The sequence below is a fragment of the Vibrio sp. 10N.261.51.F11 genome, from assembly GCF_041471665.1.
Lineage (GTDB): Bacteria > Pseudomonadota > Gammaproteobacteria > Enterobacterales > Vibrionaceae > Vibrio > Vibrio crassostreae_C.
In genome coordinates this window covers 1-57,671 of record NZ_JBFROW010000068.1, presented here as the reverse complement: position 1 = coordinate 57,671, position 57,671 = coordinate 1, and the positions used below count along the sequence as shown (strand labels likewise).

Genomic DNA, 57,671 nt, shown 5'->3' with positions numbered 1-57,671 from the left:
GGTGCTAAAGCCGTTCTGCTAAAAGGTGGTCATCTAGAGAAAGATGAAAACAGCAATGACTTACTGATTCTACCAACTGTATCTGCTGTGATTAGCGCGAAGCGTTTTCCTACCAAAAACACTCATGGCACGGGCTGCACGCTCTCTTCTGCTATTGCTTCTTTCTTGGCTCAAGGCAACACGCTCCCAGAGGCTGTAGACCTGGGTAAACAATACATTTCACGCGCGATTGCCCATGCTGACGAGTTGAAAGTCGGTCAAGGTCATGGCCCAGTAAATCACTTTTTCGCTGGGCACGGTAATGTCCGTTAATACGATTGGCGTTCAACTCAGTAATGCGACTCTGCGTTACCGAGATAGCGAGCACGCGACCTTATCTGGACTGTCATTGAGCTTAAAAGCAGGCAAGTGGACAGTGTTACTTGGTCGCAGTGGTTGTGGGAAAACGACGGTATTGTGTTATTTGGCAGGTTTGTTGGAAGACAAGGTGGAGTGGCAGGGTACATTGGCAACGTCTGATGAACTGCCTCTAACTGATCGTATCGCATACATGGCACAGCAAGATTTGTTACTGCCATGGCTATCGGTTATCGACAATGTATGCCTGAGCCATCGCTTCCAGAACACCACGAACAAGCATCAAAACGCAGAGCAAAGGAACCGAGCGTTCGAGTTACTCGCTTCAGTTGGTTTGGCCGATTACGCGGATACTACGCCGGATCAGTTGTCTGGTGGTATGCGCCAGCGTGTTGCTCTGGCTCGCACCTTAATGCAAGACAAACCTGTCGTGTTGATGGATGAGCCTTTCTCAGCACTGGATGCAGTAACAAGACACAAATTACAGACCTTAGCGTGTGAACTGTTGAGAGATAAAACCGTTGTGTTGATCACCCATGATCCGCAAGAAGCGGTGCGTCTGGCGGATAACTTGTATGTGTTGCAAGGCATGCCTGCGAGTGCTCACTCTTTACCTGTGCCTCACACCTCAACGCCACGAGTGCTCGATGGTGAGTGTGCCGAGTTGCAACAGGCGATCTTAGATCAGTTGGAGCGTGATTATGAATGATCTAATGCGAAGTGAAGCTGTGACTCAGTCAACGAACGTGCAGTCTAGCACTGAACGTTCAAGTCAGATGAATCCCGTTATGCGTTTGCTTATCAGCAGTGTTGTGATTCTTGGCTTATGGCAACTTGTGGTCGTTGTTTTCGAAATGCCGAGCTTCATTCTTCCGGCCCCCGCAGAAGTCTTTCTCAAGCTTATTGAACGCTACGATGTGTTACTCAAACACACTTGGGTGACCGCACAAGAGATCTTACTTGGGCTATTACTAGGTTTGTCTATGGGGCTGTTTTTCGCTCTGCAGATGTTGATGTTTGATCCGTTAAAACGTTGGTTATTGCCTATCTTAATTGCCAGCCAAGCTATCCCTGTATTTGCGATCGCGCCAGTATTGATGCTGTGGCTTGGTTATGGCATCGCCTCAAAAGTTGTGATGGCGGCGATCATTATCTTCTTCCCTGTGACGACTTGTTGTTATGACGGCTTACGTAATACACCGACAGGCTATCTCGATCTTGCCAAAACGATGGGCGCATCGAAATGGCAATTGCTGCGTTATATCCAACTGCCTGCTGCGCTGCCAACACTGGCGTCTGGCATTCGTGTGGCGGTGGTTATTGCCCCAATTGGCGCGGTCGTCGGGGAGTGGGTTGGTTCGAGTGAGGGGCTGGGTTACCTAATGCTACAGGCCAACGCGCGAATGATCATAGATGAGATGTTTGCTGCCTTGTTCATCTTGGCGGTGCTGTCTATCTCGCTCTACTTCGTTACAGATAAATTACTCAAAAAAGCTATCCCTTGGGAGAACCAGTAATGGCTTGCTCAATAACACTTTGTTTAATAAGGCTTCGCTCAACGCTATTTATCTAAACAAAACTTCGTTAAAAATTAGCTCTATAAACACAATAATAATATTCAAAAGGAAAGGTTAACCGTGAAAAATACCAAATTGATAGGTGCAGTGGCACTGCTTGCTTCATTGGTTTCAGGTCATGCTCTAGCGGACTCTGAACAAAAGAAACTGACATTGATGTTGGATTGGTTTGTGAACCCGAACCACGGCCCGATTGTGATTGCTCAAGAGCGTGGCTACTTCGCTGACCAAGGCTTAGAGGTTGAAATCCAAGAACCAGCAGACCCAAACACGCCAGCGAAACTTGTCGCAGCAGGTAAGGTCGATTTAGCGGTAACTTACCAACCAAGTTTAACCATGGATGTGGCAGCGGGTCTTCCTTTAGTTCGTGCATCAACCCTTATCGCGACGCCACTAAACACACTAATGGTACTGGATAACGGCAAGAACGATTCATTAGCGGATCTGAAAGGCAAAAAGATCGGTATTGCGATCGCAGGAAACGAAGAAGCGACTATTGGCACTATGTTAGCGCAAGAAAATGTTGCGTTTACCGATGTGCAAACCATCAATGTCGGTTGGGCACTTTCATCTTCATTGGCATCTGGCAAGGTAGATGCAATCTGGGGTGGCTTACGTAATTTCGAAACCAACCAATTAGCCCTTGAAGGCTTTAAAGCTAAAGCATTCTTCCCAGAAGAGCACGGTGTGCCAGCTTACGATGAGCTTATTTTTGTTGCGAACGCAAAGCAGCACGATGATGAAGCGATCAAAGCGTTCAACAAAGCATTGGAGCAAGCAACAACTTACATCGTGAACCACCCACAAGAGTCATGGAGCGAGTTTGTTGCGTATTCACCAGATACGTTGAACAACGAGCTTAATCAACGCGCATGGAACGACACACTGACTCGTTTTGCACTTCGCCCTTCAGCGGTTGATCTAAAACGTTACGACGATTACGCACAGTTCATGTTCGACAAAGGCATTATCAAATCACTACCAAAAGCGGCTGACTACGTACCGACTTTTGACTAAGGAATCTCATGAAATACCAAGACTTAATCCAAGCCTGTCAACAAGATTGGCAAGACTACACCGAGCACGCTTTTGTTAAAACGCTGGCAAACGGCACTCTTGCTCAGCCGTGTTTTCTGCATTATTTGAAACAAGATTTTCTGTTCTTGAAGCAATATGCTCGCGCTTATGCGTTGGCGATTTACAAGGCGAAAACCTTGGCTGATATGCGTCGTGCACTGCCAAGTGTTCATGCTCTGCTAGATTCTGAAATCTCTCACCACGTGACTTACTGTGGTCAGTGGGGTTTAACCGAATCTGACCTAGAAAACGAACCGGAAGATTTCGGTACAGTTGCTTACACGCGCTACGTTCTGGATGCAGGCATGACGGGTGATCTTGTCGATCTTTATGCGGCACTGGCTCCGTGTTCCATTGGTTACGCTGTGATCGGTAAAGCGTTGTTAGAAAGCAGCGATACTGTATTAGAAGGCAACTCGTACGCAAGCTGGCTGCAACTATACGGCGGAGAAGAGTTCCAATCTGGCGTGGCAACGGGCGCGGAATACTTCAACCAGCTGCTTGCTGAAATTGATATCAACAGCGAGCGCGGTCAGAACATCGTTCATATCTTCAAAACGGCAACGCGTATGGAAGTGGCTTTTTGGCAGCAAGGTCTGAATGCACTTAATGACTCAACCGCGGCTTAAAGCGACTTTCACGAATAAGGATTTATCCATGCTAACTGAACAAATCATCCAATCGCTGCGCGCAGTACGAGAGCAAAAACCACTGGTTGTGAACATCACTAACTATGTAGTGATGAACAACACGGCCAACGCGTTATTGGCGATTGGCGCTTCGCCTATCATGGCGCACTCACAACAAGAACTGGCTGAGATGATGTCATTCTCTGGCGCGCTTGTGATTAACATTGGCACATTAGACAGTGTTTGGACGCCAAGAATGTGTTTTGCTGTTGAGCAAGCGAACGCGAACAACAAGGTTGTGGTTCTTGACCCTGTGGGTTGTGGGGCAAGTACGTTGCGTACCGAGACTTCTCGTGAAATCGCACGTTTAGCGGATAAGTTGATCATTCGTGGTAACGCGTCTGAGATTATCGCGTTAGCGGGTGAGCAAGCACAGAGCAAAGGCGTTGATGCACTAGATAGCAGTGATGCTGCATTAGGCGCAGCGCAATGCTTAGTGGCTGAATATGGCGCAAATGTGGTGATTTCTGGTGAGACGGATTACGTTGTCACGAAAGACAGCGTGGTGACGTTAAACAATGGTCATCCAATGATGCCGTATGTGACGGGTATGGGGTGTACTTTAACTGCATTGACGGGTGCTTTCGCGGCTGTTGGTGATGACAGTGGTTTGGCGGCAGCAGCGGTATTAGGTGTGGTTGGTGAAATCGCAGCTGAAAACTCACGCGGCCCGGGTAGCCTGCAAATGAACTTGCTTGATGAGTTGTACCAGTTAGATGAAGAGACTCTGATTCAACGATTGAAGATTCAGTAGGGTTAACCGAACTCTAAACCACAAGCCTAACTTAAATCTCTTTAGATAAAGAAAAGCCCCCGACACTTATGTGCTGGGGGCTTTTTATTATTGCTTTGGAACTGTGCCAGCTGTGTATAGACTGGCTGGCTAGGTTCTAAATCGATTCACTTGGCTCTCTAGGTGGTGAGCAACCTCAGTTAAGTCGCTCGCTGCACCTGAAATGCTGCTGACTGATTCTTGGTTACTTTGCGCGATGGTGTTTGCACCTTGCGCGTTCTCACCGAGTGATTTAGTGAGACGATCCTGCTCATCAACTGACACTGCGATTTGGCTGTTGGCTTGGTTCAGGTCTTGGATGTGTTGATTAATCACATGTAAATTCTGAGAAGCTTGCTGCGCCTGCGTTGAAGCGTCTGAAACCGTGCTGTGGCTCTCTTTGATAGACTCTAACGCATCTTTAGCGCCACGTTGTAGTGAGGTGATGAGCTCATCAATCTGGCTAGCAGAGTCTTGGGTACGTTTAGCGAGCGTTCTTACTTCATCGGCTACTACTGCAAATCCGCGACCTTGTTCACCTGCGCGCGCAGCTTCAATAGCCGCATTCAATGCCAACAGGTTGGTCTGCTCAGAAACGCCTTTGATTACTTCAAGAATGGCACCAATGTTCATCGACTCTTTGTGTAGGTCAGTCACTTTCTGGCTGCTGACCTGCATGCTTTCATCGGCGCTGCCAATTTCATGCAGTGTTTTGTCTACTTCTTTGAGTCCCATCGCCACATTCTCGGTTGCTTGGTTAGCAACTTGAGACGCGTGGTTAGCACTTGCAGCAATTTCTGATGTGCTGGAAGCCAATTGATCAACGGCAGAAGAGATATTTATCATCTCGCTATTCAATTGTGTTGCGTTGGTCGAGCTGTTATTGGTCACTTGATTGAGTGACTCCGACATCTCACCAATACGCACGCTAGAACGGTTCACTTGGCCAACAATATCGCGCAGAGATTCAATGGTGATCTCCATATTAGTCAGCAGTTCGCCAATCTCATTTTTGCTCTCAATGTTCACTTCCACATTCAGGTTGCCCTGAGAAAGCTCGTTGGTGATCTGTTTAACTTGTGCGATGCCTTTAGTAATAGAGCGAGTCACCAACACGGCGCTCGTCATGCCAATAACTAAAGCCACACCCGTCAGCAATATGATGATTTGAATCGAGCGCTTTTCGCTGGCTTGCAGTTCTGGTGTTAAGGCTTGTTTCTGTTGTTCTAGAATGCTCTGAGCATCAGCTACCGAAATCGCTAAGCTGTCACCAATAGAGGCGAGGGTAGCGGTTCTTTGAGTGTTCTCCAGCATCTGTTGGTGAACTTGTTCAAAGCCTTTCGCGTACGCTTCACGTTGGTTAGAGAAATCTTCAATCAGTTCACTTTGATAAGGAGATGATTTAAGAGACTCAATATCGCCCTCGATACCTGGCAGAGCATATTCAAAGATGTCTTTACCGGCTTCGTAGGTTTTGAGGTCGTTGTTGTTTGAGTAACTGAGTACGGTGATCTTGGCTGCGAGGAAGTTCTCCATCAACATGCCCGCGTATAAGCTCGCGTTTGGATCATTGTTATTGTATGACTCATACAACAAGCTCTGAGCCGCTTTCAGTGCGTTGGTTTCTCGTTTGACCATCTCAACGTTGACCAGTTGGTCAATGAGCAGTTGGCTCTGTTTCATTGACCCATAAGCCACATCAAAGGCCGCCACGCTGTCTTGCACTAATTGCAGGCTAGCTAGGCTATCGGTTTTGGTGGTGGATTGGATTAAGTTGTTGAGCAGATCATCAATCGCAAGTTTGCTTGATTGATAATTCGTTTCGTACTGTTCATCCAATGACTCTAAGTAACGTTCAGAAGCTAAACGCATCTGAAGAAAGTGCACTTGAATGTTGCTTGATAATGTCGCTTTTTGGCTGAGCTCACTGTATTGGCTAAAGCCGTTCGACAAGGTTTGGATACCTTTGTAACTCACAAAGCCTGAAATGACGAAAAAGAGCAAGCAGATGGCATAACCCAGCTTGATCTTGAGCGCTATAGAAAGGTGGCGCATAACTATCCCTATATTTACCTGATTCCTTCACGGTGGAGTATTTCATAAAACAGCGTTCTGGGCATGCTTGAAGTGAATTCTTTGTGTAATAAGTAACGCTTTAGTTAAAAAATTCAGATTTTTCGGCACACTTTCAACGAGTTGCGTATCTGATGGTGCGTGTGTCATTGAGCTAATTTAGTATTAACTTCCATGCACATGATGTGATTTGTCGGTAAAATGGTGCAACGCCAATTTTAGACATCGACTCCAAAGGTACGAAATGAACCCTTATAAGCTCTACTTAGTAACGGATGACCAACAAGATTTAGAAACGCTTAAGTTCGTGGTTGAACAAGCGGTCGCGGGTGGCGTTACTATGGTTCAAGTAAGAGAAAAACATGGGGACGTAAGAGCCTTCATTGAACGAGCACAAGCGGTTAAGTCGATTCTGGCTGGCTCCGGTGTTCCGCTGATCATCAATGACCGAGTGGACGTTGCATTGGCTGTCGACGCCGATGGTTTGCATCTGGGTCAATCGGATATGCCTGCAGAGTTAGCACGTCAGTTGATTGGTCCGGATAAGATTCTCGGGTTATCGATTGAAACTGAACAACAGCTACAACAAGCCGATAGTTTACCGATTGATTACATTGGGCTCAGTGCGCTTTTTGACACACCGACCAAGACGAATCTAAAGAAACACTGGGGTTATGAAGGCATTCAAATGGCTTTGGAAACAACGAAGTTGCCAATTGTGGGTATCGGTGGAATCAACGAGTCGAACATTCCGCAGTTGGTTCAGACAGGTATTCATGGATTGGCCTTGGTGTCAGCGATATGTCACGCTGAAAGCCCAAAACAAGCGACGCGGGATCTGTTGTCTCTGATGGGAGAGTGAAGGGGTTATAGACTAGAAAACAAATGAGGTTAACCATTTGTTTTCTAGTTAAAGAACAGGCTAATAGAAAGGCTAAATTGGCCTATCGCTTGAGCTTTTAAGACAATTTATTTAATACACAGTTTGGTTTACTGAGCGCATAAAGCAACAGTACCGATGATCATAATAACGATCGCGGCATACCAGCCGTATTGTGCGGTCTTATCAGCAACAAACACCTTAATATAGTTGAGCTCTTCATGCGCCATTGCGATGAAGTCTGTGTAGTTAATCGATAACTCACGGCTGGCTTCTTTCAAGTCTTGCTGAAGTTTGTTGAAAGCCTCATCGATGAAGCCTTTTGTTTCTGAAACAGACGGAGTCGCAGCCAAAGTTAGGCTATTCCAAACCGCCATACGCGATTCATATTCGCTTTCACTGACACAATTAAGTACGCGTAAATCATACTCTCGTTTGTTACGCTCTTTACCCATTTTCTCAGGGCAAATATTTCTTAAAACGTTCACGACAAATTTTCCAAAAGGTTCATTTAGATATAAAAAAGCACTCAAAGAGCGCTCATAAACTGGGTGCGAATTAATATTCAAAAAGTGATCTATTTGAAACCGATATAAGCAACGGCAAGGCTGAGCGCTTATCTGGGAGATTTGAAGTTGGGTCAGTGGTGTTAAAGAGCGATTTGGGTCTGTCTACATTCGTTTGAAAAGACACACCCGGTTGGGATCGCAGTGTAGTTAGGTCACTTTTGGACATCAACTAGGGTGTTTTATCCACACGACAAAGATATTTATCGGCAAGATAAGCAGAAATGAGGTAGCGGTGGAGAAAGCACCACCGTCATTGACTTAGGATTCCGTTGCTGAAATAGGCTGAACTCAAGAATTGGGGGAGTTTAGTTGGCTTGCCATTGATTGTATTGCAGTGAGTGCCCCTTAAGCTTTTCAATAAGGCTAGTGAGCACTGGGCCATTGATGTGGCTGCGAGACACCAAACAACCCACTGGAGTAATCCAACCACCATGCTCGTGCGAGACAGGTAACGCCACAATATCACCTTTTTGAATGCCTTCCATCACCATCATTTCGGGCACATTTGCCCAACCTACGTTCTGTTCAACGAGATCAACAATGGTCTTGTGGTTGTTGGCATACCAAAGCATCGAGCTAATACCGTAGGTGAACCACAATTCGCGCTGCTTTGAGCTGCGATGCACACATTGGCGATAACGCTTGATGTCCGAGTCTTGTACTACGGACATGCGACTCAGTTCGTGAGTGGCAGAGCTAACAGTTAGGAAACGCGCTTGGCCCAGTAAGAAGAAGTCCATATCCACTTTAAGTTCACCATCCGCATAGATGATGCCAATCTGCGCTTTGCCACGTCTCACTAGATCTTCAACATCGAAGGTAGAAGTGGTGATGATATCGAAGTGCGTGATTGGGAACTGATCGGCCAGTGAGCTGATTATCTTAATGAAATTCTTATCTATGATGCTTTCATCAACCGCAATGATCAGTTCGTGCTCATCTTCTTGTGTGAGCGATTCTACTTTTTGGTCGAAGTACTTTTGCTGGTCAAGAATGGACTTAGCCACAGGCAATAACGCTTTACCTTTGCTGGTTAAAACGGGGATGTTTTTCTCTCGGTTAAACAGCTCTTGGTCAATGGCAATTTCGAGGTTGGCTATCGATTGGCTTACCCCAGACTGAGCTCGTTTCAGTTTGCGAGCGGCGGCAGAGAAAGAGCCACTTTCACACACCGTGACGAAGACTTTTAGTTGCTCAAAACTGTACATGTTATCTCTCGCTCAATACAAAATGGGGTACTTATACTTAAGCTATCACTAAACGTGATGGCTGTTAACTTTCTCTTATTGTTTTCGGTGACATAATTTCGGTAAGTCCACCATGTTATAAATTGCTATAGGAATGTATGAGTACGTTAGAGAGAGTTTTCCACTCGGTGTTGTTTGAAGTATTGGCCGTCACACTGTCAATTATAGGTTTAGCGATATTTACTGATCACGATGTGAATGCCTTATCAGGAACCATGATAGTTGTTGCGACTATCGCGATGATTTGGAACTACTGTTTTAACCGTATTTTTGATCGTTATTTCACGGGTGAAAAATCAAAGCGTTCGCTCAAATTACGTGTTTTTCATGTCGTGCTATTTGAGGCTGGCTTGTTGATCGCGACAATCCCTGTGATGGCATACTTACTTAACGTGGGGTTATGGCAAGCATTTTTGATGGATATCGGCGTTACGATTTTTATTACCATCTATGCGTTTGTGTTTAATCTGATTTACGATCATGTGCGAGCATTCTGGGTACGAAGAGCGAATTTAGCCGTTCAGTAATCTACCAAGTCAGTAAACACGAGCTTGGCCACTAACCGTTTGTTTATTCGTTATTTTGACGGAGATATTCGGTTAGTAGGCCTAGGTAACCCATCGTTTGTTCTGCTATCTTAAATAAGGTGATAATTTGAGTGCTTGAAAGAACAGATTAAGAGGAAAGGATGCCAGATACCTCTCAGATAATGACAGTGGTAGATAAGAAGGAAGTCGAGCTGTTCGCGGAACTGTTCAAACATATTGATGGTGAAATCTACACCTTACTACGCAGTGCCCAAATCCCTAATGATATTCTCACCAGTAATGACCATTACGATTATCTCCCTGAGACAACGGTTAAGAACGTGGTCAAGATTATGGGGGAATCTGCGTCGAGAGAAGAGTTTTCGCTGTTTATGTGGAGTTTTTGCAAGCAAACCTATGTACCAAGGTTTGTGGCTAAGCTAAGTCAGCAGGATTCATTGAAAAGCGCGCTAGACCAATTTGGTGAGCAGCTGAAGCTCGTATCCAATGGTGCGAATGTCTATACCAAGCAATCCGGAGGCAAGTGGTGGTTGGTTCGCGAGAAGCCATTTACTAACGCGCCTTGGTTTAAGTTCGCTGAATTGTTCTCTGTCATTTTCATCAACGAGCTACTTTCAGTATTAACGCAAGGGCGTTGGAAGGCGTCAGAGGTTGGCATTCAAAGTGGCGATCTCGAATGTTTTCAATCTCTACCACAAATGGGCAGTGCTCAGTTTTATACGCATAGGCCGGTCACTGCCTTTGAGATCCCTGAAGACATCATGCTTGCACCGATTGTTTTACCCAAAATTGCTCAAGTATCAGAACTCACTAAGCCTTTACCTAGCTCATTTTTGAGCGCTTTTAAGCTTGTTATTAAACCTTATCTCACGATGGGGAAACTCCCAATTAGCTTAGCTTCTGAGATTCTGAATATTCATGTCAGAACAATCCAGCGTCGGTTGGAAAGTGAAGGGGTGGTCTACAAAACCTTGATTGAAGAGATGGTTCTTGAGCAGGTCTTGGAGTTGCTAGAGCAGTCCGATCTATCGATCACGCAAGTGGGCGCGAAGATGGGGTATTCCGATTCTTCCCACTTTACCCGTGCCTTCAAACGACAGATGAACATGACGCCAAGACAGTACCGAAAAGAGCACAGCTAAAACCAGTAAGTAAAAACAGGAGCCTGCACGCAGAATTATTTATTGTCACCAAATGGCCATTTATCAACCTTGAATACTGGCAATATCACTACTAAGTTATTGAATGTGGATGAGTTGTTTTTTTTAGCGAGTTTCGCGACCAATAAAAACATCTTTGAAACCTCATGACACTCATTAGTAGTTACGGAATCGTTATGGGAAGTGGACGCCACTAACAAACGGAATCAAGGTGTAAAAATGAAAAATGCAGGCTTAAAGCTCTCTGTTGTTGCTCTTTCGTGTTCATTTGCTCTTTCTGCAAATGCAGCATCAACGCTATTTACTAACGTCGATGTGTTCAATGGTACTGAAAACAAATTGTACGAAGACCATCATGTATTAGTCGAAGACAATCTTATCAAACAAATCTCTGCGAGCCCGATAGAGGCTGGTGACGCTGTAGTGATTGACGGCGAAGGCAAAACGTTAATGCCAGGTTTAATCGAAGGCCACGGACACTTATTGCTTAACGGCGGTAACCTAAGCGACCACGAAAACAACCGAACGATCGAAGAGTTAGCCGCGCGAGCGACAGTCAACGCGAACGCCGCGTTTCAATCGGGTTTCACCACGTGGCGTGATGCTGGTGGCTTGAATACTGGCTTACGTAAGACTATCGATTCAGGCATGTTGCCGGGCCCACGACTTTACACATCAGGCGCATTTATTGGCCCGACGGGTTCGCATGCCGATTTCAGTAACCTAACCACGGCTAACCAACACTTCTTTGGTTCATCGACCAGTATGGCGCGAAATAGCGTCAGCTTTAATGCCGACGGTATTACCGAAATCAAAGCGGCTGCTCGCCAAAACTTCAAGCAAGGCAATACGCAAATTAAGATCATGTCATCAGGTGGTGTGGCATCATCATTTGACCCTTGGCAGCTGAATGCGATGTCTGCGGAAGAAATTGAAGCCGCCGTTGAAATTGCTGATGCGTATGGCTCTTACGTGATGTCTCACGCTTACAGCAAAAAAGCGATCATGCGTAACTTGGATGCGGGTGTTAAAACGATCGAGCACGGTTTCATGTTCGATGGCGATATCGCCGACAAGATGGAAGATAAAGACGCCTACATCACAACTAACATGACCGCGTTTTCACCTTACCTGACACAGATCGAAGCGATTAACTCGAACCCAGCCTCTAAGCGTAAAGCGGAGTCGGCAACCAAAGCATTCAAAGACTACATCTCGAATGTAAACAAGTACCAACCGAAATGGGGTTTCCACACAGACTGTGTCGGTGACGTGGTTTCTTGTATCAAACAAACCGACCACACGATCTTCCTTGCAGGTAAAGAGTTAGGCAACTTCTTCACTTTGAAAGGGATGACATCGGTAAACGGTGAGATCGTTAAGTTATCTGGCGTGATGGACCCATACCCAGAGGGTAAGTTAGGCGTGATTGAAGCGGGCGCATACGCCGATATCATTATTGTTGAAGGCAACCCACTTGAAGACTTGTCAGTGATTGGGGCAAACGAAAAATGGTTTGATGCAGAGCCGCGCAGCCCTGAAATCGATACCATCAAAGTCATCATGAAAGACGGCAAAGTCTACAAAAACACGCTGTAACTCAGTTCGACAACTCAGTTAAAATTAAGCTTTAATGGGTGACCTATTTGGGTAGGTCACCCCTCTTCAAGGTGTTCTATATGCAAAAAATGCTTTCTCTTATCCTGTCGGTGGCATCACTTACGGCCGTTGCTTTACCTACTTTTGCTGAAACAGCGATGAATCTTGAGTGGCAAGATCTGAACTCAGAGTCTCACGAAATGAAAGTAGAAATGCCGGATCTAACCGATCAACAAATGCGTCTATTACAAGGTGTGATAGCAATGAGTGCATCAGAGGAAGAGCAAGCTCAACAACAGGCTTTATTATTTAAACAAACGCTAAAAGAGCAAGGCGTGGACGCAGACGAAATGATCGCACTGCGTGATGAATACATGCAAACCATGAAAGCAAACGCCGAAGCTATTACGACAGAGTTTGATGGCAAGAAAGTACGAGTTCCCGGTTTCATCGTTCCACTGGAATTCTCAGAGGGAATGACAGCAACAGAGTTTCTGTTAGTGCCTGTGGCGGGTGCGTGCATCCACATGCCACCGCCTCCTGCAAACCAGATTGTGCGCGTGTCTTTTCCTGAAGGCTTTCAGGTACAGAACGTTCAGTATCCAGTGTGGGTAGAAGGTGACTTTAGCTCCAACAAAGTGACTGAAGAGGTCTTCCTAGTCGATGGTAAAAGTAACCTCACCATGGGTTATGAAATGAAAGCTTCGATGATCGAAGACTATTATGAAAAAGAAAATTAATGGTTGTCATCAAATGACAATTTTCAATGTGAGTAATAACTAAAATAAAACTAACTTAAAAAGCACTGGTGACATGATGAACTCAAGATTTTCTAAAGTAAGTATCGCAATTGTGATGGCGGCTAGCCCAATGAGCGGCGTTGTTTACGGCGCTAACTTTGAAGGCCCAGATTCTGTTGAAAATACAATTGCAGAGCAGAAAGCACAAAAGAAATCTTGGAGGGAGTCATTAGCTGAGGATGGTTTTACATTTGGTGCAGATTACTTTGCTTTGGGGCTGACCTCAGGAGATGGGGTTGGCGGCGATAGCGTTGATGCATCGTCGGGTGTGGCTCGATTATACGGTTCATGGCATCTATACGGAAAGGACACACAGAACTCAGGTAGCTTAGTTTGGAAGGTGGAACATAGACATGCCTATGGTGATACTGCGCCAAAAGACTATTCATTCGGCCCACTTGGCTATGTCGGTTCAATTGGCCCTGCATACAGTGACCAAGGGTTTCGTGTTACGGACTTAAATTGGAAGCAAAAAATTAACGATGGCAAAGGCACTATTGTTGTCGGTTGGCAGGATGTAACTAACTATGCGGATGTTTACGCTCTAGCAAGCCCATGGTCTGGCTTTACTAATTTGGCATTCTCGACAGGCTCTGGTGCGATGGGCTTACCTGATGATGGTGTACTTGCGCTTTCTGCTGGTCATATGTTGGGTGAGAATTTTTATGTGGTCGGTGGTATCGCGGACGCAAAGGGTAAATCAGATGACATTTTTGATGGCTTTGATACCGCTTTTGGCAGCGATGCCTCTTACTTCACCACACTGGAGTTAGGCTGGACGGCTTCGCAAGAGCAGATCTACACCGATAACTTCCATGTGACTTTCTGGGACTTTGGTGACGATACTCGTCATAGTAATAGCCTTGCTGCGGAAGGTGGCTCGGGCGTTAACTTCTCATGGAGCCAGTTCATGACTGATCAAGTGATGCCGTTTGTGCGAGGTGGTTTCTCTGAAGGGGATGTTGCCCTTTACGATAAGTCGATTTCTGTTGGTATGGGATATTTCGGGTTAGGAAAACCGACGAATAACCTAGGTGTAGCGCTAAACTGGGCGGAAGTGAATGGTGATTCTTTTGCAGCTGATGCGAAGGCAATAAGCGGTAGCACAGAGCAATGGACAGCGGAGATCTACTACAACATGCAGTTTGGTGATCATTTCCAAGTCACGCCTGACATCCAGTATATAAAAGATCCTGCGTTTTCAAATGAAAGTAGCGCTTGGGTGTTTAGTATTAGAGCGAGAGTCTTTATCTAATTCCGCTACTTATTATCTTGTTTAGACCTAAAAAGTGAGCCCATGGTGGCTCACTTTTTGCTTTCCTGCGTGTCATCCAGCGTTAATTAGTTCTTATGAACAATCACTTCGCCTATCAGAGTTGTAAACAGTCATTCACTGGATATGGCGTATTATGGTAAGTTCCCGGTTTCAGAATGATCCAAGATAAGACTCCAATTTAGACAGAGGCGCATATGATTATTCATTTTAGAATCCAAGACGTAGAAGAACTTTGGGGGGCCATCGATTTAGCAACGCTCTTGCAGTTGGAACTGAGAGCAGTATCAACCACGCTATTAACTCTCTGATTGAATTAGTTAAGTTACCAATTACACTTGAAGCATAAGTTTGAATGGAGTCAACTTAATGCTTTCACCCCTATCGCACTATCCCCGTTCTATTATTCTGCTCTTAATGGGCCTCAGTTCTTCCTCGGCCTATGCATCCAATGAATTGATTCAGAACCGGTTAGAGAAGATATTTTCTGTGTCAATTGCGCTGACTGACAGCGATGCCATTTCAATTGGCTTTGTGGATTTTGATCCTAATTCGTTTATCAACTTAAACGACAGTGGTTTTGGATCCGATAAAACCATCGATACTCGAAGCCAAGTGAGTGTGGGCTCCATCCCTTACTCTTCCGTGATTAAAACCGATGACCCTGACTTTGACCTTATTTGGTCTGTGCGAGGGTCTTATGCGCTTTCTGAACAGGATATTGAGATTTCATCAGATGTGACTCCTGACCGTCGTGTTAACCCAAATGAAGACTCGGTATTGGGCCTGTATGGCTTTTTCGGCGCTCAAAGCCATTTAAATCAACATTGGTCTATCGCCTATGGCTTAGGCACTCACTTGCTCTATTACCGCAATAAATACGAATACAACAACAGCTACTCTCAAGCATTTCAATCTCAGCTAGACGGCTACGCGTTGAATACATCAGCATGGGCGCTTGTTGCAGAACCTTCAGTCAAACTTCAATACTTGCAACCAAAGGAGTGGGGCAGTTGGAATGTGTCTTCCAGAGTTCGTTACTTTTATGGAACAGGCTGGGGCGAAGCGAACGATGGCGATATCGGTAACCCAGAAGGGATGCGATTCATTAATGAACTAGAGTTTAGGCAAAATGTAGCGCTCGATGCTTGGTCGCTTAATAACCCTCAAATCCACTATAACTTAACAAGAATCGATGTTGCGGGTGATTTGACGGCTCCTTTAGATACGCACTATTACTATGAATTCGGGGCCGGATTAGTATTTGATGTGCCTTACGATTCTTACTTTTTTGACAACTTCGGGATTGGAATTAACTTCAATTATGGCAGCTCACTCAGTGGCGGTAGCTTGCTATTCTTACTCAATAATTAGCATAAGTTGTTGATCTTAATGGTACTCATATAATTTGAATTTGTATGTGTCGTAAAATGGTAAATATCTTAGTGGAAACTTAGCCATCATAGTCATTCGCCCATCACTAGAGCAGACTATGAATAAGTTAAGTTTTGACCGAAAAATGCCGTTATACGTGGTGTCTACACTTGCCCTTAATATGGCAGTTAGCTTGTGGTTATTGAGTATGGCTTCTTCGGCGGTCATGGCTTTTTCTGTGTGCGCGTTGTTTTTGCTCAGCACCCTCATTGCTGCACGCCTATATCGACATGAAATGGCTCAAAGCAAGAATAGCTTGTCTGAAGCGATCATTGATGGCGTCGCTGGTTTTATCATCCTCGATAGTCAATTGAGGGTCATACAAGTCAATCAACAGTTCTCTAGAGTTTCAGGTTATGCCTTTAATCAAGTCGAGTCTCGCCCGATTTCTGATCTCTGTTTTATGAATAACAGCAGCCTAATCGCGACCATTACTCGCTCACTGAAGGAAAACCAGAGATGGAAAGGTGAGTTGAGTGGAGTCAGTCGACTTGGTGAACATTTTACTGTGAATGTGGTTGTCGAAAAGTTAGTTGAAATACTGTCGCACAATAATAAATATGTGGTGACCTTTACGGATATTAGTCGACGCAAAGTATTAGAACGTCGATTAAGAATGTTGGTGGACACAGATTCTCTCACAGGGTGCTGGAACCGCCGCCGTTTTGATAAAGATCTTAACCATTATTCAAACTTAGCGGAGCGTTATGGTTACACGCATTCCTGTTTGGCGTTGATCGATTTAGATCATTTCAAGGCTATCAATGATAATCATGGTCATGACCAAGGTGATTCAGCGTTGAAAGAGGTCGCAGAACTGTTGAGAAATAACAGTCGAGACACTGACATCGTCGCGCGAGTCGGCGGAGAAGAGTTCGCGATCTTGATGCCTGAAACCAATTTGGCAGAAGCGTTTGAGGCGATGTATCGATTGAAAGAAGTGATTGCCAAAGGAACAACATTGAACCTGACCGTGAGCAGTGGTGTGTCTGAAATACAGGCGCAAGCCGAAGCGACCTATCGCAGTGCAGATAAGGCACTTTACCGCGCTAAAGGTAACGGGCGAAATAGAGTGTGTAGCTCTAGCCCAGGCTGTGCTACTCCAATTGCCCTTGGTTAGATGTAGGCCGTGCTTGGTTAATCAATCGAGCGAAGCCTAAGCCGAGATTGAGCGTTGGTAAATCTTCGGAGTAAGACCAGACACACGCTTAAACGCACGAGAAAAATGAGAGATGTTGGTGTAACCGAGCTGGCTAGAGATGTAGGTCAGCGTGTGACCCTCTTCCATCAGTTCGCAAGCTACTGAAAACATCAGGTTCTCTTTGATTTTTCGATAAGTGGTGTTTTCGTTCTTGAGTTTGCGTTGGAACGTTCGCACTGAAAAGTTGAGCAGCTCTGCCGCCTCTTCAAGAGAGAGGTCTTGTTCTTTCATGTACGGTTTTAGAAGCTCATAAATACTATCGGTAAAGCTGGTATGCCACTCAATAAGTGTCGGTTTTGTACTGAGGTCTTTAGACGTAAGACGGATTGGGAGTTGTAAGATCTCATCAGGAATCTGCACAGCAGTCGACGAATGATCAACAAACAGTTGGCAGTTACTTGATACCAGTGTTTTGACGACATCGATGTCATGCCCTTGTAAGCGAACTTTAGTCGGTAACCATGGTGATTGCGATAAAATGGTTATTAACTCGATGATATAAATAACAGCGAAAGCTTCGCCCCATTGAAACATAGGGGAGTTGTCTTCCGGGGCTGTCCGGCAAAACCAGTTCTGACCGTGTTCTTGGATAAACTCGACTTTGCTGCCTGGTGAATCATAGGCAAAGATTGAATTGATCTGTTTTAGTGCATCGCCAATGGTTTCGAATTCGGTAAATTGATGCAAGACATTTGGGATGATTCGACGTCGAAATGCGAGTCCAAGAATATCGGTGAACCGAGATACGCCAAGTTGGGCGGATGTCAGATAAATCAAACGTTTAATCGATTCTGATGGCACAAAGTCGCTTTCTGATTCAATGAGATCGGGCGGTAAACCAGAATCTTTGAGCAAAAGGTGGAGGTCGAGACCATAGTCAGAAAAAACCTGAACCAGAATTTTGGCGTAGTTCGTTTGAATTACCGGGACTTGGTAGTGACTAGAGCTCATTGGAATACAATCCTGTATATATTGTCGCACTATTAGACGTGCATATCATTTGCAACGTTTTGTTTACTAAATCTAACCCTATTTACTTGAGTTTTCCATCACCGGGCTTATTTTTAAAGTATTAATTTTGTTGATGTTAGTTATCTAGAAGGGAGTCCCATGTCAGAAGTCAACGGGAATGCGCAAGAAGCCAAGGAAGAAGTTGGCCAGCAAGAAAATGGAAAAGACAAAGTAAGAAAGGTCACCAACTACTTATTGTTGTTCGTAGCGTTCATGTTGATCTTCAGTATCATTTCAGACCGCATCATCCCTATTACTGATAATGCTCGTGTCAAAGGTTATATCGTTCCAATCAAACCTGAGGTGTCGGGTAAAGTGCTCGATATTCTTGTTCAACCTAACCAACTGGTTAATCAAGGCGATAAGCTAGCCATTTTAGATGAGTCTGATTACCAAATAGCCGTACAACAAGCCGAGCAAAATTTAGAGATTGCAGGCCAAAATGTCGGTGCTCAAACCGCGAGCATTGCTTCAGCACAAGCGAAACTCACCTCAGCCATTGTTGAAAGACAAAATACCAAACTGCAAGCTAAGCGTGTTTTAGAGATGGCCGATAAAGGTGTCGTTTCTAAATCAGATGCAGATAAAGCGCGAGCAGCATTAGCGACCTCTAGTGCGGCGGTTGTGAATGCAGAAGCTGACCTTGACCGTGCTAAGAAACAAATGGGTAAAGAAGGCGAAGAAAATAGCCAAGTGAAAGCGGCGTTGCTGGTACTTGAACAAGCTCAATTGAATCTAGAACGCACCGTGATTACTGCACCGACACAAGGTGGTGTCTCTAACTTTAGCCTGTCTGAAGGTTTCTATGCATCAGCAGGGCAAGCAATCATGACCTTTGTTTCAACCGAAGATATTTGGATTGAAGCTTATTATCGAGAGAACAGCCTAGGTAATGTAACGGTCGGTGATGAAGTTGAAGTGGCGTTAGATTTCGCACCGGGCAAAGTGGTAAAAGGGCGCGTAAGTAGTATCGATTGGGGTGTTGATTGGGGGCAAAATGACCAAGCAGGTAAGCTTGCTCAAGCTAGCCAACAAACGGGTTGGTTGCGCCAAACACAGATGCTTCCCATAACCATTGAATTTGATAATGAAGAAGTGACAGGCATGCTCCGAGTGGGTGGCCAAGCGGATGTGATTGTTTATAGCGGCGATAACTTTGTATTCAACGCGATAGGCAAAGTATGGATTCGTTTGATTAGCGTATTGTCTTATGTCCGATAAGCCGATTCCTGACCAGCAAACACAGCAACGGATCCTGCGATTTACGGTCGGGGTCACGTTGGCTGTTTTCTTGGCGGCGTGGATAAACTGGCCGCTTGCGTTTGTGGCGCCAGTGTTCACAGCTAAGTTCTTAATTGATAAACCAAATCTCCATAAAGAAACGGTCTACGAATTGCTCTTGGCCGTTGTGGTGACAATGGGGTTAGGTTTATTACTGTCGCGAGGAATTACCCATTATCCAATCCCATTGCTGATTTTAGTGGGGTTAATGATGCTGTGGGGTTACTACTTGTTTGTCGACCCAAAATGGAACCTGTTTGCCACCATACTGTTGATTGCGGTTTTGATGTTGCCATTCATGGCGATTGATAACCCCGGCGTGTCAGTAATGCTGGCCTCTGGCTTAGCGACCTCTGGTGTGGTTTCAGTCATGCTTTTTGCGTTAGTGCATGTATTTTTCCCTGAGCCAAAATCGGCGTTCTCAGGCTTCGCTGCTGCGCCACTCGAAAAGAAACAGCGTTGGTATGCGGCCTTTAGGGCGATGATTATCTCCTATCCAGTGGTGTGCTTTTTCTTTATTTTTCAAATATCTGAAGCTTTACTGACAATGATGTTCATTGCGTTGTTATCGTTGATGATTACGTCAGAGAAGTCGATAAAGTTGAGCGCTTTTTTGGTGATAAGTAACGGTATCGGGGGATTGCTGGCGATTGCTGCTTTTTCAATTCTTTCTATAGTACCCAACATTGTCTTCTATTCTTTGTTTATAGGACTTATTGCCATTCTTATGGCTACCAAGATCTACACGGTTCCCGAAAAAGCACCTATTTTCGCCACTGCATTTAGTACGTTGCTCGTACTGGTTGGTAGCACGTTGATGAGCTCCGGTGACATCGATAGCAACACTCTTATACGCATATTCCAATTAGTGTTAATTGGCATATATATGATTTTGGCTTCTCTATTCCTAGAAACACGGAATTGGAAGTTTCTACAAAATCAGCCTTAATTTTGTCTAACAAGGACGTCTCATGAAGTTAACCGATGATTTTTCAAAACAGGCGATAGACGCTGCCATCAAGATCGCAGCGATTGCCATGCTCGTGTATTGGTGTTTTTCGATTTTGCGCCCATTCATTCTTTTGGTGATATGGGGTGCGATCATTGCGACTGCGTTGTATCCAGTGGCGGTCGCAATTTCAAATAAAACCGGGATGTCGAAAGGTAAAGCCAGTGCATTGCTGAGCTTTATTGGTGTGATTCTTCTATTTATTCCTTTGGCGGCGCTTTCTTCTGGTATCTACACCAGCGCGACTGACCTGATGACAGGGCTTCAAGATGGCACATTGTCATTGCCTAAACCGAAAGAGTCCTTACAAGATATTCCATTAATAGGGGAAAAGGTTTATTCAACCTTGGTTGCCGCCTCCAACAATATTGAAGGCACTTTCATAAAGTATGCGGATGAACTTAAACAGTTTGCGACGAAAGCGGCTTCTGTTCTTGGCTCGTTAGGTGGCGGCTTTATTCAGTTCATCATCTCTACCATCATTGCGGGTGCATTCATGAGTAATGCCGATAAATGCAAAACCGGCGTGACTCACTTAGTGGCGCGTTTAACGGGCGGTAAAGGTGAAGAGTTGGTAGAGCTCTCTAAATCGACCGTGCGAAGCGTTGTGCAAGGTGTGATTGGTGTGGCTGTGATTCAATCCATGATGTCGGCAATCGGTTTGGTGATTGCAGGCGTTCCAGCAGCTGCGTTTTGGGCGCTAGCTGTGCTGCTCATTGCGATAATCCAACTTCCACCGATTCTCGCTCTATTGCCGGCGATCATCTACATGTTCAGCGTTGAATCGACACTGGCGGCGAGCTTGTTCTTAGTGTGGTGTATTTTGGTGAGCGGCAGTGACGCTATCTTAAAGCCAGTATTGCTGAGCCGTGGCTCTCACATTCCAATGTTGGTAATTCTATTGGGTGCACTGGGCGGAATGGCGATGTCAGGCATCGTCGGTCTGTTTGTCGGTGCTGTGATACTGAGTTTAAGCTATGAGCTGATGATGGCGTGGCTTGGACTTGAAGAGAAAAACCAACAAGAAACTGAGAAAAAACCTGCAGAGGTCGAGGGAAAATAGATGAAGCCAGTCTCTAAAGACGACAACTTCTACTTCTTATTCTATGCACTGTTGGTGTTGTTTCTTGGTTGCGCGGTGATGCAGCAGTTTTATCCGCAAGGCCAGAAAACAATCCTATTTCTTATCATTATTACGTTGGCGAGTTCAATTGCCGGTATTCATAAAGAGCGAGCCTTGTATCGCTCTTGGTATGGGCTGTTATTGATTACGGCGCTCGTGTCTGGCGTGTTTTCATTTTTGGAAGGCTATAACCTGTCGATAGTGACGCTATCGGCGTTGGCTGTGTTCTTGTTTTCACACATTTACTCGGCGTTGAAGCAGGTGATGAAAGCCAAAACGGTGACACCCAATCACATCATCGGCTCCATCTGTATTTACTTGTTGCTAGGGTTTGCTTGGTCGACCATCTACTTGTTAATTTTAGAGATCTTTCCTAATGCCTTTAACGGGTTTGAAGAGCAAGTCTGGCTGACGAACTTGTTTAATGCGATGTACTTTAGCTTTATCACCTTGACTACGGTTGGTTACGGCGACATATCACCAGCTCTGCCTATTGCTCAATTCTTTGTGTTTATGGAATCCATTATCGGCAGCTTTTACTTAGCTATCATGGTGGCGAGTTTGGTGAGCATTCGACTTGCACAGTCTCAGTCCCAATAGAGCATTTACAAATAATAGAGCACATACAAACAAGCCCGGCAATCGCCGGGCTTGTTCTATTTTATGAGCTCAAAAGTCTCTTTAAGTTTGAACTCTGTGTGGGCGATGAACCTTAAGCTTCAGTGCCTTGAATCTTCTCTAATTCAGCGATAGTTGTTTGCGATACAAGCTGACCATCCATGTAATAGGTAACGTTTTGACCGTCTTTGATGCCCGTTAGAGTCGCTGTTTCACCAGATGTATAGACGATGTCCATTTGAATCGTGTTTTCGTCGATCTTAATCATCTCACCCGTTTCAATGGTGCGATTGTTAGAAATTGGGCCGACAGGGGCTTCTTTCAGGCTTGGGTCCAGCTCATCGTTCACTTTGAAGTGCGTGTCTGTTTTTGTATCAAATACGTGTGGTGAACCGCTGATAGGGTTTTTACCTGTCCAGAATTCAAGTGAGTTGAATACCACATAGTCTGCTGCGGTAGTAATACCGTATACAGGCGCTAATAAGAAGTTTACACCTGCACGGGCATAGCGGTTATCGACAACTTCAACGTTAAATTTCATCACTTTCCCTGTTACGGCGTTGCTGCCGATACAACCAGTTAGCGCAGAAGCCAAAACCGTTAGTCCTACAATTTTAAGTGCAATCTTTTTCATTTTAGTACCTGTATAAGTTAGAAGTCTGTTTCGTTGGAACAGGTGTAGTATGGTTTTTATTCGATGGTCAGTTTTACCATTTAGCGCCACTGACGATATAAAATGCACTCGGACTTTTGGCATCAAGCTAGGTATAAAACTGGGCACAAAAAAAGCGCGACCTAATAGGGCGCGCTTTGGGGTATTTAGATAAGTCGTAATGAAAACAACGACTCCCATATAGAATTACTTCATCACGTAGGTATAAGCCGATACGACAAGCCAGCGGAAAAATCGAAATAAAAGGGTAGTGGCTTTAAAGGCAAACTTGGCAATGGATACCATTGCTTCTGAACCAATGCTCACGCACTTATGCAAATCGGATTCTTTGTATTCTGAATAGGTCATGTGTTTTCTCATTTCTCGCGCTTGTCTTTCATATGTAAGTAACGACTCCTGTCTGGCGATATCCCCTGAGCGCGTAATGTACGAACTTTCGCCGATAGAGATTTACCATTTTATGCCAAGTGGGTTAATAACTAGCCAAAAGAGAAAGGGCTGAGAGAATTTAACGGCATAGCGAGGTGTAACTGATCAAGTTACCGAAAAAGCGAGGGTAATAGTGGTATGATCCCGGGCTCAGCACCATAAGTGATAAAGAATAGGAAACCAAATGACTCACCTTACCGAACAGCAAGAAGCCGCAATGGCGACGTTTAAAGAAAACTTACACCTGCCAAATGGTGGTTTTCATAAACTGATTATCGAGCTAAGTAAGGAATATCAACTGCCTTTCCAAAAGGTGCGTGCGGTTTTAAAGAAAGCTCAAAAAGATGTGGAACGACAGATACGAGAAGACTTTATCAACGTTGATGACACAGTACTGAGCCAAGCGAACTGGATAAATATCATTAAGTCGAAACTTGTTGAGTTAGCGGAAGAAAACCAAACGGTTATGGATAAGCTGCAACAAAACCTGAAGTATCAAAAAGTGTTGTCGGCAACCGAGGGTTCAATCGCAAGTGAAGACGAACGTGACGAGTTGATTGAAGAGTTGATTCAAGCTTATGAGAAAGAGGTATTCAAACCTTTACTGGCGATGCTGCATACAACAAAGCTGTATTGGAAGTTAATGCTGGTGGATGAGACATGTAAGATGAATGAAGAGAATCGTGAGAAATTCAGTGATTACCCTCAACACATGCAAGCTGCAGAACACTTATATACTCTTGATCAGAAGTTAAGGTCGATGCCGTTAACTTATTAGTCCATGAATGCACTGATAATGACTCAATGGTGATTTAGAGTTTGATATAAGTTGGTTTCAATAGAAGTACGATAACCTAGCTAGCGTTAGCCGCGTGTGAAATGCAAAAAGGGCTAGGTTTCAGATCTGTTTTACTTCTACTCTATTTTGTTCTGCTAGAGCGAATTGAGGGTGACATCTTTTACATCTTTGGGACTAGATGGTGTTTCTTTTGTAGCCTTTGGGAAATGCTATAGGAGTGTGAAATGTCCTAGGGTGTTTCCGTTGCCTGAAACGATAGTTCCGATGCTTTCTCGTTCATTAAATTCAAAGTCGATGAGATAGCTGTGATGTTGTAGCTTGGGCAATATGTGGCGGTGGAGTATATCGCTATTGAGCTGTCGAATCTCGGTGACCCATGAAATCTCTTCTTTGTGTAAATCTATTTTAATCTTGAGCATTTATTACCTTTTAGTTTATTGACTGTTTTTTCGCGTGATAGTTGGTACCAATGGGTTTGTCGTGTTGTTCTGCGTGACATAACTGTGCCTTGTGTTTATTACATTTGTATTTAAGTGCTCGATCTATTCTGACTTCGCTGACAAAAGAGCAAATGACGATAGATCGGTAGTAGGATCGAATTTAAAAGCTATTGAATGACTATCTGGGTGAAAGCTGACGCAGAGATGGTGTAACGAGGGAATCGAGAACTGTCTATGTGGAACTTGGACTTACTTTAGCATTAACAGCTCTATAGATTAGAGCCAGGTGGCGAACTATACGCCTAGTTTTCAAAATTACAACCCTATTTTCAATTAAATTCAAAAATATTTTTGGGTGATTTACCATCGGTTACTGAAGGTTAAATGAGCGAAGGTCAGGGATTTGACCATGATATCTGACTGAGTCTTGGCTTTTCAGCTGTTCGTATTCGTTGTCATTAGTGGGTTTAATTGATTCAGCTAATTTGGTGATGATTAAGTCTCTGTTGTATATGATCTTTACATTGTAAATTACAATCCATGATTTTGGGGTTCAGCGTTGTAATTACAGGGTTTTTGGGTGCTTTCCCCATCTGTTTTTTTCTTCAGGTTGATGAGTATTTTCCTCTTCGCGTCTTTTTGATATTTCTGATTCCTAATACCTCTCCTGACTACGCAAAATATGAATACTCACTTTTACGTTTCTGAATAATAAAGTTGTTGTATCGCCAATTTAGTGCAAATATAATTGATAATAGTTCTCACTTGCGTTACAAGTTTGTTGTCAATCCAATGACAGACTTTAAATTATCGTTATTTAGCAGTTGTGTACGCCCCATGCTCGTCTATGAGTAATGTGACTTTCATTGTCATGAGTGGTGGTTTGTATCAATGGCAAAGGAAGAAACATGAAGAAAACAATCAATTCAGTTCGCCAGCTATTGAGCGGGCTTGCCATCGTTCTAGCATCATCATTCATGATGACCGCGCATGCGGAAACCGTCACCATTGAGCATGTGAAAGGCACAGCGCAGTTTACTGAAGTACCACAGCGAGTGGTGGTTCTAGGCCACGGTAGCTTAGACGTGCTCGATAAAATTGGTGTACAGCCAGTTGGCGCGCCTCATAGCTTGCTGCCTGATTACCTAGCTTCGTACAAAGATACGACGGTAAATACAGGCTCTTTAAGCGAACCTGATTTTGAAGCTATCTACATGTTGAAGCCTGACATCATCATCGCGGAAAACCGCATGCTTAAGGTTTACGACAAACTGGCACAAATTGCTCCTACTGTCATGTTTTCTATTGAAGGCGACAAGTACTGGGCTGATGCTCAGCAAAACTGGCGTGTGCTAGGCGACATCTTTGGTAAGCAAGCTGAAGTCGAAGCGATCATTAAAGAGACTCAAGCTTCTATCACAGCGGTAAACGACAAAGTAGCGTCTGACGAAACTTCAGCAATGATGCTAATGAACAACGGTAACAACATTGCGATGTTCAACAAAGGCAGCCGTTTCTCAATCATCTTTGATGACTTTGGTTTCGTGGAATCAAAGAGTGCAACCGTGGCTCCGATTAAAGGAACACACGGCAACCTAATCTCTTTTGAATACATAGCTGATGCAAAACCTGAAGTGCTTTACGTGCTTGACCGCGAAAAAGCGATTGGTAAATCAGAAGGACGCGCACAACAACTGTTTGATAACCCACTGGTTGCGGCAACACCTGCAGCGCAGCACGGCAATATCGTTTACCTTGATTCAAGTGCTTGGTATTTGGCTGGTGGCGGTGTGACAGCGATTCATAGAATGCTTAGTGACATTGAACGTACGATTCAATAGTTACTAACCATCAGATTTTCGGGCTTATAAGAGTGTTCTTATAAGCCCTTTTTCACTTTTTTATACGGGCTACCCGAGACCTATCTTTAGTATTATTCCTATGTTGAAACCCATTGCAGCTGCTGTATTTCTTGTTGTGTTATGCGTTGCGTCATTGATGATTGGAGTCGCTGAAATCAGTTTTAGTGACTTCTTCAATGGCAACCAACACGCCAATTCTATTTATATTGTTAGTCGGATTCCTCGACTACTCGCGATCGTGCTTGCCGGAGCAGGATTGAGTGTTTCTGGCTTGATCATGCAGCAAATCGTACAGAACAAGTTTGCCGCGCCTTCGACGATGGGCACCATTGACTGTGCGATGTTGGGTTACATTGTCGGCATTCTAGTGCTAGGCAATGCTGCGCAATGGAGCTACTTAGGCTTTATCTTCGCGTTTGCAGTGTTTGGCACCATGCTATTGGTTCGCTTCCTACAACACCTCAAGTTTAAGAACGCGGTATTGGTGCCTTTGATTGGCATTATGTATGGCAACGTTGTTTCGTCTCTAACAACCTTTATTGCTTATAAGTACGACTTAGTACAAACCATGTCGGCATGGACTATGGCGAACTTTGCGAGCGTGTTGCAGGGCAGCTATGAAATCCTTTATCTCGCGGTGCCTGCTTGTGTATTGGCTTACTATTTCGCGAGCCAGTTCAGTGCGGCGAGCATCGGTGAGAGCTTCGCGAAAAACATCGGTTTGAATTATCAGAAGATCGTCTTCATTGGTGTTGCGTTAGTGGCTATCAGTGCCTCCTCTGTGGTGATGATCGTTGGTGTTATCCCATTCCTTGGCCTTATCGTGCCGAATATCGTGTCGCTGATAATGGGCGATAACATGAAGAAGATTCTGCCTTGGACTGCCTACTGGGGGGTGATCTTAGTGTTGGCTTGTGACCTGCTAGCTCGAATCGTCATCTTCCCTTATGAGATTCCAATCTCGATGGTAATCAGCATCTTTGGTGGCATGATTTTTATTTACCTAATCATGAGAGACAAGTCGAATGCGTGATTCAGTAAAAATTGCGATTCTGGCTATCGCGTCTTTGGGTATGACAGCGCTATTCATCGGGCAGGGGCTGACGTGGGATAACTACGAGTTCTTCTTGTCTCTGCGCCTACCAAAATTGCTGTCGATTGTGTTGGCGGCGGTAGCGATCTCGGCGTCGTCATTGGTTTTCCAAACCATTACTAATAACCGAATTCTAACCCCCTCCATCTTGGGCTTTGACAGCTTGTATATGCTGGTACAAACGGTACTTCTGTTTGTGTTTGGCAGTGCTAGCTTCTGGGTGATTGACTCGATCGCAAACTTTTCGATGTCTGTGACTGTGATGATCTTGTTCTCGTTTGCTCTGTTCCATTTCTACTTTAAGAGCAAGCGAAACAACGTATTCACACTGCTGTTGATAGGCATCGTATGTGGCAGCGTATTCTCGAGTTTGTCTAACTTCTTGGCGATGTTGATTGACCCCAATGAATTTGCGGTGCTGCAGAATGTGATGTTCGCAAGTTTCAATAACGTGAAAGGCGAGTTGGTTTACCTCAGCCTTATTCCTTTGGGTTTGAGCTTGCTTGGCCTTTGGTTGTTGGCGCCTAAGCTTGATGTACTTTGGCTTGGTGTTGATAACGCGACAAGCCTGGGTGTGAACACCAAGCGATTGACTCAGATTACCTTGGTGATTGTGTCAGTGATGGTCGCGGTGTCTACGGCTCTGGTTGGCCCTGTGCTGTTCTTTGGCTTGATCACCGTAAGCTTAGCTCGCCAGATATTCCGATCTTATCAGCATCGTGTGCTTATCATCGCAAGCAGCTTACTAGCGATCGTGCTATTGGTTTCTGGCCAATGGTTTATCGAAAAAGTGATGGCGTTTGAAACCACTGTGAGTGTGATTATTAACTTGGTCGGCGGTTTGTATTTTATGTTCTTGTTGTTACGCACCAGAATTCAGTAAAGGTAGTAAGTAGTGATTAAATTAACAGGTTTAAGTAAGAAGTATGGCAAGTCACTCGTGGTTGATGATGCCAGTGCTATGTTCCCGAAAGGCGAAGTGACTTCTATCATTGGCCCAAATGGTGCGGGTAAAAGTACACTGCTTTCAATGGCGAGCCGCTTAACAGACAGCGACGCGGGTGAAGTGGTCATTGGCGATAAGTTACTGGCTGAGTGGGATACCAAAGAGCTAGCGAAGCACCTTGCCGTGTTAAGACAATCAAATAACATCAACATGCGATTTACGATTCGTGAATTGGTCTGTTTTGGTCGTTTCCCACACTCTCAAGGTCGCTTGAAAGACGAAGATCATAAGATCGTCGATACAGCACTAGAACACCTTGGCATTACTGACATCCAAAACAAATACCTTGATGAGTTGAGTGGCGGTCAGCGTCAAATGGCGTTTATCGCGATGGTTGTGGCGCAAGATACGGATTATGTGTTCTTAGATGAGCCTCTGAACAATCTTGATATTAAACACTCGGTCGAAATTATGCAGACGTTGCGTCGTTTAGCGCATGAGTTCAATAAAGCGGTCGTTATCGTGATTCATGACATCAACTTCGCTTCTTGTTACTCAGATAACATTGTTGCGATGAAGAAAGGCAAAGTGGTTAAGTCGGGTAAGGTTTCGGAAGTGGTTGAAAAATCAGTGATGGAGTCTATCTACGAGATCCCATTTGAGATTCGTGAGTTCGATGGTGTTCGAATCTGTATGTATTATTCTGGTCGTTAGATTACTGAATAACTCGGTTGTTTTGCTTTCTAGCCGTTGAACGAAAAGAGCTCCCATATGAGGAGCTCTTTTTGTTTTCGGATAGTATCTGTGTTGTTAGTGAAATGTTGCAATGCAAAGGTAATTCCCCTTGTATAATAATAACTTAACTGACGTAATATTGACTGGTCGTACTTCTAATAACGCCAGTTTGAAGTCACTCACAGATCTACTCTTCATTTTTGAAAATCAATTGCTTTTTTTTCTACTTAACCTCTGGAAACCGTTCTACACTAGGGTTATAACTGTTTGATTTGTATACGAGGTATCAATGAGTCGGAAACCCATAGTGTTAGTCGTGGATGACACCCCAAGTAACTTGGATGTGTTAACGGCAATACTCAAAGATACTTATCAAGTGAAAGTAGCGATTAACGGCACAATTGGTATCAAAATTGCGAAGATGGTGCCGCAGCCAGACCTTATCCTCCTTGATATCATGATGCCTGACATCGATGGTTACGAGGTGTGCCGCCAACTTAAAGCTCAGCCGAATACGGCTCACATTCCTATCATTTTCGTGACCGCCACAATTGGTCCAGAAGCCGAAGTAAAAGGGCTCTCCTTGGGGGCTGTCGATTACCTAACCAAGCCGATAACCCCTGCAATTGCACTCCAGCGTGTGAAAACGCATATCGCACTTTATGACCAACAACGCGCGTTGTTTAGTCAGGTAAAAGAGAAAACTCAAGAGATCAATCTCGGTAAGCTAGAAACACTGAACATACTGGGTAGAGCTGCTGAATTTAAAGACAATGAAACAGGCATGCACGTTAAGCGTATGAGTCACTACTGTGAAGTGCTAGCTAAAGCCTTGGGAATGACTGACGAAGATGCCGAGACGTTGCGTGATGCAGCACCAATGCATGATATTGGCAAGATCGGTATTCCTGATAGCGTATTACTCAAGCCGGGTAAATTGGACGCCGACGAGTGGACAATTATGCAAAAGCATGTCGAATATGGTGTTGATATACTTGGTAGGCAGAGTGATTCCAAACTGATGCGTATGGCTATTCAGGTGGCGCAATATCATCACGAAAAATGGGATGGCAGTGGTTATCCAAACCAGATAGCTGGTGAAGGTATCCCATTGGTTGGAAGAATTGCGGCTGTTGCTGATGTGTTTGATGCCCTGACCGCAGAGCGCCCTTATAAAAAAGCTTGGAGTATTGATGAGGCGCTGAACTTGTTTGAAGAACAGAAAGGCAAACATTTTGATCCAACTATCGTTGATGTGTTTTTTCTGAAGTTACCTGAGATTCTAGCAATTAAAGAGAAATTTAGAGATGAGTGATGGCTTGATGTTGTCGCTAAATCGTTTGGTTGTTTTTCTGGTCATTACACTTGTGGTGTGGTCGCTGCTAATGCGATCTACGAATGCTGCTGAGGTAACAGATACTGAGTTAAATCAGTGGTTGGGAAACCAACCTACGGTAACTTTTGTTGTCTTGGCCAACCATTATCCTTACTCATTCATCGATGATGATGGGCAGGTTTCTGGGATCATCAAAGATTGGACATTAGATCTTGAACAGCGTTTTGGTGTTCATGTTCGGTTTGTCACAGTTAACTCGCGTGTCGAGGCTAAAGCCGCGTTAGTCGACGGGCGAGGCGATGTATTTCCATTCCAACAGTTCGACCCAAGTGAAGGTGGCCGTTTTCTTGCGAGTGCTCCCTATATTCCTTATCAGGTCGCAGTGATTGTTCCCATCGACAACAAACTCGATGGAAACCTAGATCAAAATAATAAACGCCGTATTGCGATGGTTAACGAAAATATCGATTTGGAGCGAGCCGGTGTCAAATTGAGTTCTATTGAGCGAGTGAATTTTGATAACGTTATTGATGCAGTACGTGCGTTAGGGGCCGGGGATGTCGAAGGCATGGTCGGTGAACCTATCACCACTATGGATCTTGCGAAAAAGATTGGCGTTCATGATTTAGCGGTAAACTATGTTCTGGAGCATTGGAAAAGGTTTGAAGCATCAATGGTGATTCGAACCGATGAACCAGAACTGCTGACGCTAATCAACAAACAGATTGAAACCTTCGACGTTGATAACAAGAACCAGATTTTATCGAAGTGGCTAGACAGTTCCCCCTATCGAGTGCCGCTAAAAGGCGTGTTTGGCTTTGGTAACCCTCCGTATATTTACCCAGACAGCACCGCAGTCGGGCTACAGTACGACATTCTTCAGCGTGCACTGAATGACATGGGATATAAACTAGGTGACGTTGTCACACTTCCACCTAGCGCCGCTAAAAAAGCCATCGATAACAATAATTCTATAGCCTTTTTTTCTGGTGTTCAGTTTGATGATCCTAATGCGCACTTTTTAAGTGATAACGTTTTTAATGTTGAGTTTGTTCCTGTTTCACTAACTCGCCGCAAACTCCAACTTCAATCCCCAAAAGACCTATCATTAGGGGCGTTATTGTTCGACGAAACATCCACAATTAAAAACTCTGTTGAAGTTCTGAAGAGTAAGTTAGACATTGATCGTATTGAAGATTACGAAGATCTTGAATCAGCATTCTCGCAGTTGAGGGCTCAAAATGTTGACCTGCTAATGGTTGAACGAAGAGTGCTAGAGTGGTTTATCACCAACACTCGTTTTATTGAAATGGCAGAGCTAACGCTACATGACGAGTATAAAGTTGAGTATCCGATCTATGTGGACTTTAAGAGTGAAGAAATCAGAGATAGCTTCAATGCCGCAATTAAAAGGCTTAAACAGGAGGATGACGGCTTAAACCAAATTATCGAGATGCAGGTTCAGAGTGATTTAAGCCTAGTCCTTAAAAAAGCGAATATTATCGCGCAAATATCTGCGTATTTTATCGTCAACGACCGCTTTGAAGAGTTGACGGAAGTGTTTGAAATTTTCGACACGGACAGTTCTTTTCAGGTGATCACCGCACAAGCGGATAACAATAGTCGCCCGATCAAATCTTGGTACATAGGCAACCTAGTTGATCAATATGGAGAGAAGAAAAATACCTCTCACTTTTCATCAGTCACCAAGGTGGCGAATTATAGGACCAAGGGAGGGAGTATCAACTCTGGTTCGATGACTTTCTACTTTGATGTTAATTCGTTAGAGCGGAACTATGTTTATTTTCCATCTGTCGAACAATTTAGTTCATTCGGAGATGCGGCGAAACGCTATATTGCGGATGTTTATCAAGCGAGTAACTTGACTGGAGAGATCCTAAATCTAAGCCAAAAAGAGAGGGCGTGGATTAAAGATAATCCGGATGTACGTATAGGTATCGATCCGAATTCGTTACCTTATGAAGCGGTATCCAATACCGGTGAATACATCGGGATGATTGATGATTATCTAACGCTGATTGAACAAAAAACAGGGCTAAGTATTCAGCATGTTGACGTGGCGAATTGGTCTGAGACCCGAAGCTTGGTTGATCATCATGAAGTGGAACTGGTCTCAGCAGCTCAAGAGAATCGTTCGTTAGGAGATAACGTCAAAGCAGCTAAAAGCTTGTTTTCAAGTCGTTTGGCCATTGCATCGAGAAGAGACGTTAGTAGCTTGGTACTTGAAGAAGCTGATGGTTGGAAAATCGGTATATTGAAGAATGCGGCAAATACTAACGCGATTTTATATAAGTACCCGAACGTTGAGTGGGTAGAGGTAGAATCCACGGCCGATGGGCTCAACCGATTGGATGATAAAACCTTAGACGGCATGGTCGACACTGTTGATGTCCTCAATTACCTCATTGATTCATTTGGTCATCGAGAGATTGGAATTGTCGGACGACTTGATTTTTTCCTTTCACCCACCTTACATGTCATCAAATCTGAGCCTTTGCTTTATTCGATTGTGAATAAGGCGATTGAGAGTATTTCTGCTGAAGAACATCAAAAGATATCGGCGAAGTGGGCGGCGCCAAAAGCGATAGAAAGAGTTAATTATCAATTGGTTTACACCATTTCGGTGTTCTCTCTGGTGATCCTTCTTCTTATTATTTTCTGGAATCGTAAATTAACTAAGCAGATCAGTATTGCTAAGGAAGCAACCGAAGCTCTGGAAAAGGCGCAGAACCAACTCTACAACATGCTAAATAGCTCTCCAATTGCAGCCAGCGTGGTATTTGAAGAAGAGGTTCGTTACGCGAACGATACGGCAAAACGTTTGTTTGGCGTGGAAGATCAGGCGTTGTCTTCTATCGACGTTGCCGCTATCCATGACTCGCTGAGCGTTCGTGATGGCGTGCATGAAGAGCTCGACCTTAACGGTAAAGTTGAAAATAGGGAGTTAGTACTCAGAAAGTCTGATGGAACCCGATTTGTTAGTTTGGTCAGTTACTATCTTTTTGAGATTGATGGTGAAGTCGCCACACTATTTTGGGCATTCGATATTTCAGAAATGAAGCGCCTTAACGAACAATTGGAAGAAGAGAAACAGAGAGCCGATTTGGCGAGCCAAGCTAAATCGGAATTCTTAGCCAATATGAGCCATGAGATAAGAACCCCAATGAACGCCATTATTGGCTTGTCTTATCTGGCGATTGGCGAAATATCTAATCCTGTCGCTCGAAATTACATTGAGAAAGTGCACCGTTCTGGCCATTCGTTACTCGGTATCATCAATGACATCCTTGATTTCTCAAAGATAGAAGCTGGACAACTTGTTATTGATAACGTCCCGTTTGATCCCGTAACGACCTTTAAAGATGTGATTGAACTAATGGAGTCGAAAGCAGCTGAGAAACAACTCAATTTGTCGATGGTCATCGACCCAGAGTTAGACACGCCACTGCAAGGCGATCCCTTGAGGTTGTTCCAAGTCATACTCAACCTTGTGGGCAACGCGATTAAGTTTACGGAACAAGGCAGCGTAGCATTAACGGTGGAGCATGTTGACTCGAACGACAGCAGCCTAACCATGAGAGTGAGTGTGATGGATACCGGGATAGGCATTTCGGATGAGAACCGTCACAAGCTGTTTGAAGCCTTTATCCAAGCGGATACCACAACGACACGTCGGTTTGGCGGTACAGGGCTTGGGCTCAACATTAGCCAGAAATTAGTTCATGCGATGGGCAGTCAAATTACCGTAGAGAGTGTTTACGGGCAAGGCAGTGAGTTCTCCTTTGTACTGACATTGCCACGCTCAAGCTCGGATGCGTTAGCCGACTTCAAAGCTCAAGAGTTGCAACTGGATTATCAGATAGAGTTCAAAGGGCAAAGAGTGCTATTGGTTGAAGACAATGAGCTGAACCAAGATCTCGCCTTAGCATTTTTCAGTCGCTCTAAATTAAATGCCGATCTTGCTGAAAACGGAAAGGAAGCGCTGGAGTTAGCTAAAAACAACGACTACGAAATAATCTTCATGGATCTTCAAATGCCGATTATGGACGGCTTTGAAGCTACCCGTTTGATTCGTGAATTCGATATAGATGTACCGATTATTGCAATGTCAGCCAATGTTTTTGCTGATGCGAAACAACGAGCGAGGGCGTCGGGCATCACGGACTTCTTGGATAAGCCTATTGTTATTGATAAAGCGATGTCTTTGATTACTCGATACATTGTTCCTGAGGTCTTAGTTGAAGGTCGAGCGCCATCAGACACGTCTTCAGATACGATACTGACCAGTGATTCTGATAATAGTTCGGAATTACACTCCGATACTCAAACAGAGCAGCCTGTTTTCTCTCAGTCGAGGTTTGAGCAACTGACTCATCATGATGCGAAACTGCAAGAGAAGATGCTTGGTAGATTCTGCCAAGGGGCGCCTGACATTATGTCGGAAACCTTCGACAACCTAGTGCAAGATGAATGGGCGACGTTAGAGCGTAATCTACATACCTTAAAAAGCATGGCAGCTTCGATTGGTGGATTGCGATTGGCAGAGTTACTCAGTGATTTAGAAAGCAAAGCGCATAACAAGGCGTGTGATGAAGCAGATCTTAAGCAAGGCGAACTTGGGTTAATCGAACTGATTAAAGCAGTTGAGATCAGCTTTGATGTGTCTGGTGTTGGGGGATTCAATACGACAAGTACTGAAGAAGCCGATGCGAGTCTTGCTGATACCTCTGATTCACCGAGCATCACGTCAGAACAGCATGCTCAGTTGCTATCACTGCTGGATGCTTATGATAACGATGCAACTCAATATGTGACTGAGTTACTGGCACAGTATCCACATTCTGTTGTTCTCAAAGATGTTCGAAGTGCGTTAGATAATTATGACTTTGAACGAGCAAAAGAGGGGCTTGGCGCTTCTGAGTAGTTGTCTTTTATAAATATCACTTCAACATTAAAGCCTTTAGCTCTTATAGCGAAAAACCGAGCTAGCTAAAGGCTTTAAATCTATCTATACCGAACTAACGACTCACGTTCTGTTTGATTAGCTCAACAACCGTATCGTATCGGTGCGGCAGTTTTCGGTTTCGTTTTTGAACCAGATACAGCGTTTCCTCTACTTCTACCTTTGGCGGCACAACGTGTAGCTTGTCTCTATCTGGGAAGTGTTCAACCGCGCCAGCCGGTAACACGGTAAAACCTAATCCTTTTGATACGGGTAGCAAGATCTGGTGAAGCTGATTGATGTAGCCAGATCTTGGTATCTCATTAACGTTGATGTTCGCTAAGTCTTTATCTCCGCAAAGGTCGAAATACAAAGACAGATAGTGTGCAGAATCTGGGTGGGCAATCAGGCCAATGTCATTCAATACTTGCGGCGTTATCTCTAAATCAGCAAGGCTGTGGTGAACAATAAGACACAGTGCTTCTTTGCCGATGACTTGGCTTTGGTAGTAGCTGTCGTTCGGGGAATGCCTAACAATGCCGATATCGGTAGTGCCTTCGCTTAGGTCATTCAATATCTTTTTGTTTGGAGCGGCTTCTAAGTTAATGCTGAGCTCTTGGTGTTGCTGTTGAAGTTCAAGAAGCTTGGGATACAGACGCAAAGAGAGTGAGCCAGAGCAAGACAAGTGACATTGCCCAGCATAAGGGTTATCAAAACTCAGAGACTCAAAAAGATCTTCTTGGTCTTTCTCTAGTTTGATCGCATAGCGATACATAATCCGACCCTGTTCGGTCAGTTCGAAGCTCTTGTTTTCTCGAGATAGCAGGTCACAATTACAAGCTTGTTCAAGCTTCTTGATGTGTTGGCTGACTCCAGGTTGTGTCATATACAACTTTTCTGCCGTTTGGGTGAAATGGCCAACTTCAACCAGAGTCTTAAACGTATTGAGCCAAAGTGGATTAATCATACTCACCTTCAAATACTAAAGCCTATAAATAACAAAGCCAATAAATAACAGAAAATTATTATTATCTTAAGTAATGATAATTTCAACTCTAGCGTCTTAAGTAACGCTAATCAAAGTCATGTGGTGGTAGCGCTTTATATTGGTCTATTGGTCGCTTTGTAGAGTTGCTATGAGTAACAAAGTGTTGCGACTTTGTTGAATTTTTGGTCTATTGACCAACTGTGCTCATATTTAGGAACGAAGATGAATAGAAATGTTTGGCTGCTTTCACTGTGTCAGGCCTTGTTGATGACGGGTAACATATTACTGATCTCTGTGATTGGTTTGATCGGTAAGCAGATTGCACCCAGTGTCAGCATGATCACCTTGCCGGTTGCACTGCAGTTTTTGGGTTTAATGGCAGCCACTATTCCAGCATCTTTAATTTCAGGCAAGTTAGGGAGAAAGCGAGGATTTAGCATTGGTAATGTGGTTGGCATTACAGGAGCTAGTCTTGCCACCTACGCACTGTCTCAACAACATTTCTATTTGTTTTGTTTCGCTACGTTCTTACTTGGGATAGGCATAGGTTTTGGCACGCTTTATCGTTTTGCTGCAATCGAGGTGTGTGATGAAAATGCCCGTCACCGAGCGATCTCTATCTCGATGGCTGGTGGCGTTTTAGCCGCGGTATTAGGACCAAATTTGGCGATTATGTCGCAACAGTGGTCGCAAGATGGCTTGTACATTGGTGCTTTTGCTTCTTTGATTGGATTGAACATTCTTGCGTTACTCATCTTACAAACAATTCAGTTTCCAAAAGTCTCTTTTAATAGTCAGGCACCTAAGTCCGATCCTCTCAGTGTGATAGTAAAAGCACCTAACTTTATTGGCGCAGTGTTTGCTGCCATGGTCGCTTATGCGGTGATGAATATCCTGATGACAGCAACGCCATTGGCAATGATTGGTTGTGGCTTTGACTTTACCAAAGCAGCGGGCGTCATTGAGTGGCACGTATTGGGGATGTTTGTTCCTGCATTCTTTACTGGTTCACTTATCGAGAAGTTTGGCTCAAGAATGATGATCTTGGCAGGCGGGGTTCTGTTCGTCGTCTGTATCGCGATTAACATTCATGGCGAATCTATCTGGCACTTCAGAGCGGCTCTAGTTGTGCTTGGTGTCGGTTGGAACTTTATGTTTATCGCGGCAACAGGTTTGTTTAGTCAGTCCTACCAATCGCAGAATAAAGCTAAGGCACAAGCGTTTAATGAATTTATTGTCTTTGGCTGTGTGACGATTACCGCCATGCTCTCTGGCTGGCTAGAATCGACAGCAGGGTGGCAGAACCTCAATATCTACGTATTACCATTCGTGTTAGCTGTTATCTTGCTGTTCGCATTCAGTGCTCGTAAATCGCGTATTCAAAAGCAGCCTGTGTAATGGCTCATCGAATGGTGGTTCAGTAAATTTGTTACTGTGATTAAAACCCTAGTATCTCGAACTGCGACCAATAAAAAGCCCTACCAAATCGGTAGGGCCTTTGCTTACGGCTTAAATAATAACGTTTTCTTAAAACTGCTGTCGTGGCTTATATCCTGTGACAACAGTACTTAAGCTTGTGTTGTAAATACGCATGACAGAGCCAGCGATGATTTACAGGTCGACCAAAATTGTCTTAGTGGTAATCCCACCTTGGTCATCGATTATCTTCAGTGTCACCTCGTGCTTTCCGTATGAAGGGAAGATTGACGTGAATGTGCGACCTCGTTTCACCTTTCCGTTTGGAAGTGTCCACTCGGTATCAACAATACGACCATCGCTGTCTGAACTTGTAGACCACATGGTTACCCAGCGGCCCAAGTGAATGTACTTCGCGCTCGCTTCTGGAAGGGCGTTTGGAGATTCAACACTCACTACGGAGCTAAATGAAGCGGTAGCGCCTTTGTCGTCGACAACAGTCAAGTTCACCGTGTATTCGCCCGCTTGCTCGTAAGACCAAGTTGGTGCCACTTCGTTACTTGTTGTGCCGTTCCCAAAGTCCCATAGGTAACGGGCGATCTCACCGTCTTGGTCTGAGCTGAAGTTGTTTGCAGAAACAGTCAGACCAGTCACATTAAGCTCGAAGTTCGCAGTAGGAACGATGTTGTGTTGGCTTACTTTAGATAAGCGAACCACACCGTATTCGTTGTTATCACTCTGATTCACAATATCGACCGCTAAACCAAACTCCGTCAGGATGCGTCCTGAATCTGGTGCTTGAGGCGATGTGTAATCTTGGTCATCCGAGAAGCTAGCATTGCCAACCAAACTGGTATCTTCGAGTACATCGTTGTCGCTGTTTACAAGACGCATTGGAGTATGATCTTTGAGTGAAAACGCTGCGTCTCGAACTTGGTAGCGTGTTTGAGCCGCTTCACCAGAGTTTGCCCACACCATGGCATTTTGGTCTGCATCGACCACGCCTAACCAACCTTCACCAGGGTGTTTACCTACCCAGTTGTCGGTTAGTGATTCGTCGACGTACCAAATGATCAAGCCAGGGTCGAATGACATCAGTTGTCCCATGCGTTTGATGTTCGCTAGGCCTTCATCAACATCCATGTGGCTGCGCCATTGCAATAGATAGTAGTGCTGCGCTTGATGGAATCCATTACTCAGCTTGTAACCATTAAGGGCGAAGGTGGAGTTGCTTTCACCATCGTCTATTGAGGTCACTTCACCATCGACAACAACAGCAAGGTTATCTAAATAGAAGCCTTCCATTGCTAAGCCGCCATCGGTGATGTATTCAAAAGACAGTTCCACTTCTTGGCCTGCCCATTGTGAAACGTCGAACTCAGCGTCGACCCATCCGCCAGATTCGCCGCCAATAGCAGGAACGAGGTCCGTGTTGTATGGATCGTCCATTGAGGTAATGTTTCCTGCAATGGCTTGTCCGTTGATTAGCACGCGCGCAAAGTCGTAGTCTTTTTCAATCTCATACCAAGTTTTGAAAGACAGCAGTGCAGAATCACCCGCTGGGATCATCAACTTGCGAGTCATACTGTTTTTCAGATCATCGCCTTTTTGAGAGTGGAATGAATACTCGCCCTCAAAGGGTTTCAGACTTTCAATCTGCTTTTCAGGAAGATCCACTTTGATCATGTTAGGACGACTGTTATCCGTTGTTTGGAACAGCGTATACACTTGTGGATTGTCTTCTAGGTCATCAATCGAGAGCTGATCATCGTTAACCCAACGTCCGCCAATCGATTTCTGTAGGAAGTGTTTTGCCCAAGAGCTGAATGCCGTTGGTTGTGTACCACCAATTTGACCAGCCCAACTGCCCGAAGACATGATTGACCAGTAAGAAACCGGTTCGCCTCTGCCTGTGTATTGCGTGTCATACTCGTCTGGTAAGCCTAAATCATGACCATATTCGTGGGCACAAACACCTGCAGCCGCATCAATCGGTTGAATGGTGTAATCGAACGCCGCGTATTGGCCACCAAATCGATCTGGAAGCGAGCTAGAAGTGCCTTCCAGTACATGAGTGCGACCAAGGTTGAATCGGTGAGACCAAATCGCATCAGGGCCTAACACGCCACCACCGGCTTCTTCGCCTACCGATGCATGAAACACCATCAGGTGGTCAATCACACCATCGGGTTCGCGGAAATTTCCGTCACCGTCGTAATCGTAACGATCTTCGATGTCGTAATCGGCAAGGTTGATACTCGGATCTTGAGCTAGTTGATTCAGCGCTTCACGAACCAGTTCTTGGGCGTTTAGGTCGTTGTCGGTGGTAGGGGAGTTGCCACCATAGAATGACGCAGGCTTAGAGGCGCGATACCAACCTGCCGCTTGACCTGCAACGCTGTAGCTGTCACCTGACTCGCTTTGGTAATATTGGCGCATCGAGATTAGGTTCTCGCCGTTGGGCCCTGTGTAGCCAGAATTTGAGAACAACAGCTCTTGATAATGCTCTGGATTGTAGCTCTCATAGAGCATCTGCGTGTGCTCTTCGGTCAACTTGTTGTCATCCCAGTTCAAATCAGGGAAATCGACCAACAGAGCGAGCACTTTGTCGGTACGTTTAGTGCCGACTTCTAAAGCAAAGACACTCGCTTTTTTAACGCCAGACCCTTTTTCTATGGCTTTGAGTATTTTTGCGCGTTGCTCAAGTGCTTTTTTTCCGAATTGAGCATCGCCTTTGAAACCGGAATTGATTTTATTTTTCAAGTAACGGTCAAGCGCATCCTGCTTTGCCACATCGGTTGCATCTTGGTCGACTAAGCCTTGTCTAACTAGCATTTCAATGAGTTTGTCTTCATTAACTACGCCTAAATCAATAGGTGTTTTTGCATAACCACTGACGCTAAATAGAGTAAGCATTGCTGAAGCCAACAATGTTCTTCTCATCATTTTCATTATATTTCCTTTTTATATTTCCATGTCGATATCAGTATCAACTTGCCTTATTCGGATCTGTTGTCCGAGTTTGGCCTAATACACTCTTGTGGTGTCTTATTTAACTGACGTGTGTTTGTTGTATGTTTTTTACCTTCTATCTCTTTTGTATTGGTTGTCTCTTTTCTATTTTTTGAATCAAACGGAGTGCTCTTCACTTTTTTAGCGTTGAGATAGATACGCAAAGCTTCTTGATTTTCCTCATAGGTTAAGCCTGAACAGATAACACCTTGTTTTATCAATGACTTCAGCAATAGTTCGTCGTTCTCAATAGTGGAAGCCTGTGACAGTGAGGAAAAAATTAGAACCATTAAAGCCATTGTTTTGTGTGACATTATTATATCAAGCCATCAGTTTTGATTATGCAACAAAATATATTTATAAAATTTACCAATCAAATGGATAATTATTACAATTAATTATTCGTTCCGGTTTCAACATTTAGAGTTAATATAAAATAAGGAGTGTTATTTATTCTATTGTCAGTTATTTAATGGGTTTTGTTGAATGAATAGTTGATAGTTTGGATGTTTAATAACATTGATTAGGTCGTGGTTATTATTCTGGAGGGCGCTTTATACAAGGCGTTGGGTTCTAACTAATAAGATGATTTTTTATTATCGGTGTTTTAAAATACGCATGTAATAACTGAGTCATTAGTAAATACCCATGCTCAAATTATTTTTACTCAAAATATCAATAATTAGGGTATTGAGAGTAACTTTCAGTGTTTAAATGACGTGAAATTTAACAATAGCAGAGCTGGTCGGGTTGTCACCGCCTGCTTGCTTAAAGCGAGTGAAACGGCTGAGAGAAGAGGGCGTGATTGTCGGTGGTGTGTCCATCATTAATCCAGAACTGACCGGCAGTAAGATGACTTTGGTTGTGTCCGTGGAAATGGAGCGTGATCGAGGGGATATTTACCAAATCTTTCGCCATTCTATTTCAAAGGCAGAAGAGGTCACGCAGTGCTATCAGATATCAGGCAGCTTTGATTTCATGCTGATTGTGACGGTCAAAGACATTCAAGCCTACGAAGACTTTGTGGAGCGAGTACTACGCAAAGATCTGAATATTCGTAAATTCCATACCTCTGTCTCAATGAGAACCGTGAAATTTACCACTGCCGTAAACTTAGATGAGTCGTGACTGTTGGCATGAGAAGATAGTGAAGTTATTAGCTTTGTGAGGTACTTAGCTAATATTTGTATAAATAGCAGGCATTTACACAAAATGTGACGTTCACATTTTGTCATAACTTTAATAATTGTATATATTCCTCGCCTAAAATAATAATTAACCTAAGTTAATATAATGACTGTCAGCTCATCTACTCAATCTCGTGAAACGCTTCTCAGCGAAAACGAACAACTTGTCTCTACCACTGATTTAAAAGGCGTGATTACGTACAGTAATGATGCTTTTTGTCGCATAGCGGAATACAGCCAACAAGAATTGCTAGGGCAACACCACAATATCGTAAGGCATAACGATATGCCGAAAGCCGCTTTTGCTGATATGTGGGTTAACCTAAAGCAAGGTAAAGCTTGGCGTGGCATCGTAAAAAACAAAACCAAATCTGGTGGGTTTTACTGGGTCGATGCTTATGTAACTCCAATTTACGACAATGGTAAGGTGAGTGGCTACCAATCTGTTCGTGTTAAGCCAAAGAATGAATGGATACAAGTTGCAGATAAGGCTTACCAAGGCCTCTTGAAGGCTGAAAAGTCGGGTCGCCAATGGTCATTAAAGATCAGTGACAGTGTTCGTTACGCCGTGTTGCTAGGCTCTTTGGCTGCGCCGTTAATTTCAAATCTCATTGAAGTAGGGCAAGTATCACAATGGTTGTTGAGCCTACTTCCTGTTTCAGCATTAGCACTGCTTTTCCGACAAGAGCTGATTGATACTCCACTGCAGTTGAAAAAGCTGCAATCTAAATTCGATAGTGTTAGTCGTCTTGTTTATTCAGGTAATAGTCAGTTCTCTATTGCCGATTTTCACTTAAAACTATTGTCTGCAAGAATCCACACCGTATTAGGTCGCATGACAGACTCAGCCAAGCCGTTACAAGATTTGGCTGACAACCTAAATGCGACGTCATTTGAAGTATCAGAAGCCTTAGATCAACAAACAGAAGACATTCTTCAAGTACGAGAGGCGACTGAAGAGGTTGAAGTCACCGCCAATGAGGTCTCTTCTCGCACAGAAGAAGCGCACCAGATTGTTGATGTGACTTTGCAAACCTGTGCTGGCGCTAAAGAAAGCATTAATCAAACTCATCAAAACTTAGAGAGCCTAGCTTCTCAGGCTGAAAAGGCGACTCAAACGACTTACCAACTGAGCGATCAAGCGCAGAGCGTAAGCAAGATAATGGAAGAGATTGGTGGAATCGCCGAACAAACCAACTTGTTGGCCCTGAACGCTGCGATTGAAGCGGCGAGAGCGGGCGAGCAAGGACGAGGCTTTGCCGTTGTTGCCGACGAAGTCCGTGCATTGTCGGGTCGAACCTCAAAGGCTACGGTTCAGATCAAAGAGAGCATCGATACCATGCTAACGACGATTGAACGGTGGCAAAAAGATATTCTGGCGAACCGTAAGCAAACGGACGCATGTGGTGATGTTGCGAAGGTGAGTGCAGAGCGCTTGTCGGAAGTCGAAAACCTAATGCAATCCATGAATGAACTCATGCAGTCTGTTGAAAGTTCTGCTCATAAGCAACGTGAGCTGTCGAGTGAAGTCAATCTGCATATGCAGTCTATCGCCTCGACCGCAGAACAAAACTTAGTGGCAACGCATTCTGTGAAAGACCACTCCACAGAGCTAAAAGAACGAGTCAATGAGTTCTACCAACTGGCAAAGCGTTTCGAAGAAAAATAGCCGTTAGATTTAATCCGAATGAGAGAAAAGACAAAAAAAGCCCCGCATTTTCATGCGGGGCTTTCTGTATGCATCAACCCATTGAAGGGCGAGACAATGTATTCAAGATTAAGCTAGAAGCTCTTTCGCTTTGTTTACTACGTTTTCAGTAGTGAAACCGAACATCTTGAATAGCTCACCTGCAGGTGCAGATTCGCCAAACGTTGTCATACCGATGATCTTGCCACCGAAACCAACGTACTTGTACCAGAAGTCAGCGATGCCAGCTTCTACAGCGATACGTGCCGTTACGTCAGATGGAAGTACAGACTCACGGTACTGCGCGTCTTGTTTGTCGAACGCATCAGTAGCAGGCATAGAAACTACGCGTACTTTCTTACCTTCAGCCGTTAGCTCAGCAGCAGCGTTAACCGCTAGCTCAACTTCAGAACCCGTTGCGATAAGGATAAGCTCTGGCTTGCCTTCACAATCTTTCAGGATGTAACCACCCTTAGCGATGTTTGCTACTTGCTCAGCGTCACGATCTTGTTGTGCAAGGTTTTGACGAGAGAAGATAAGTGCAGAAGGACCATCTTTACGCTCGATTGCTAGTTTCCAAGCAACAGCAGACTCAACTTGGTCACATGGACGCCATGTGCTCATGTTTGGAGTTAGACGTAGAGAAGCGATTTGCTCAACTGGTTGGTGAGTTGGACCATCTTCGCCAAGACCGATAGAGTCATGCGTGTAAACTTGGATGTTCTGAGTTTTCATCAGAGCAGCCATACGCATAGCGTTACGCGCGTATTCCATGAACATTAGGAACGTTGCGCCGTATGGTACGAAACCACCGTGTAGAGCGATACCGTTCATGATAGCCGTCATACCGAATTCACGTACACCGTAATGGATGTAGTTACCAGAGAAGTCGTTCGCTTCAAGAGACTTAGAACCAGACCACATAGTTAGGTTAGAAGGCGCAAGGTCAGCAGAGCCGCCCATGAATTCTGGTAGCATAGCACCGAACGCTTCTAGAGCATTCTGAGATGCTTTACGTGATGCGATGTTTGCTGGGTTAGCTTGAAGATCAGCGATGATTGCCGATGCTTTCTCTTCCCACTCAGCTGGTAGGTCACCGTTTACGCGGCGTTTGAATTCAGCTGCCAGCTCAGGGTATGCTGCTTCATAAGCTGCAAGTTTCTCGTTCCACGCTGCTTCCTTAGCTGCGCCTGCTTCTTTCGCATCCCACTCTGAGTAAACTTCCGACGGAATTTCAAAAGGACCGTGCTCCCAACCTAATTCTTTACGTGTTGCTGCAATTTCTTCAGCGCCTAGTGGAGCACCGTGACAGTCGTGCGTACCTGCTTTGTTTGGAGAACCAAAGCCAATCACTGTTTTAGTGCAGATTAGAGTAGGGCGAGGGTCTGCTTTAGCCGCTTCAATCGCTGCGTTGATAGCGTCAGAATCGTGACCATCTACCGCTGGGATTACGTGCCAGCCGTAAGCTTCGAAACGCTTAGGTGTATCGTCAGAGAACCAACCTTCAACTTCGCCATCGATAGAGATACCGTTGTCATCCCAGAAAGCAACCAGCTTACCAAGACCAAGCGTACCTGCTAGAGAACATGCTTCGTGAGAAATACCTTCCATCAGACAGCCATCACCCATGAATGCATAAGTGTAGTGGTCTACGATGTCGTGGCCTTCTTTGTTGAACTGAGCAGCTAGCGCTTTCTCAGCCATAGCCATACCAACAGCGTTAGTAATGCCTTGACCTAGAGGACCAGTCGTTGTTTCGATGCCTGGTGCGTAGCCGTACTCTGGGTGACCTGGAGTCTTAGAGTGCAGTTGACGGAAGTTCTTAAGATCTTCAATTGAAAGCTCGTAACCTGCTAGGTGCAGCAGAGAGTAAATCAGCATTGAGCCGTGGCCGTTAGACAGGATAAAACGGTCGCGGTCAGCCCACTCTGGGTTTGCTGGGTTGTGGTTTAAGTGAGAACGCCAAAGTACTTCAGCGATGTCAGCCATACCCATAGGTGCGCCTGGGTGACCAGAGTTTGCTTGTTGTACGCCGTCCATGCTTAGAGCACGAATAGCGTTAGCTAGATGTTTGCGATTCATAAGAACTTCCGAATAAAAATTAAGAAAAACAAAATTGATAAAAGTAGGGGAACTGAACGTTCCCCTATTTGAATTTGGTAAGAGTGATTACAGCTTAGCTGCGATCATGTCTTCTAGTTTGCCTTGGTCAACGGCGAAGTTGCGGATGCCTTCAGCCAGTTTCTCAACAGCCATTGCATCTTGGTTGTGGTCCCATAGGAACTCAGCGTGAGTCATCGCTGCTGGACGCTCTTTAGTACCGTTAGAGTCGATAAGCTTCTCTACTACTTCGCCTTCTGCTGCTTCTAGGTCTGCTAGAAGTTGAGGAGCGATAGTTAGACGGTCACAACCAGCAAGCTCAAGGATCTCGCCGATGTTACGGAAGCTTGCGCCCATAACAACAGTTTTGTAGCCGTGGTCTTTGTAGTAGTTGTAGATATCTGAAACAGAGATTACGCCTGGATCTTCTGAAGCTTCGAAATCACGACCTTCTTTCGCTTTGTACCAGTCCATGATGCGACCAACGAAAGGAGAGATTAGGAATACGCCAGCTTCAGCACAAGCACGAGCTTGAGCGAAAGAGAATAGAAGCGTTAGGTTACAGTTGATGCCTTCTTTCTCTAGGATTTCAGCAGCACGGATGCCTTCCCAAGTAGAAGCCAGTTTGATAAGGATGCGGTCGTTAGTGATACCAGCGTCGTTGTACATTTTGATAAGTTGACGAGCTTTAGCAACGCTGCCTTCCATGTCGTAAGAAAGACGAGCATCGACTTCAGTAGAGATACGGCCAGGTACAACTTTTAGGATTTCTTTACCGATGTTCACGTTAAGCATGTCGCAAGTATCTTGAACTTGCTGTGCTTTATCACCGCTTTGCGCTTTTGCGTATTCGATAGAAGCATCGATTAGAGGAGCGTACTCAGCAATTTGAGCAGCTTTAAGAATTAGAGATGGGTTAGTTGTTGCATCTTCAGGAGTGTACTTGCTGATAGCTTCGATATCGCCAGTGTCAGCTACAACAGTTGTTAGTTTACGAAGTTGCTCTAATTTATTGCTCATTTTGATCATCCTATGTATCGCATAACACATCTTTAATTAAGAGAGGTGTGGGCATTTGCAAGCTAACTAATGAAGTTCTCAATGGTTGTACCAGTGAGCCAAACTTACATTAATTTAAATTTTTCTCCGAACGAACATTTGCACAGAACATTTGATCGCTCGATGAGTAAATGATGTAGCCATATTTATCCGATCTAGCCCCAAAGTCAACGGTAAATAGTACTGTATGGTGACTTCAGTCAAATATATTTCGCTCTAGTAATCATGGGCTATGCAAGCAAACGTTTAACGAGCAAAGTGAGGTGAATTAATCAACAACAAAACCATGGTTATGACTATGAGCAAATGTACCTTGCTGTTACATATGTTTGGGGTGTAAACTTGTGTATCACTTGCTTAAGCATCGAACATTTGTTCTTCAAGCAGGTAAAATAATTGTTAAATATTGGTTGAGTGGTATATGAGTAAGAATATCCAAGATGTTTCCGAAGAAAACACTGATCTCCTCACTGAAGTAGCGGTTGCTTATTATCAAGATGGTGCCACGCAAGAAGAGATATCTAAAAAGTACTCTATCTCCCGTGCAAAGGTTGGTCGAATGCTCAAGCAAGCCCGAGATGAGGGCATTGTTGAGATCACCGTGAAATATCACCCCGTCTTTAGTGCGAAGATCGAGCAACGTTTGATCGAACGATTTGGTGTAAAGCGTGCGCTTGTGGCACTAGACCAACCAAATGAAGAGAAGCAGCGATTACAGGTTGCTGGTTTAGTGTCTAACTACCTTACCAGTACACTGAAAAACGGCATGGTAGTGACAGTAGGACAAGGGCGAAACGTATCGTCTGTTGCTCATCACACTGGCGTCATTACGCCACGAGACTGCAAATTCGTGTGTGGTATCGGCGGTATTCACCCAAGAGGCGGTATGTTTAATGCCGACCATATATGCAGGCAGTTAGCCAAAAAGTACGGTGGATCTTCTGAAACCTTATACGCGCCCGCTTATGCCGAGAATAAAGCGCAAAAAACCGCATTCATGGAAAACAGCACCGTTAAGCAGACCCTCGATCTCGCTCGAAAAGCCGATGTCGCTTTGGTCGGTATCGGTGATATGAGCGAAAACAGCTATATGGTCGACTTAGGCTGGTTTACCGCAGGTGAGGTCGTTCAATCTCGTTTATTACAAGGTGTCGTCGGTGACTTTGCGGGTTATGACTTTTTCGATGTTCACGGTAAAACAGCAAACACAGTAATGAGTGACCGTGTGATTGGTTTGGCCTTGGAAGAATTTCGCCCAATAGCGGAAGTCATTGCCATTGCAGCGGAGAACAGTAAGCCATTAGCTCTATTAGGCGCACTAAGAACCGGTGTGGTCGATGTGATAGCGACCAGCGTAAGTAATGCTTTGACGGTACTTAACTTGGACGAACAACTTAGCGTGAATAAACCAAACAGCAGTGAATCGTAAGATACTTAAGCTTCGTTGAATTCACTATTTGAGTAATCATGGAAATTCCCCTGATGAAACCAGTGCAATAAGGGGGATAACTATTAGACATGACTCGAATAGTGAATTTGTTCAGCGGTTGAAAGAATTATCACTCTTTAATGTTAAGCCACACTAAAGGAGATAATTATGAAACTGTCATTTATCACACGCGCTATTTCTAGCAACAGTGACCAATCAAGTTCTATCTTTAAATCTAATTCCGTCATTGCGCTTAGCTTAATCACCACGGCTTGTATGCTCACACCTGAGGCACATGCCGATGATAAAGTCGTCGCAGGGTATTTTGCGGATTGGCAATATCTGAATAAAGACAACCCTTATACCGTTGACGACATACCTGCAGACAAGCTCTCACATATTATTTACGCCTTCTTGAGCATGTGTGGTCCTCATAGCGGTGCTGGTGAGCCCGTCCAAAAACAAATTCAGCAGCAATGTGCAGACAAACAACCATATACCGCGATTATTGTGGATAAAGAAGCTGCGTTAGAAGTCGATTTCGGAGACGTGGGTGTTGATGCCGCCTATAAAGGTCACTTTGCCCAGTTAGCTCAACTGAAGGCCGACAATCAAAATATCAAAATTTTGCCCTCATTTGGAGGGTGGACAATGTCTGAACCTTTCCATGCGATGGCGAAAGATCCTCAAGCCATTGCGCACTTTTCAAAAACTGCTGTTGAATTGATCCAAAAATACGACTTCTTTGATGGTATTGATCTTGATTGGGAATACCCAGGAGGCGGCGGCTTAACCACTTCGCCTTGGAACCCAGAGACGAAACTAACGGATGAGCAAAAAGCGCTAGAGCGTGAAGCTTTTACTCTTTTAGTAAAAACAATCAGAAGTGATTTGGACGCTCTATCAAAGACGACTCAAAGAGATTACGAGCTTTCAACGGCTGTCGGTGTTGGTGCTAAGGCAGCTCAAATTGACTGGAACGCAGCTAGCCCATATTTGACGAACATGTTTGCGATGACGTATGACTTCCTCGGAGGCTGGGGAACTCAAACAGGTCACACAACAAACTTACATGCCACCGAGCGTAGTTGGTGGGGAATGGGAGCTGATGTCTTCATTAATCAGATGATAGAGCAAGGTATTCCTAGCGAGAAGCTCGTGATCGGGGCGGCTTTTTATGGTCGAGGTTGGCAAGGGACAAAAGACTTTGCTGGAGAGCTGCCTAAAGGTGACCTAGTTTCTGAACAAGGGGCGCAGTTTGGTACCGGTGAAAACGGTTACTTCATGTTTTGGGATCTTATGAATAACTACAGCAGTAAACAAGGTTATGAGTATAAGTATGATGAGCAAGCTCAAGCACCTTATTTGTGGAACCCAGATAAAAAAGTATTCATATCTTTTGAAGATCAGCGTTCTATTAAAGCAAAGGCAGAATGGGCGAAGAAATCAGACCTAGGCGGCATTTTTACTTGGGAATTATCAGGAGATCCTTCCGGGCAGTTGATCGATGTTATGCATAGTGAAATGAATAAAAAGTGAAATGAATAAATAACTGAACAGAAAATACCTAGAAAATAAGGTAGGTGTTTAGCCGCCTACCTTATTTAGCTCGTCTATTTAACTCACGTTCTTAAACAGAACATTCCGCGTGCTCGGTCACTTTCTTGTTTAGGTGAGTAGCCAGCTCATCATAAGGAATAGGGCGAGAGAAGTAATAGCCTTGCATTAAGTCACATCCACATGCCTTTAGAATTGCGAAGTGTTCGTTTGATTCTACGCCTTCTGCTAATACCACCATGCCGAAGTTCTTACCGATTGCGATGATGTTTTGCACCATGGTGAGTGACTGCTGATCGACAGCAATGTTCTCAATAAAGCTCTTATCGATTTTAAGTTCATCGATAGGCAGTGCTTTCAACATACTTAGTGATGAATAACCTGTCCCGAAATCATCTAAAGAGATCTTTATATTCTTCTCTTTGAGGGCTTCAAAAGTCGGTTTCACCAAAGTCACATCTTCAATGAACAAGCTCTCGGTAATTTCTAGCGTTAAACAGCTAGGAGAGAGTTGATACTTTTCTAGTGTCGCGAACAAGTGCTCAGAGAAGGATTGATGAGAAAACTGACGCACTGATATGTTGATCGACAGCCCGATCTTTTGTTCTGTTGTTCGGTGCAAGTGGGCGATCTGCATAATGCTGGACTCAATAATAAAAGTCCCCAGTTTTTGCATTAAACCCGTGTTCTCTGCTATCGGTATAAAGACATCTGGCGGAACAAAACCCAATTCCTCATCAATCCAGCGCACGAGTGCTTCTACACCGTGAATACTCTCATTTGCTCGAACCAGTGGTTGGAAAACCATGAACAGCGTTTGTTTCTCGATAGCGATGCGTAGCCTTTGTTCTACTTTCATTTTGTAGAGGTGGGCGTCTTGCATTTCCGTTGTGAAAATACTGTACGAGTTTTGCTGCTGTTTCGCTTTGTACATTGAAATATCGGCAGAACGTAACAGGCTATCCAGATCTTTTCCGTGTTCTGGGAAACGCGCTACGCCGATGCTGCAACCTAACAAAAACTGAGCGCTTTCAACTTCATAAGGTTGAGAAAGCACTTCAATAATGCGCTTGGCGAGTCGTTTAATTTCAGCTTCATTCGACAAGGGCGTCAAGAACAAAAACTCATCACTGGATTCACGTACCGATAGGCTGAGGCGAGATCGGAACCTCATCAAACGCAAAGCGATCTGTTTGAGAACCTTATCTCCAAAGTCATGCCCGTGGGTGTCATTGACACATTTAAAGTTATCGATATCGATAAACAACAGCGAAAACGGCTCTGACTCATCGTCAATCCATTTACCAATGTTTCTACGCATGTACAAACGGTTTGGCAGAGAGGTTAAAGGGTCATGGTTCGCCTGATAAATGAGTTGGCTACGAGTCCGTTGTTCATTCTTGGCAATCGACTTAACCAAAAAGTAGAAACCAAACTGAAGAAAAATAAAGGCAACGAAAAGAATGCTGAACTCTTGTATGAATATACTATCGACGTGAGTTAGATCCGTACGTCCTACCACCCATAATTTGTAGTTTGGGATGTATTTCGCGCTCATCAAAGAGTGGTACTCTTCATCGTCGACGACAAAAGAATAGGTTTCTTGCCCATTCATCGCTTCTTGTACGCTAATTCCGAAGTGGTCGGTAAAGATACTTGCAATACGCTGTATGACATCTTTGCCGACTGGAGAGGAATAGGCACTCTCAGATTCAATATCACTTGAATAAAACTGGCGATAGCTGTCTTTTCTGATCAGGCTTAGTGTATTGAAACTTCCGGCGTGAGCATTATTTTCAAATACGATCGTTGCGTCTAATCGTAGCCCTGCGGTCATTACTGCATCGGTTTTCTTGCCATCGATTGAAATGGATTTTCTCAGCGGGATGACTAAGCTATTCAACGAATCTTGAAAATAGGTACGGCCAAGCACCATGCTACTGCTTGATAGGGCGTCTAGGAAGGAGCCTCTGGTTGGCGCGTATTGCAGCAAGTTCCTTTGATTCGCAAGTTCGAGATTTGAGCTAATCGAGAGGTAATCACCGTCGGTGTTCAACAAGCCAAACGCTGCTATCGCAGGGTGGGTCTCAAGTAGCTTGTCTAATATTGGCCTAATCTGGATAGATGCAGTACGTGTGAAATCAGACTGTTGAGCCAGTTGATGGCCAACCACTTCTAACAAGGCTTCTTGACTGGTCAGCAGCGAGTTGACGGAGCTAGAAAAAAGCTCAACCTGAATGTGTTGCTGCTCTATGAAGTCGTCTCTGTTTGCTTTCCAGTTTGTTATTCCCAACGCGGCGAAAAGTATCAGGGTCAGTAGTACGACAAACGCGTACAGCGACCAGATATTTTGCTTAAATAGAGCCATGAGGTGCCTTTGTTGGTTACTACTTTTAACAGACTGCAAGTGACAAACTATTGGGTTGTCAGCGCGATTCATGCAACGAAAAATACAAACATCAATGATGAAAGTATTAATGATTAAATAGTGTAACGACTACGAGCAGAGATTCTTGAGTGAAAAATTAGTATTCATAACGTCGATAACGATTAGTTTATGATTAATCACGAATTATGGTTAGCAAGTTGATGTGGGTTACAAATCAAACGGCGTGAATCGAGTCTTGGTCTCAAATGAACATAGCGTTAACTGCGACATAGAGGCTTACTTCATGAGACGTGGAGCCATCATTATCAGTAAGCTCTTTATGCATGCGCAGTATATTCTAATAGTTGCATTAAGCGAAGTTGAATTACTTTTTAGTCACGGCGATAGGGAGTTTGTCGTTAGCACCCCATTCCGTCCATGAACCATCGTAAACACCCATTTCACCGTTATAGCCAGCGAGTTTAGCGGCTAATAATATGATGCAAGCTGTTACGCCAGAGCCACAGCTAAAGAACATAGGTTGAGAAGGCGTTAATTCTAGCGTTGAAAAGATATCAATAAGCTCTTCTTGGGACTTTAACTTGCCGTTTTTGAGTACTTGGGCAAATGGTAGGCAAATAGAATTCGGTATATGGCCACTACGCAAGCCTTCACGTGGTTCAGGAACTTCTGAATCGAAACGAGCTTGAGAACGAGCATCTACAATGTTTGCACTCTTGTCAGTTGAGTAACCTTCAATCTGCTGAGCACTGACAAAGTAGTTGTCTTGAATATGGCCTTCAAAATTGCCCGCTTTTACTTCGGTGCGATAGTCAGTCTCGGTCGCGTAACCGGCTTCGATCCAAGCTGGCAAACCGCCATCTAAGATGAATACGTCGTTGTGTCCCATTGCCATAAACATCCACCACGCACGAGGAGAAGCGAAGGTTCCGGAGTTATCGTAAACCACAATCGTACTGTCTTGATTGATGCCAATTTCTTTTGCGCGAGTGTTGAAGTGTTTTTCGCTCGGAAACATGTGAGGAAGCAGAGTGTGCTTGTTACAAAAGTCTTTGTCGTAGTCAAAACGAATAGCACCAGGAATCATTTGTCCTTTGATCTTTTCTGACTCGCTTGGAATTTGAAACTCGATGCTGGCGTCGAGGATGATGATATTGTCTTCTGCTAGCAAACGTTGTTGAAGTTGTTGTGGTGAGATGAGTGGCTGATTCATTATTGTTATATCCATTCTTGTTGTTTTAGCGATTCTTACTGTTTTAGCGAATACAGTGGTAGAGCGATTACTGTTGCTTTTGCGAATACAGTTGCTTTACGAATACCGTTGTTGCATCGATGGCTACTGTGCAGCTCGACAGTGGATGAACTGATAACTGCTTTGTCCGGTTATTTGATTGTTTAATGTATCAAGCGCGACCACAGAATCAATAGGGCAGTCTGTGGTAGGAGCAATAGAGAGCCGAAATACGTCATTATCTTTTGTCTGAACCGTCAGATAACGCCTGTGCCCATCTAAGGATTGAGTAAGCGTGTTCGAAATTACTTTGGCTTGAATACGTTGCCCCGTCTCTGATGTTAGCGGGAAATAGGCAAGGGCAACTAACACGCCTACGCCACACATTAAGATAAATAGACCTATTTTTAACTGTTTCATGAGAGTAAGTCTTTGAAGGTTATGTTGAAAATATAAGTGAGGTTGGTGGTAAAGTGAATGCTACTCGCTAAGAAAGCTGAATTAACTGCTCTTCGACGAAAATAAAAAAGTGAGCATTTCTGCTCACTTCCTACTTACAAACAATCCATTTTGACTCTGTTTCGTCAGAGATCTCGCTAACGACAAGTTACCTGCTGTTAAACAATTTACTGCCAGACAATCTGAGAGTCGCCGCTAGAAACCACTTGTTGTAATGGAGGTTGACCATCGTAAAACCAAATCTCTATCAAGAGTGCGTCATGGTTTACTGGTGCTGCAAAGTTGGAGGCGAACACACCGTTATCTAGTGGGCCCGCAATGACCTTGCTGGAGTAATCCGGCTTCAAGGTTGAGTCATCTCTTGTACTAAAGCGGCTATAAACGGTCACAAAAGAACGGTCTGTCGAAATGCTGCTGATGTCAATGTTGAGATCAAACTGTTCAACAGAGTTGTAGTCAAATCCATCAGGTACCACCAAATCACTCATCGTATAGCTCTGCGCTGCTACCGCACTTGTCGCGGGAGACGGCGAAGGCGTTGCTGTTACCGGATTCGACGGAGTTGCAGGTGTCGGGGGTGTAGATGGTGATGCCGTAGATGTACTTCCGCCCCCACCGCCGCCGCCTCCACAGCCGGCTAATACTAATGGCGCTGCAGCTAAAATAACGGCTAGTGACTTCTTGATGTTCCAAGTGCTTTGTACAGACATACGTTTTTCCTCAAAGAGATTGCGACTTGAATCAACGCAATGATTGTCTCGATATTGTTTAGTGTGAATAGTCATAACGTCTCTCCTTATGGTTCGTAACGTTGGTTGTCTGCAGGTGATTGGTACCATGTTTGGTTCGTTTCACCGCCGGATTCTGCGTATTCTTTAAACCCTGGGTAAGCGGTAACAATATCGACGTACTCTAAAGGCCACTCCCATTCGTCATCCGAAGTCACTATTAGTGCCCAAGGGTGGTTTTCTACTGTTTTGAAGTATTTACCTGTTGATGGATTACTGTCATCGACGCCTAAACCAGCTTCAAAGAGGTTAGTGGTATCAAATGCTTCGGTTGGAGCTTGGTCTGGCAAGTGAACCTCCCAGCTGCGTCCTGGATGTAGAGGTAGGTTTTCACCATGATAATACCCAGGCGTTGCGAAGATGAACGGGTCGTAAGGCATATCGGTCCAGCTGCCAGTACTCACACCGTCACCGGCTAAAGTAATACCAATTTGGAACGAGAACTGCTCATCTTCTTTACATCCATTACTGGTGCGGTAGAAGGTACAGCCAGTGCTGATTTTTTCTGTCAGGTCATTGGCGATAACAAAGATTGCTTCGCTACGTCCATCTTCTAGGTCAAGGTCAGTGAATACGCCGTTGTGTTTCATGTAAGAGCTACCACTACTCACCAAGCTCGGGTCGAGGTTAGGAAGTCGAACAGCAAAGCCATTTCTGTACGATGCCCCGACAGCAGCTAGGCGGCCGTCGATAGTTGATTTAACGACTTTTCCATCTTTAAGGATTTCAGTAATACGATACATAAGAACAGCATCGTTCATGTCGTAGTCGGCTTTATAAGGCCAGTTATCTTCGTACGCGAGCGTTGCGTAGCCAGAAGCACTTGGGAAGTAACGAGCGGTGGCGCCATCGTTAAGGACATCGACTTGAATATCGACCACCTCACCAGAGGTTGAACCGCCAAAGTAACTTAGGTTGGTTTGTTGGCTGAATCTAAATCTAGCCCACGTAGTACCGGTTAGTGCGTTGATGTCGACATTTAGGAATAGATCGTTTTCACCAGCATCGAGCGCGTAATCTGTAAACACTTGCTCGTTGGCGCCATCGAAGCTGCCATCTTGGTTCCAGTCTATCCAAGCTGAAAGGTAACCGGTTGTTGAAGCTTCAATTACTACTTTTGAATCAAGCCCTGCTTCAAGTGCGGTAACAAAACCGATACCACCGTTTGCCCATTCATCATCCACCCCGACAGTTTCATCTGATTGAGGTGTGACATAACCATCTAAATCCGCATCTGGAGGAGTTGTACCTAACCATGTGATGCCATCGAGTTCATGTCGAGGGCCATTGCTCGCCAGTAACGTTAGGTAGCTGTCTGGAGCATCACCGAAGTCGATGTTTGAGTCTTCATCAACAACAGGTGCATTAGCACAACGAGCACCATCGTTTTGACCAGAAGCTGGGCCATTCGAAACAAATTCAACGGCTGGAACAATACCTGCCGCGATATTGGCAGCGTTGTCTGGAGACAGATTGATACGGTAAATTTTACCGTCTTGGTTTCGAGATACGTAGTAGTAGCCGTTGACATCAAAATAGCCAGCACCGAACGTACCTAACTCGCCGGTGTCTCCGATGTAGGTTTCGGCACCAGTTGTAGGGTTGAAGCTGTACAAGCCACCCGAGTTATTGTCGATACCATATAAAGAGCCATCACTTGGATGGAAAGCAAAATCAGTCAGTTTTACAGTTGCAGGGCTGCCTGCGATTTTGTTGACCGTGACGGTCGCATTCGGATCAGAGTCTAAAGGAGAGAGGTCAACAGTAAATAGTCCCTTACCTGTACGATACAAGTAGTAAACATGGTCATAGACGTCGCCGACATAGAAAGTGTGATCGGTTGGTAAGCCACTGGTATTGATAACTTCTGCTTGGAAGTCTTGACCAAGACGCACTAAACGTTTGTTGGTGGTGTCATAGCCATAAATATATCTGTCTTGAAAGTCGAAACCGACACCATTGATATTGGCATTCATACCCGTATCGTCTTCTAACAGTGTGGTTGAACCTGTTACTAGGTTTACACCCCAAACTTCAACGGGTTTCGACTGAAAGAGGTATGCTTGACTAGGGCAGGTATCGAATGGCGCTGCGTTGGCGACTAGAGGGGCACTTAATAGCAAACTTAACGTTGTAATTCTCATATCTACATCCTTGTGATGGAAGGTCTAGATATTCAATCAAGTTACGTGCCAGTTCTAAGTGTTTGATTTAATGGGTTTTTATTATTTATCGAGTTCAGTTTTCAATTTGAGTGTCAATATGAAAGTGTGCCATCCAAATAGCCAAAGGCCTTTATATTTCTATTTGATTAGAGCTAAGGATACAAGAGCTTAGGCGGTAATTACGAGTGATTGTCTAATAGGCTCTGTATGTATTCACTCGTGAATGGAACAATATCTGAGACCACTTTGGATGCTAAAATGCTTTCAGCGTTAGCTTTTATTCTGACATATCGAAAATGCTTGCCATAAACCTTTACTCCTCCAAACGGCGTTGTTGCCTAAATTAGTTGAACCTTTTCCAAGTCCTGTGATCTGATCATTTGAAACGATTGGAATGGTGGTGATATGGGTAAAGCAAACAAGAAGATAACTAACTGGACGGAGTACAATAAGGCTCTTTGTAAACGTGGTTCGGTTACATTCTGGATAGATGATTCAGCCGTAGATGCATGGCGATGCAAAACTCATCATGGTAAGCGTGGGAGAGGCTTTCAGTACTCTGATACAGCGATTGAAACCGCCTTGATGATTAAGGGCATCTTCTCTCTTCCTTTACGTGCTCTTCAAGGC

47 protein-coding genes and 1 pseudogene (1 of these 48 running past the window's edge) are annotated in these 57,671 nt (G+C 44.4%); 31 read left to right on the top strand and 17 right to left on the bottom strand.

Features of this window, described 5'->3' with window-relative positions:
• The 6 genes from thiD to thiM form a co-directional block, all read left to right on the top strand.
• On the top strand, positions 1-312 hold the final stretch of the coding sequence (thiD, locus tag AB4351_RS18995) for a bifunctional hydroxymethylpyrimidine kinase/phosphomethylpyrimidine kinase (protein ID WP_372126871.1). It extends 582 nt beyond the left edge of the window; only the last 312 of its 894 coding nucleotides appear in the window; its start codon lies beyond the left edge, outside the window; its stop codon occupies positions 310-312.
• Positions 302-1,066, top strand: coding sequence for an ABC transporter ATP-binding protein (locus AB4351_RS18990; protein WP_372126869.1), 765 nt, complete (start codon positions 302-304; stop codon positions 1,064-1,066). The genes thiD and AB4351_RS18990 overlap by 11 nt, the downstream gene beginning before the upstream one ends.
• Positions 1,059-1,874, top strand: a complete 816-nt coding sequence (locus tag AB4351_RS18985) for an ABC transporter permease (protein WP_372126867.1) — start codon at positions 1,059-1,061, stop codon at positions 1,872-1,874. Before AB4351_RS18990 ends, AB4351_RS18985 begins: the two co-directional genes overlap by 8 nt.
• A gap of 120 nt (positions 1,875-1,994) precedes the next feature.
• On the top strand, positions 1,995-2,951 hold the full coding sequence (locus AB4351_RS18980; RefSeq protein WP_372126865.1) for an ABC transporter substrate-binding protein: 957 nt from the start codon (positions 1,995-1,997) through the stop codon (positions 2,949-2,951).
• 8 nt (positions 2,952-2,959) lie between these two features.
• Positions 2,960-3,640 carry a thiaminase II gene (gene tenA, locus AB4351_RS18975; RefSeq protein ID WP_372126863.1) on the top strand — a complete coding sequence of 227 codons (681 nt, stop codon included), beginning with the start codon at positions 2,960-2,962 and terminating at the stop codon, positions 3,638-3,640.
• A gap of 28 nt (positions 3,641-3,668) precedes the next feature.
• The gene (thiM, locus tag AB4351_RS18970; RefSeq protein ID WP_102497306.1) at positions 3,669-4,454 is read left to right on the top strand and encodes a hydroxyethylthiazole kinase; all 786 of its coding nucleotides are present in this window, start codon (positions 3,669-3,671) and stop codon (positions 4,452-4,454) included.
• A gap of 129 nt (positions 4,455-4,583) precedes the next feature.
• Here the strand turns inward: thiM and AB4351_RS18965 are convergent, their stop codons facing one another.
• On the bottom strand, positions 4,584-6,527 hold the full coding sequence (locus AB4351_RS18965; protein ID WP_102320336.1) for a methyl-accepting chemotaxis protein: 1,944 nt from the start codon (positions 6,525-6,527) through the stop codon (positions 4,584-4,586).
• 262 nt (positions 6,528-6,789) lie between these two features.
• Here AB4351_RS18965 and thiE point away from each other — a divergent pair, with 262 nt between their 5' ends.
• Positions 6,790-7,407, top strand: a complete 618-nt coding sequence (thiE, locus tag AB4351_RS18960; protein ID WP_372126860.1) for a thiamine phosphate synthase — start codon at positions 6,790-6,792, stop codon at positions 7,405-7,407.
• 128 nt (positions 7,408-7,535) lie between these two features.
• Here the strand turns inward: thiE and AB4351_RS18955 are convergent, their stop codons facing one another.
• Positions 7,536-7,880, bottom strand: coding sequence for a thiamine-phosphate diphosphorylase (locus tag AB4351_RS18955; RefSeq protein WP_108166466.1), 345 nt, complete (start codon positions 7,878-7,880; stop codon positions 7,536-7,538).
• Positions 7,881-8,299: 419 nt separating this feature from the next.
• A complete protein-coding gene (locus tag AB4351_RS18950; RefSeq protein WP_372126858.1) occupies positions 8,300-9,202 on the bottom strand; it encodes a LysR family transcriptional regulator in 903 nt (300 codons plus the stop codon).
• 137 nt (positions 9,203-9,339) lie between these two features.
• On the opposite strand from AB4351_RS18950, the gene AB4351_RS18945 reads away from it, so the two are divergent.
• From AB4351_RS18945 to AB4351_RS18915, 7 genes are all read left to right on the top strand, one after another.
• Positions 9,340-9,768 carry a PACE efflux transporter gene (locus tag AB4351_RS18945; RefSeq protein WP_372126856.1) on the top strand — a complete coding sequence of 143 codons (429 nt, stop codon included), beginning with the start codon at positions 9,340-9,342 and terminating at the stop codon, positions 9,766-9,768.
• A gap of 182 nt (positions 9,769-9,950) precedes the next feature.
• Complete coding sequence (locus AB4351_RS18940) at positions 9,951-10,931, top strand: helix-turn-helix domain-containing protein (protein WP_372126882.1); 981 nt, start codon at positions 9,951-9,953, stop codon at positions 10,929-10,931.
• Between the two features lie 237 nt (positions 10,932-11,168).
• Complete coding sequence (locus tag AB4351_RS18935) at positions 11,169-12,548, top strand: amidohydrolase family protein (RefSeq protein WP_050619673.1); 1,380 nt, start codon at positions 11,169-11,171, stop codon at positions 12,546-12,548.
• A gap of 80 nt (positions 12,549-12,628) precedes the next feature.
• Positions 12,629-13,288, top strand: a complete 660-nt coding sequence (locus AB4351_RS18930; RefSeq protein WP_102393604.1) for a DUF3299 domain-containing protein — start codon at positions 12,629-12,631, stop codon at positions 13,286-13,288.
• Between the two features lie 115 nt (positions 13,289-13,403).
• Positions 13,404-14,603 (top strand): carbohydrate porin, encoded by a 1,200-nt coding sequence (locus AB4351_RS18925; RefSeq protein ID WP_372113179.1) that lies wholly within the window; start codon positions 13,404-13,406, stop codon positions 14,601-14,603.
• Between the two features lie 387 nt (positions 14,604-14,990).
• Positions 14,991-15,995, top strand: a complete 1,005-nt coding sequence (locus tag AB4351_RS18920) for a Solitary outer membrane autotransporter beta-barrel domain (RefSeq protein WP_372126854.1) — start codon at positions 14,991-14,993, stop codon at positions 15,993-15,995.
• 118 nt (positions 15,996-16,113) lie between these two features.
• The gene (locus tag AB4351_RS18915) at positions 16,114-17,175 is read left to right on the top strand and encodes a diguanylate cyclase (RefSeq protein WP_372126852.1); all 1,062 of its coding nucleotides are present in this window, start codon (positions 16,114-16,116) and stop codon (positions 17,173-17,175) included.
• Positions 17,176-17,211: 36 nt separating this feature from the next.
• On the opposite strand, the gene AB4351_RS18910 is transcribed toward AB4351_RS18915, so the two are convergent.
• Positions 17,212-18,207: an AraC family transcriptional regulator gene (locus AB4351_RS18910; protein ID WP_017072267.1), complete on the bottom strand. Its 996-nt coding sequence runs from the start codon at positions 18,205-18,207 to the stop codon at positions 17,212-17,214.
• A 159-nt stretch (positions 18,208-18,366) separates the two neighbouring features.
• On the opposite strand from AB4351_RS18910, the gene AB4351_RS18905 reads away from it, so the two are divergent.
• Genes AB4351_RS18905 through AB4351_RS18890 form a run of 4 tightly spaced genes read left to right on the top strand, consistent with a single transcriptional unit; the run spans position 18,367 to position 22,280 of the window.
• Entirely contained in the window at positions 18,367-19,488 is a 1,122-nt protein-coding gene (locus AB4351_RS18905; RefSeq protein ID WP_372126851.1) for an HlyD family secretion protein, read from the top strand.
• The gene (locus AB4351_RS18900; protein ID WP_048606138.1) at positions 19,478-20,497 is read left to right on the top strand and encodes a DUF2955 domain-containing protein; all 1,020 of its coding nucleotides are present in this window, start codon (positions 19,478-19,480) and stop codon (positions 20,495-20,497) included. Before AB4351_RS18905 ends, AB4351_RS18900 begins: the two co-directional genes overlap by 11 nt.
• 22 nt (positions 20,498-20,519) lie before the next feature.
• Entirely contained in the window at positions 20,520-21,620 is a 1,101-nt protein-coding gene (locus AB4351_RS18895; RefSeq protein WP_136974477.1) for an AI-2E family transporter, read from the top strand.
• On the top strand, positions 21,621-22,280 hold the full coding sequence (locus tag AB4351_RS18890) for a potassium channel family protein (protein ID WP_372126849.1): 660 nt from the start codon (positions 21,621-21,623) through the stop codon (positions 22,278-22,280). It begins immediately after the preceding gene.
• Positions 22,281-22,392: 112 nt separating this feature from the next.
• Here AB4351_RS18890 and AB4351_RS18885 read toward each other — a convergent pair whose 3' ends face one another.
• Together AB4351_RS18885 and AB4351_RS18880 are read right to left on the bottom strand one after the other, a co-directional pair.
• Positions 22,393-22,932 (bottom strand): DUF3332 domain-containing protein, encoded by a 540-nt coding sequence (locus AB4351_RS18885; RefSeq protein ID WP_017061899.1) that lies wholly within the window; start codon positions 22,930-22,932, stop codon positions 22,393-22,395.
• Positions 22,933-23,157: 225 nt separating this feature from the next.
• On the bottom strand, positions 23,158-23,319 hold the full coding sequence (locus AB4351_RS18880) for a hypothetical protein (RefSeq protein ID WP_170962358.1): 162 nt from the start codon (positions 23,317-23,319) through the stop codon (positions 23,158-23,160).
• A gap of 265 nt (positions 23,320-23,584) precedes the next feature.
• On the opposite strand from AB4351_RS18880, the gene AB4351_RS18875 reads away from it, so the two are divergent.
• Entirely contained in the window at positions 23,585-24,178 is a 594-nt protein-coding gene (locus AB4351_RS18875) for a hypothetical protein (protein ID WP_372126847.1), read from the top strand.
• 230 nt (positions 24,179-24,408) lie between these two features.
• Here AB4351_RS18875 and AB4351_RS18870 read toward each other — a convergent pair whose 3' ends face one another.
• The gene (locus AB4351_RS18870) at positions 24,409-24,618 is read right to left on the bottom strand and encodes a hypothetical protein (protein ID WP_004731601.1); all 210 of its coding nucleotides are present in this window, start codon (positions 24,616-24,618) and stop codon (positions 24,409-24,411) included.
• A gap of 929 nt (positions 24,619-25,547) precedes the next feature.
• Here AB4351_RS18870 and AB4351_RS18865 point away from each other — a divergent pair.
• The 6 genes from AB4351_RS18865 (at position 25,548) to AB4351_RS18840 (ending at position 35,556) form a co-directional block, all read left to right on the top strand.
• Entirely contained in the window at positions 25,548-26,480 is a 933-nt protein-coding gene (locus tag AB4351_RS18865) for a siderophore ABC transporter substrate-binding protein (RefSeq protein WP_372056878.1), read from the top strand.
• A 100-nt stretch (positions 26,481-26,580) separates the two neighbouring features.
• The gene (locus AB4351_RS18860) at positions 26,581-27,534 is read left to right on the top strand and encodes an ABC transporter permease (RefSeq protein WP_372056876.1); all 954 of its coding nucleotides are present in this window, start codon (positions 26,581-26,583) and stop codon (positions 27,532-27,534) included.
• Positions 27,527-28,477, top strand: a complete 951-nt coding sequence (locus AB4351_RS18855; RefSeq protein ID WP_136978264.1) for an iron chelate uptake ABC transporter family permease subunit — start codon at positions 27,527-27,529, stop codon at positions 28,475-28,477. Before AB4351_RS18860 ends, AB4351_RS18855 begins: the two co-directional genes overlap by 8 nt.
• A gap of 12 nt (positions 28,478-28,489) precedes the next feature.
• Entirely contained in the window at positions 28,490-29,254 is a 765-nt protein-coding gene (locus tag AB4351_RS18850) for an ABC transporter ATP-binding protein (protein WP_017061894.1), read from the top strand.
• Positions 29,255-29,564: 310 nt separating this feature from the next.
• On the top strand, positions 29,565-30,590 hold the full coding sequence (locus AB4351_RS18845; protein ID WP_029235511.1) for an HD-GYP domain-containing protein: 1,026 nt from the start codon (positions 29,565-29,567) through the stop codon (positions 30,588-30,590).
• A gap of 70 nt (positions 30,591-30,660) precedes the next feature.
• Complete coding sequence (locus tag AB4351_RS18840; RefSeq protein WP_372126845.1) at positions 30,661-35,556, top strand: ATP-binding protein; 4,896 nt, start codon at positions 30,661-30,663, stop codon at positions 35,554-35,556.
• A gap of 94 nt (positions 35,557-35,650) precedes the next feature.
• On the opposite strand, the gene AB4351_RS18835 is transcribed toward AB4351_RS18840, so the two are convergent.
• A complete protein-coding gene (locus AB4351_RS18835) occupies positions 35,651-36,541 on the bottom strand; it encodes a LysR family transcriptional regulator (RefSeq protein ID WP_017061891.1) in 891 nt (296 codons plus the stop codon).
• Positions 36,542-36,784: 243 nt separating this feature from the next.
• On the opposite strand from AB4351_RS18835, the gene AB4351_RS18830 reads away from it, so the two are divergent.
• Complete coding sequence (locus AB4351_RS18830; RefSeq protein ID WP_017061890.1) at positions 36,785-37,960, top strand: MFS transporter; 1,176 nt, start codon at positions 36,785-36,787, stop codon at positions 37,958-37,960.
• 213 nt (positions 37,961-38,173) lie between these two features.
• Here the strand turns inward: AB4351_RS18830 and AB4351_RS18825 are convergent, their stop codons facing one another.
• Together AB4351_RS18825 and AB4351_RS18820 are read right to left on the bottom strand one after the other, a co-directional pair.
• Positions 38,174-40,930 (bottom strand): immune inhibitor A domain-containing protein, encoded by a 2,757-nt coding sequence (locus AB4351_RS18825; RefSeq protein WP_371721480.1) that lies wholly within the window; start codon positions 40,928-40,930, stop codon positions 38,174-38,176.
• Positions 40,931-40,977: 47 nt separating this feature from the next.
• Positions 40,978-41,304, bottom strand: a complete 327-nt coding sequence (locus AB4351_RS18820; RefSeq protein ID WP_017064423.1) for a hypothetical protein — start codon at positions 41,302-41,304, stop codon at positions 40,978-40,980.
• A gap of 409 nt (positions 41,305-41,713) precedes the next feature.
• On the opposite strand from AB4351_RS18820, the pseudogene AB4351_RS18815 reads away from it, so the two are divergent.
• Both AB4351_RS18815 and AB4351_RS18810 read left to right on the top strand, forming a co-directional pair.
• Positions 41,714-42,118, top strand: a pseudogene (locus tag AB4351_RS18815) (Lrp/AsnC family transcriptional regulator); the annotation flags it as partial.
• Positions 42,119-42,283: 165 nt separating this feature from the next.
• Positions 42,284-43,846 carry a methyl-accepting chemotaxis protein gene (locus tag AB4351_RS18810; protein ID WP_372126843.1) on the top strand — a complete coding sequence of 521 codons (1,563 nt, stop codon included), beginning with the start codon at positions 42,284-42,286 and terminating at the stop codon, positions 43,844-43,846.
• Between the two features lie 108 nt (positions 43,847-43,954).
• Here the strand turns inward: AB4351_RS18810 and tkt are convergent, their stop codons facing one another.
• Positions 43,955-45,946, bottom strand: coding sequence for a transketolase (tkt, locus tag AB4351_RS18805; RefSeq protein WP_372126841.1), 1,992 nt, complete (start codon positions 45,944-45,946; stop codon positions 43,955-43,957).
• An 87-nt stretch (positions 45,947-46,033) separates the two neighbouring features.
• A complete protein-coding gene (gene tal, locus AB4351_RS18800) occupies positions 46,034-46,984 on the bottom strand; it encodes a transaldolase (protein WP_009845571.1) in 951 nt (316 codons plus the stop codon).
• Between the two features lie 460 nt (positions 46,985-47,444).
• On the opposite strand from tal, the gene AB4351_RS18795 reads away from it, so the two are divergent.
• A complete protein-coding gene (locus AB4351_RS18795; protein ID WP_017061711.1) occupies positions 47,445-48,452 on the top strand; it encodes a sugar-binding transcriptional regulator in 1,008 nt (335 codons plus the stop codon).
• Between the two features lie 168 nt (positions 48,453-48,620).
• Positions 48,621-49,991 carry a glycoside hydrolase family 18 protein gene (locus tag AB4351_RS18790; RefSeq protein WP_372126839.1) on the top strand — a complete coding sequence of 457 codons (1,371 nt, stop codon included), beginning with the start codon at positions 48,621-48,623 and terminating at the stop codon, positions 49,989-49,991.
• A 91-nt stretch (positions 49,992-50,082) separates the two neighbouring features.
• Here AB4351_RS18790 and AB4351_RS18785 read toward each other — a convergent pair whose 3' ends face one another.
• The 5 genes from AB4351_RS18785 to AB4351_RS18765 all read right to left on the bottom strand — a co-directional run bounded on the left by AB4351_RS18785 (position 50,083) and on the right by AB4351_RS18765 (position 57,020).
• A complete protein-coding gene (locus AB4351_RS18785; protein WP_372126837.1) occupies positions 50,083-52,377 on the bottom strand; it encodes a putative bifunctional diguanylate cyclase/phosphodiesterase in 2,295 nt (764 codons plus the stop codon).
• Between the two features lie 385 nt (positions 52,378-52,762).
• Positions 52,763-53,611: a sulfurtransferase gene (locus tag AB4351_RS18780; protein ID WP_017065718.1), complete on the bottom strand. Its 849-nt coding sequence runs from the start codon at positions 53,609-53,611 to the stop codon at positions 52,763-52,765.
• A gap of 123 nt (positions 53,612-53,734) precedes the next feature.
• Positions 53,735-54,049, bottom strand: coding sequence for a hypothetical protein (locus AB4351_RS18775; protein WP_017061706.1), 315 nt, complete (start codon positions 54,047-54,049; stop codon positions 53,735-53,737).
• A 206-nt stretch (positions 54,050-54,255) separates the two neighbouring features.
• The gene (locus AB4351_RS18770) at positions 54,256-54,873 is read right to left on the bottom strand and encodes a hypothetical protein (RefSeq protein ID WP_372126836.1); all 618 of its coding nucleotides are present in this window, start codon (positions 54,871-54,873) and stop codon (positions 54,256-54,258) included.
• Between the two features lie 11 nt (positions 54,874-54,884).
• Positions 54,885-57,020 carry an LruC domain-containing protein gene (locus tag AB4351_RS18765; protein WP_372100303.1) on the bottom strand — a complete coding sequence of 712 codons (2,136 nt, stop codon included), beginning with the start codon at positions 57,018-57,020 and terminating at the stop codon, positions 54,885-54,887.
• Positions 57,021-57,446: 426 nt separating this feature from the next.
• Here AB4351_RS18765 and AB4351_RS18760 point away from each other — a divergent pair.
• The coding region (locus AB4351_RS18760) for a transposase (protein WP_372126834.1) at positions 57,447-57,671 on the top strand (225 nt) is incomplete at its 3' end.

Excerpts from the sequence above, each read along its gene's own strand:
- AB4351_RS18990 (WP_372126869.1), top strand. The coding sequence starts at position 302 with ATGTCCGTTAATACGATTGGCGTTCAACTCAGTAATGCGACTCTGCGT.
- AB4351_RS18985 (WP_372126867.1), top strand. The coding sequence starts at position 1,059 with ATGAATGATCTAATGCGAAGTGAAGCTGTGACTCAGTCAACGAACGTG.
- tenA (WP_372126863.1), top strand. The coding sequence starts at position 2,960 with ATGAAATACCAAGACTTAATCCAAGCCTGTCAACAAGATTGGCAAGAC.
- thiM (WP_102497306.1), top strand. The coding sequence starts at position 3,669 with ATGCTAACTGAACAAATCATCCAATCGCTGCGCGCAGTACGAGAGCAA.
- AB4351_RS18965 (WP_102320336.1), bottom strand. The coding sequence starts at position 6,527 with ATGCGCCACCTTTCTATAGCGCTCAAGATCAAGCTGGGTTATGCCATC.
- thiE (WP_372126860.1), top strand. The coding sequence starts at position 6,790 with ATGAACCCTTATAAGCTCTACTTAGTAACGGATGACCAACAAGATTTA.
- AB4351_RS18955 (WP_108166466.1), bottom strand. The coding sequence starts at position 7,880 with ATGGGTAAAGAGCGTAACAAACGAGAGTATGATTTACGCGTACTTAAT.
- AB4351_RS18950 (WP_372126858.1), bottom strand. The coding sequence starts at position 9,202 with ATGTACAGTTTTGAGCAACTAAAAGTCTTCGTCACGGTGTGTGAAAGT.
- AB4351_RS18945 (WP_372126856.1), top strand. The coding sequence starts at position 9,340 with ATGAGTACGTTAGAGAGAGTTTTCCACTCGGTGTTGTTTGAAGTATTG.
- AB4351_RS18940 (WP_372126882.1), top strand. The coding sequence starts at position 9,951 with ATGACAGTGGTAGATAAGAAGGAAGTCGAGCTGTTCGCGGAACTGTTC.
- AB4351_RS18935 (WP_050619673.1), top strand. The coding sequence starts at position 11,169 with ATGAAAAATGCAGGCTTAAAGCTCTCTGTTGTTGCTCTTTCGTGTTCA.
- AB4351_RS18930 (WP_102393604.1), top strand. The coding sequence starts at position 12,629 with ATGCAAAAAATGCTTTCTCTTATCCTGTCGGTGGCATCACTTACGGCC.
- AB4351_RS18925 (WP_372113179.1), top strand. The coding sequence starts at position 13,404 with ATGGCGGCTAGCCCAATGAGCGGCGTTGTTTACGGCGCTAACTTTGAA.
- AB4351_RS18920 (WP_372126854.1), top strand. The coding sequence starts at position 14,991 with ATGCTTTCACCCCTATCGCACTATCCCCGTTCTATTATTCTGCTCTTA.
- AB4351_RS18915 (WP_372126852.1), top strand. The coding sequence starts at position 16,114 with ATGAATAAGTTAAGTTTTGACCGAAAAATGCCGTTATACGTGGTGTCT.
- AB4351_RS18910 (WP_017072267.1), bottom strand. The coding sequence starts at position 18,207 with ATGAGCTCTAGTCACTACCAAGTCCCGGTAATTCAAACGAACTACGCC.
- AB4351_RS18905 (WP_372126851.1), top strand. The coding sequence starts at position 18,367 with ATGTCAGAAGTCAACGGGAATGCGCAAGAAGCCAAGGAAGAAGTTGGC.
- AB4351_RS18900 (WP_048606138.1), top strand. The coding sequence starts at position 19,478 with ATGTCCGATAAGCCGATTCCTGACCAGCAAACACAGCAACGGATCCTG.
- AB4351_RS18895 (WP_136974477.1), top strand. The coding sequence starts at position 20,520 with ATGAAGTTAACCGATGATTTTTCAAAACAGGCGATAGACGCTGCCATC.
- AB4351_RS18890 (WP_372126849.1), top strand. The coding sequence starts at position 21,621 with ATGAAGCCAGTCTCTAAAGACGACAACTTCTACTTCTTATTCTATGCA.
- AB4351_RS18885 (WP_017061899.1), bottom strand. The coding sequence starts at position 22,932 with ATGAAAAAGATTGCACTTAAAATTGTAGGACTAACGGTTTTGGCTTCT.
- AB4351_RS18880 (WP_170962358.1), bottom strand. The coding sequence starts at position 23,319 with ATGACCTATTCAGAATACAAAGAATCCGATTTGCATAAGTGCGTGAGC.
- AB4351_RS18875 (WP_372126847.1), top strand. The coding sequence starts at position 23,585 with ATGACTCACCTTACCGAACAGCAAGAAGCCGCAATGGCGACGTTTAAA.
- AB4351_RS18870 (WP_004731601.1), bottom strand. The coding sequence starts at position 24,618 with ATGCTCAAGATTAAAATAGATTTACACAAAGAAGAGATTTCATGGGTC.
- AB4351_RS18865 (WP_372056878.1), top strand. The coding sequence starts at position 25,548 with ATGAAGAAAACAATCAATTCAGTTCGCCAGCTATTGAGCGGGCTTGCC.
- AB4351_RS18860 (WP_372056876.1), top strand. The coding sequence starts at position 26,581 with ATGTTGAAACCCATTGCAGCTGCTGTATTTCTTGTTGTGTTATGCGTT.
- AB4351_RS18855 (WP_136978264.1), top strand. The coding sequence starts at position 27,527 with ATGCGTGATTCAGTAAAAATTGCGATTCTGGCTATCGCGTCTTTGGGT.
- AB4351_RS18845 (WP_029235511.1), top strand. The coding sequence starts at position 29,565 with ATGAGTCGGAAACCCATAGTGTTAGTCGTGGATGACACCCCAAGTAAC.
- AB4351_RS18840 (WP_372126845.1), top strand. The coding sequence starts at position 30,661 with ATGCGATCTACGAATGCTGCTGAGGTAACAGATACTGAGTTAAATCAG.
- AB4351_RS18835 (WP_017061891.1), bottom strand. The coding sequence starts at position 36,541 with ATGATTAATCCACTTTGGCTCAATACGTTTAAGACTCTGGTTGAAGTT.
- AB4351_RS18830 (WP_017061890.1), top strand. The coding sequence starts at position 36,785 with ATGAATAGAAATGTTTGGCTGCTTTCACTGTGTCAGGCCTTGTTGATG.
- AB4351_RS18825 (WP_371721480.1), bottom strand. The coding sequence starts at position 40,930 with ATGAAAATGATGAGAAGAACATTGTTGGCTTCAGCAATGCTTACTCTA.
- AB4351_RS18820 (WP_017064423.1), bottom strand. The coding sequence starts at position 41,304 with ATGTCACACAAAACAATGGCTTTAATGGTTCTAATTTTTTCCTCACTG.
- AB4351_RS18810 (WP_372126843.1), top strand. The coding sequence starts at position 42,284 with ATGACTGTCAGCTCATCTACTCAATCTCGTGAAACGCTTCTCAGCGAA.
- tkt (WP_372126841.1), bottom strand. The coding sequence starts at position 45,946 with ATGAATCGCAAACATCTAGCTAACGCTATTCGTGCTCTAAGCATGGAC.
- tal (WP_009845571.1), bottom strand. The coding sequence starts at position 46,984 with ATGAGCAATAAATTAGAGCAACTTCGTAAACTAACAACTGTTGTAGCT.
- AB4351_RS18795 (WP_017061711.1), top strand. The coding sequence starts at position 47,445 with ATGAGTAAGAATATCCAAGATGTTTCCGAAGAAAACACTGATCTCCTC.
- AB4351_RS18790 (WP_372126839.1), top strand. The coding sequence starts at position 48,621 with ATGAAACTGTCATTTATCACACGCGCTATTTCTAGCAACAGTGACCAA.
- AB4351_RS18785 (WP_372126837.1), bottom strand. The coding sequence starts at position 52,377 with ATGGCTCTATTTAAGCAAAATATCTGGTCGCTGTACGCGTTTGTCGTA.
- AB4351_RS18780 (WP_017065718.1), bottom strand. The coding sequence starts at position 53,611 with ATGAATCAGCCACTCATCTCACCACAACAACTTCAACAACGTTTGCTA.
- AB4351_RS18775 (WP_017061706.1), bottom strand. The coding sequence starts at position 54,049 with ATGAAACAGTTAAAAATAGGTCTATTTATCTTAATGTGTGGCGTAGGC.
- AB4351_RS18770 (WP_372126836.1), bottom strand. The coding sequence starts at position 54,873 with ATGACTATTCACACTAAACAATATCGAGACAATCATTGCGTTGATTCA.
- AB4351_RS18765 (WP_372100303.1), bottom strand. The coding sequence starts at position 57,020 with ATGAGAATTACAACGTTAAGTTTGCTATTAAGTGCCCCTCTAGTCGCC.